The organism is Hahella ganghwensis DSM 17046 (assembly GCF_000376785.1).
GTDB classification, from domain to species: Bacteria; Pseudomonadota; Gammaproteobacteria; order Pseudomonadales; family Oleiphilaceae; genus Hahella; species Hahella ganghwensis.
This window is the reverse complement of the sequence record NZ_AQXX01000112.1, coordinates 1-57,005: the sequence shown is the minus strand read 5'-3', so window position 1 is coordinate 57,005 and position 57,005 is coordinate 1. Positions and strand designations below refer to the sequence as shown.

The 57,005-nt window shown below is 49.6% G+C and carries 59 protein-coding genes and 1 riboswitch (1 of these 60 running past the window's edge); of the genes, 28 read left to right on the top strand and 31 right to left on the bottom strand.

Annotated elements, in window-relative coordinates; all coding sequences use genetic code 11:
• Positions 1-92, top strand: partial view of a YgiQ family radical SAM protein gene (locus tag F566_RS32790; RefSeq protein WP_083921079.1) — the end only. Its footprint begins 2,158 nt before the window's first position; 92 of the gene's 2,250 nt are visible here — the last part of the coding sequence; its start codon lies off the left edge, out of view; the stop codon is at positions 90-92.
• Positions 93-118: 26 nt separating this feature from the next.
• Here the strand turns inward: F566_RS32790 and F566_RS32785 are convergent, their stop codons facing one another.
• The 4 genes from F566_RS32785 to F566_RS0113055 all read right to left on the bottom strand — a co-directional run bounded on the left by F566_RS32785 (position 119) and on the right by F566_RS0113055 (position 4,640).
• Positions 119-1,387, bottom strand: coding sequence for a DUF1835 domain-containing protein (locus F566_RS32785; RefSeq protein WP_020407441.1), 1,269 nt, complete (start codon positions 1,385-1,387; stop codon positions 119-121).
• A 184-nt stretch (positions 1,388-1,571) separates the two neighbouring features.
• Positions 1,572-2,027 (bottom strand): DUF488 domain-containing protein, encoded by a 456-nt coding sequence (locus F566_RS32780; protein WP_020407440.1) that lies wholly within the window; start codon positions 2,025-2,027, stop codon positions 1,572-1,574.
• Positions 2,028-2,037: 10 nt separating this feature from the next.
• Positions 2,038-2,919, bottom strand: coding sequence for a hypothetical protein (locus F566_RS0113060; RefSeq protein WP_020407439.1), 882 nt, complete (start codon positions 2,917-2,919; stop codon positions 2,038-2,040).
• 155 nt (positions 2,920-3,074) lie between these two features.
• Positions 3,075-4,640, bottom strand: coding sequence for an inorganic phosphate transporter (locus tag F566_RS0113055; RefSeq protein WP_026179975.1), 1,566 nt, complete (start codon positions 4,638-4,640; stop codon positions 3,075-3,077).
• A gap of 431 nt (positions 4,641-5,071) precedes the next feature.
• Positions 5,072-5,180, top strand: a riboswitch (SAM-I-IV-variant riboswitch).
• Between the two features lie 1,049 nt (positions 5,181-6,229).
• On the opposite strand from F566_RS0113055, the gene F566_RS0113045 reads away from it, so the two are divergent.
• Complete coding sequence (locus tag F566_RS0113045) at positions 6,230-7,303, top strand: GGDEF domain-containing protein (RefSeq protein ID WP_020407436.1); 1,074 nt, start codon at positions 6,230-6,232, stop codon at positions 7,301-7,303.
• Positions 7,304-7,343: 40 nt separating this feature from the next.
• Here the strand turns inward: F566_RS0113045 and F566_RS0113040 are convergent, their stop codons facing one another.
• Entirely contained in the window at positions 7,344-7,799 is a 456-nt protein-coding gene (locus F566_RS0113040) for an EVE domain-containing protein (RefSeq protein WP_020407435.1), read from the bottom strand.
• Positions 7,800-8,059: 260 nt separating this feature from the next.
• On the opposite strand from F566_RS0113040, the gene F566_RS0113035 reads away from it, so the two are divergent.
• Genes F566_RS0113035 through F566_RS0113025 form a run of 3 tightly spaced genes read left to right on the top strand, consistent with a single transcriptional unit; the run spans position 8,060 to position 11,243 of the window.
• On the top strand, positions 8,060-8,515 hold the full coding sequence (locus F566_RS0113035) for a flavodoxin domain-containing protein (protein WP_020407434.1): 456 nt from the start codon (positions 8,060-8,062) through the stop codon (positions 8,513-8,515).
• A gap of 55 nt (positions 8,516-8,570) precedes the next feature.
• Positions 8,571-9,059, top strand: coding sequence for a 7TMR-DISMED2 domain-containing protein (locus F566_RS0113030; protein ID WP_020407433.1), 489 nt, complete (start codon positions 8,571-8,573; stop codon positions 9,057-9,059).
• 45 nt (positions 9,060-9,104) lie between these two features.
• Positions 9,105-11,243: a putative bifunctional diguanylate cyclase/phosphodiesterase gene (locus F566_RS0113025; protein ID WP_342662547.1), complete on the top strand. Its 2,139-nt coding sequence runs from the start codon at positions 9,105-9,107 to the stop codon at positions 11,241-11,243.
• Between the two features lie 27 nt (positions 11,244-11,270).
• Here F566_RS0113025 and F566_RS0113020 read toward each other — a convergent pair whose 3' ends face one another.
• Both F566_RS0113020 and F566_RS0113015 read right to left on the bottom strand, forming a co-directional pair.
• On the bottom strand, positions 11,271-12,305 hold the full coding sequence (locus F566_RS0113020; protein ID WP_026179974.1) for an MBL fold metallo-hydrolase: 1,035 nt from the start codon (positions 12,303-12,305) through the stop codon (positions 11,271-11,273).
• Between the two features lie 72 nt (positions 12,306-12,377).
• Entirely contained in the window at positions 12,378-13,247 is an 870-nt protein-coding gene (locus F566_RS0113015) for an acyl-CoA thioesterase (protein WP_020407430.1), read from the bottom strand.
• 211 nt (positions 13,248-13,458) lie between these two features.
• Here F566_RS0113015 and F566_RS38335 point away from each other — a divergent pair, with 211 nt between their 5' ends.
• A complete protein-coding gene (locus F566_RS38335) occupies positions 13,459-13,695 on the top strand; it encodes a cysteine-rich CWC family protein (protein WP_083921077.1) in 237 nt (78 codons plus the stop codon).
• 61 nt (positions 13,696-13,756) lie between these two features.
• On the opposite strand, the gene F566_RS0113010 is transcribed toward F566_RS38335, so the two are convergent.
• Positions 13,757-13,939: a hypothetical protein gene (locus tag F566_RS0113010; protein WP_020407429.1), complete on the bottom strand. Its 183-nt coding sequence runs from the start codon at positions 13,937-13,939 to the stop codon at positions 13,757-13,759.
• A gap of 293 nt (positions 13,940-14,232) precedes the next feature.
• Here F566_RS0113010 and F566_RS37725 point away from each other — a divergent pair, with 293 nt between their 5' ends.
• On the top strand, positions 14,233-15,729 hold the full coding sequence (locus F566_RS37725) for an OmpA family protein (RefSeq protein WP_157496772.1): 1,497 nt from the start codon (positions 14,233-14,235) through the stop codon (positions 15,727-15,729).
• A 56-nt stretch (positions 15,730-15,785) separates the two neighbouring features.
• Here the strand turns inward: F566_RS37725 and F566_RS0113000 are convergent, their stop codons facing one another.
• Both F566_RS0113000 and F566_RS0112995 read right to left on the bottom strand, forming a co-directional pair.
• Entirely contained in the window at positions 15,786-16,976 is a 1,191-nt protein-coding gene (locus tag F566_RS0113000; protein ID WP_020407427.1) for an NAD(P)/FAD-dependent oxidoreductase, read from the bottom strand.
• Positions 16,977-17,046: 70 nt separating this feature from the next.
• Positions 17,047-17,214, bottom strand: a complete 168-nt coding sequence (locus F566_RS0112995) for a rubredoxin (protein WP_020407426.1) — start codon at positions 17,212-17,214, stop codon at positions 17,047-17,049.
• Between the two features lie 265 nt (positions 17,215-17,479).
• Between F566_RS0112995 and F566_RS0112990 the strand changes: the two genes are divergently transcribed.
• The 6 genes from F566_RS0112990 (at position 17,480) to phoR (ending at position 24,001) form a co-directional block, all read left to right on the top strand.
• Entirely contained in the window at positions 17,480-18,037 is a 558-nt protein-coding gene (locus F566_RS0112990) for a hypoxanthine-guanine phosphoribosyltransferase (protein WP_020407425.1), read from the top strand.
• A gap of 36 nt (positions 18,038-18,073) precedes the next feature.
• On the top strand, positions 18,074-20,041 hold the full coding sequence (locus tag F566_RS0112985) for a monovalent cation:proton antiporter family protein (protein ID WP_020407424.1): 1,968 nt from the start codon (positions 18,074-18,076) through the stop codon (positions 20,039-20,041).
• Between the two features lie 60 nt (positions 20,042-20,101).
• Positions 20,102-20,653 carry a chorismate--pyruvate lyase family protein gene (locus F566_RS0112980; RefSeq protein WP_157496771.1) on the top strand — a complete coding sequence of 184 codons (552 nt, stop codon included), beginning with the start codon at positions 20,102-20,104 and terminating at the stop codon, positions 20,651-20,653.
• A gap of 106 nt (positions 20,654-20,759) precedes the next feature.
• Complete coding sequence (gene ubiA, locus F566_RS0112975; protein WP_020407422.1) at positions 20,760-21,716, top strand: 4-hydroxybenzoate octaprenyltransferase; 957 nt, start codon at positions 20,760-20,762, stop codon at positions 21,714-21,716.
• A gap of 202 nt (positions 21,717-21,918) precedes the next feature.
• Positions 21,919-22,611 carry a phosphate regulon transcriptional regulator PhoB gene (gene phoB / locus F566_RS0112970; protein ID WP_020407421.1) on the top strand — a complete coding sequence of 231 codons (693 nt, stop codon included), beginning with the start codon at positions 21,919-21,921 and terminating at the stop codon, positions 22,609-22,611.
• Positions 22,612-22,675: 64 nt separating this feature from the next.
• Complete coding sequence (gene phoR, locus F566_RS0112965; protein ID WP_020407420.1) at positions 22,676-24,001, top strand: phosphate regulon sensor histidine kinase PhoR; 1,326 nt, start codon at positions 22,676-22,678, stop codon at positions 23,999-24,001.
• A gap of 40 nt (positions 24,002-24,041) precedes the next feature.
• Here phoR and F566_RS0112960 read toward each other — a convergent pair whose 3' ends face one another.
• The 3 genes from F566_RS0112960 to F566_RS0112950 form a co-directional block, all read right to left on the bottom strand.
• The gene (locus F566_RS0112960) at positions 24,042-24,917 is read right to left on the bottom strand and encodes a response regulator (RefSeq protein WP_020407419.1); all 876 of its coding nucleotides are present in this window, start codon (positions 24,915-24,917) and stop codon (positions 24,042-24,044) included.
• Positions 24,918-25,074: 157 nt separating this feature from the next.
• Positions 25,075-25,830, bottom strand: coding sequence for a sulfate transporter CysZ (gene cysZ, locus F566_RS0112955; RefSeq protein WP_020407418.1), 756 nt, complete (start codon positions 25,828-25,830; stop codon positions 25,075-25,077).
• 65 nt (positions 25,831-25,895) lie between these two features.
• Entirely contained in the window at positions 25,896-26,681 is a 786-nt protein-coding gene (locus F566_RS0112950) for a DUF2971 domain-containing protein (RefSeq protein ID WP_020407417.1), read from the bottom strand.
• Positions 26,682-26,839: 158 nt separating this feature from the next.
• Here F566_RS0112950 and F566_RS35440 point away from each other — a divergent pair, with 158 nt between their 5' ends.
• From F566_RS35440 to F566_RS0112935, 3 genes are all read left to right on the top strand, one after another.
• Complete coding sequence (locus tag F566_RS35440; RefSeq protein WP_020407416.1) at positions 26,840-27,265, top strand: VanZ family protein; 426 nt, start codon at positions 26,840-26,842, stop codon at positions 27,263-27,265.
• 305 nt (positions 27,266-27,570) lie between these two features.
• Complete coding sequence (locus F566_RS0112940) at positions 27,571-29,058, top strand: SulP family inorganic anion transporter (RefSeq protein WP_020407415.1); 1,488 nt, start codon at positions 27,571-27,573, stop codon at positions 29,056-29,058.
• A gap of 18 nt (positions 29,059-29,076) precedes the next feature.
• Positions 29,077-29,928: a universal stress protein gene (locus F566_RS0112935; protein WP_020407414.1), complete on the top strand. Its 852-nt coding sequence runs from the start codon at positions 29,077-29,079 to the stop codon at positions 29,926-29,928.
• 69 nt (positions 29,929-29,997) lie between these two features.
• Here F566_RS0112935 and F566_RS0112930 read toward each other — a convergent pair whose 3' ends face one another.
• Positions 29,998-30,576, bottom strand: a complete 579-nt coding sequence (locus tag F566_RS0112930) for a hypothetical protein (RefSeq protein WP_020407413.1) — start codon at positions 30,574-30,576, stop codon at positions 29,998-30,000.
• Positions 30,577-30,745: 169 nt separating this feature from the next.
• Positions 30,746-31,081 carry a hypothetical protein gene (locus tag F566_RS0112925; RefSeq protein ID WP_020407412.1) on the bottom strand — a complete coding sequence of 112 codons (336 nt, stop codon included), beginning with the start codon at positions 31,079-31,081 and terminating at the stop codon, positions 30,746-30,748.
• 11 nt (positions 31,082-31,092) lie between these two features.
• On the opposite strand from F566_RS0112925, the gene F566_RS0112920 reads away from it, so the two are divergent.
• The 4 genes from F566_RS0112920 (at position 31,093) to F566_RS37335 (ending at position 32,113) form a co-directional block, all read left to right on the top strand.
• Positions 31,093-31,407, top strand: coding sequence for a hypothetical protein (locus tag F566_RS0112920; RefSeq protein WP_020407411.1), 315 nt, complete (start codon positions 31,093-31,095; stop codon positions 31,405-31,407).
• Positions 31,398-31,583: a hypothetical protein gene (locus F566_RS0112915; protein ID WP_020407410.1), complete on the top strand. Its 186-nt coding sequence runs from the start codon at positions 31,398-31,400 to the stop codon at positions 31,581-31,583. The genes F566_RS0112920 and F566_RS0112915 overlap by 10 nt, the downstream gene beginning before the upstream one ends.
• Positions 31,580-31,828, top strand: a complete 249-nt coding sequence (locus F566_RS38330) for a type II toxin-antitoxin system YafO family toxin (RefSeq protein WP_020407409.1) — start codon at positions 31,580-31,582, stop codon at positions 31,826-31,828. Before F566_RS0112915 ends, F566_RS38330 begins: the two co-directional genes overlap by 4 nt.
• A gap of 105 nt (positions 31,829-31,933) precedes the next feature.
• On the top strand, positions 31,934-32,113 hold the full coding sequence (locus tag F566_RS37335; protein ID WP_020407408.1) for a hypothetical protein: 180 nt from the start codon (positions 31,934-31,936) through the stop codon (positions 32,111-32,113).
• A gap of 490 nt (positions 32,114-32,603) precedes the next feature.
• On the opposite strand, the gene F566_RS0112905 is transcribed toward F566_RS37335, so the two are convergent.
• The gene (locus F566_RS0112905) at positions 32,604-33,266 is read right to left on the bottom strand and encodes a class I SAM-dependent methyltransferase (RefSeq protein WP_026179972.1); all 663 of its coding nucleotides are present in this window, start codon (positions 33,264-33,266) and stop codon (positions 32,604-32,606) included.
• Between the two features lie 307 nt (positions 33,267-33,573).
• Between F566_RS0112905 and F566_RS0112900 the strand changes: the two genes are divergently transcribed.
• From F566_RS0112900 to F566_RS0112880, 5 genes are all read left to right on the top strand, one after another.
• Positions 33,574-34,392 (top strand): mechanosensitive ion channel family protein, encoded by an 819-nt coding sequence (locus tag F566_RS0112900; protein ID WP_020407406.1) that lies wholly within the window; start codon positions 33,574-33,576, stop codon positions 34,390-34,392.
• A gap of 71 nt (positions 34,393-34,463) precedes the next feature.
• Entirely contained in the window at positions 34,464-35,753 is a 1,290-nt protein-coding gene (locus F566_RS0112895) for an OmpA family protein (RefSeq protein WP_033416221.1), read from the top strand.
• A 231-nt stretch (positions 35,754-35,984) separates the two neighbouring features.
• Positions 35,985-36,515, top strand: coding sequence for an aminoacyl-tRNA deacylase (locus F566_RS0112890; protein WP_020407404.1), 531 nt, complete (start codon positions 35,985-35,987; stop codon positions 36,513-36,515).
• 140 nt (positions 36,516-36,655) lie between these two features.
• Complete coding sequence (locus F566_RS0112885; RefSeq protein ID WP_020407403.1) at positions 36,656-37,915, top strand: FAD-dependent monooxygenase; 1,260 nt, start codon at positions 36,656-36,658, stop codon at positions 37,913-37,915.
• 45 nt (positions 37,916-37,960) lie between these two features.
• Complete coding sequence (locus tag F566_RS0112880) at positions 37,961-38,323, top strand: histidine triad nucleotide-binding protein (protein ID WP_020407402.1); 363 nt, start codon at positions 37,961-37,963, stop codon at positions 38,321-38,323.
• Here F566_RS0112880 and F566_RS0112875 read toward each other — a convergent pair.
• The 9 genes from F566_RS0112875 to F566_RS0112835 all read right to left on the bottom strand — a co-directional run bounded on the left by F566_RS0112875 (position 38,320) and on the right by F566_RS0112835 (position 46,105).
• The gene (locus F566_RS0112875) at positions 38,320-39,267 is read right to left on the bottom strand and encodes an alpha/beta hydrolase family protein (protein WP_020407401.1); all 948 of its coding nucleotides are present in this window, start codon (positions 39,265-39,267) and stop codon (positions 38,320-38,322) included. The two genes, F566_RS0112880 and F566_RS0112875, sit on opposite strands and share 4 nt — an antisense overlap.
• A 98-nt stretch (positions 39,268-39,365) precedes the next feature.
• A complete protein-coding gene (gene nhaD, locus F566_RS0112870) occupies positions 39,366-40,739 on the bottom strand; it encodes a sodium:proton antiporter NhaD (RefSeq protein WP_020407400.1) in 1,374 nt (457 codons plus the stop codon).
• A 287-nt stretch (positions 40,740-41,026) separates the two neighbouring features.
• Positions 41,027-42,193, bottom strand: a complete 1,167-nt coding sequence (locus F566_RS0112865; RefSeq protein WP_020407399.1) for a glutathionylspermidine synthase family protein — start codon at positions 42,191-42,193, stop codon at positions 41,027-41,029.
• A gap of 2 nt (positions 42,194-42,195) precedes the next feature.
• Positions 42,196-42,807 (bottom strand): DUF1190 domain-containing protein, encoded by a 612-nt coding sequence (locus F566_RS0112860; protein WP_020407398.1) that lies wholly within the window; start codon positions 42,805-42,807, stop codon positions 42,196-42,198.
• 10 nt (positions 42,808-42,817) lie between these two features.
• The gene (locus F566_RS0112855; RefSeq protein ID WP_020407397.1) at positions 42,818-43,225 is read right to left on the bottom strand and encodes a DUF350 domain-containing protein; all 408 of its coding nucleotides are present in this window, start codon (positions 43,223-43,225) and stop codon (positions 42,818-42,820) included.
• Between the two features lie 76 nt (positions 43,226-43,301).
• Positions 43,302-43,940: a YjfK family protein gene (locus F566_RS0112850; protein ID WP_020407396.1), complete on the bottom strand. Its 639-nt coding sequence runs from the start codon at positions 43,938-43,940 to the stop codon at positions 43,302-43,304.
• 37 nt (positions 43,941-43,977) lie between these two features.
• Complete coding sequence (locus F566_RS0112845; protein ID WP_020407395.1) at positions 43,978-45,006, bottom strand: potassium channel family protein; 1,029 nt, start codon at positions 45,004-45,006, stop codon at positions 43,978-43,980.
• Between the two features lie 3 nt (positions 45,007-45,009).
• Positions 45,010-45,699, bottom strand: a complete 690-nt coding sequence (locus F566_RS0112840) for a PspA/IM30 family protein (RefSeq protein ID WP_020407394.1) — start codon at positions 45,697-45,699, stop codon at positions 45,010-45,012.
• 1 nt (position 45,700) lies between these two features.
• A complete protein-coding gene (locus F566_RS0112835; RefSeq protein ID WP_020407393.1) occupies positions 45,701-46,105 on the bottom strand; it encodes a DUF2170 family protein in 405 nt (134 codons plus the stop codon).
• Positions 46,106-46,264: 159 nt separating this feature from the next.
• Between F566_RS0112835 and F566_RS0112830 the strand changes: the two genes are divergently transcribed.
• A complete protein-coding gene (locus F566_RS0112830) occupies positions 46,265-46,591 on the top strand; it encodes a DUF6471 domain-containing protein (RefSeq protein ID WP_020407392.1) in 327 nt (108 codons plus the stop codon).
• Between the two features lie 173 nt (positions 46,592-46,764).
• Here F566_RS0112830 and F566_RS0112825 read toward each other — a convergent pair whose 3' ends face one another.
• Positions 46,765-47,616, bottom strand: a complete 852-nt coding sequence (locus F566_RS0112825) for a DUF2059 domain-containing protein (RefSeq protein ID WP_020407391.1) — start codon at positions 47,614-47,616, stop codon at positions 46,765-46,767.
• 331 nt (positions 47,617-47,947) lie between these two features.
• On the opposite strand from F566_RS0112825, the gene pepA reads away from it, so the two are divergent.
• On the top strand, positions 47,948-48,730 hold the full coding sequence (gene pepA / locus F566_RS0112820) for a flocculation-associated PEP-CTERM protein PepA (protein WP_020407390.1): 783 nt from the start codon (positions 47,948-47,950) through the stop codon (positions 48,728-48,730).
• Positions 48,731-48,804: 74 nt separating this feature from the next.
• Here pepA and phoU read toward each other — a convergent pair whose 3' ends face one another.
• The 5 genes from phoU to F566_RS0112790 all read right to left on the bottom strand — a co-directional run bounded on the left by phoU (position 48,805) and on the right by F566_RS0112790 (position 56,528).
• Positions 48,805-49,530 (bottom strand): phosphate signaling complex protein PhoU, encoded by a 726-nt coding sequence (gene phoU / locus F566_RS0112815; RefSeq protein WP_020407389.1) that lies wholly within the window; start codon positions 49,528-49,530, stop codon positions 48,805-48,807.
• Between the two features lie 110 nt (positions 49,531-49,640).
• Entirely contained in the window at positions 49,641-50,507 is an 867-nt protein-coding gene (gene pstB, locus F566_RS0112810) for a phosphate ABC transporter ATP-binding protein PstB (RefSeq protein WP_020407388.1), read from the bottom strand.
• Positions 50,508-50,548: 41 nt separating this feature from the next.
• Positions 50,549-52,216 carry a phosphate ABC transporter permease PstA gene (gene pstA / locus F566_RS0112805; RefSeq protein WP_020407387.1) on the bottom strand — a complete coding sequence of 556 codons (1,668 nt, stop codon included), beginning with the start codon at positions 52,214-52,216 and terminating at the stop codon, positions 50,549-50,551.
• 55 nt (positions 52,217-52,271) lie between these two features.
• Positions 52,272-54,548, bottom strand: a complete 2,277-nt coding sequence (locus F566_RS0112800) for an ABC transporter permease subunit (protein WP_020407386.1) — start codon at positions 54,546-54,548, stop codon at positions 52,272-52,274.
• Between the two features lie 282 nt (positions 54,549-54,830).
• Positions 54,831-56,528, bottom strand: a complete 1,698-nt coding sequence (locus F566_RS0112790) for a TIGR03545 family protein (protein ID WP_020407385.1) — start codon at positions 56,526-56,528, stop codon at positions 54,831-54,833.
• A 269-nt stretch (positions 56,529-56,797) separates the two neighbouring features.
• On the opposite strand from F566_RS0112790, the gene F566_RS0112785 reads away from it, so the two are divergent.
• The coding region (locus tag F566_RS0112785) for a transposase domain-containing protein (RefSeq protein ID WP_020406688.1) at positions 56,798-57,005 on the top strand (208 nt) is incomplete at its 3' end.

Here is a 57,005-nt window from a genome sequence, read left to right as displayed (position 1 = left end):
GGCCTCGTAAAGGTACCATATTGACCCAGCATACCGGCCTGCCTCCGCGCCAGAGTGGCAACGGAAGCAAACCCAAACGAAAACGCCGGTAGCTTTTAATCGGAGCTGGAACAACACCTTATTTCTGTGTCAGCTCCAACTTTCCTCCTGCCATATACCATCGATACCAGGGAGTCGCAGCCAGTCGCACACCTCCAACCCATCTTTCAGGGGGGTGACACTGGCTCCAGTCGAGCTCGCCGGTTAACAGCTTGTTACCCGTGTCGTTGAGTTTAAGCACTCGTTTTGGCCAGGGTTGTGGTGCTTCATTCAATTCAACATCAAACGGCACCCTCCTTGCCGCCCTCATACTATTGAGTTCAGCAAAAAACATCAGGTCCCCTAGAAAAACTCTGGGCTCAGTTTCCCTGACCAGATGACCAAATATCTGACCTCCACTGACAGGACCGTTCCGCATTGCTTCCAATGTTAATTGCTGGGTCAGACTCAGCCCATTGAAAAGGCTCGGCAATTCCTGAAGATGTCGCAGAACAGCTCCAGCCATAAACGGTAGATCGCTGGAATCACTATTCATTTCCGCTTCTAGCAACCCCGGTGACTCGCACGTCAGCGCCCGCCATACCCCTTTTGCCTTGCCCTTCATCCCGGACGTTACCGTTATCTGCTGCTTCCATAACGACCTCAGCCCTTCCGGGTCTAGATTGCCTAACCCATGAAAGCGCTTTATCGCGGGGAAACGGTCGATATTGATCAAGGAGGTTTTATCCACCGCAGACTCAGGCATATGAGCCAGTATGTAGACCAGAATCAGCTGATCATAGCTGTCATGCTCAAACCAGAGCACAACCCTTTCATATCGGTCCCAGCATTCGGATAATGCCTGGTATTCTTCCTTTTGACGGACTTCGACTTCCTGTTTCGGCAACTTATAAGCCTGAGAAATAAATTGGACACGAGCCTCAAGCAGATTTGAAACCGGCACCGGTCCCTGACAAAAGGGATCTGAAAACTCCAGAAACTCACCGCAAAACCCAGCGATTTTCAGTCCCTGGCGAATATCACTGCCGCAACGAAGATGTAACGTGGAATCCGTGTCCAGAGGTGGCGCTGTTGTGGCAATTGCTCTGCGATGAAACTCCAGGTCATTGACATGCTTTACCAACGCAGGCCAGCTCGGCAGACCATAGTCACGAGATATCGCCCACTGGATATCTGCCAGTTTTATTGGCTGTCCGCTTTGCCGCCGATCCGAAGCTAGAGGATGATTCTGGTAAAACCAGTTCCGCGTTTCTTCGTCTCCCTGCAAAAATCGTTTGTGGAGACGTTTGGCGCGTTTGCGAATAAACTCCAGCGATAGACGCGGAGCTTCCAGAGAAGAATGCGACATAAGACAACCCTCATTATTCGACCTGTGCTCGCATCGTGCAGGACATAAAGGGATGCCTGAAGCTGTATAAAATGATCGTGAGTTAAACTCTTCCCGCGAGCCTGGGTGCGTCGATCCCGCACTCGCAAGAAGATACCGTCAATGAAGTTAAAACTCAATCCCGGACAAAACCCCATAGATCGCGTCAATCAGGTATACGATAGGCGCATGCCAGACACTGTTTTGTATAGGCTGCTCGGATCGCCTCAGACTCATCCATCAACATATCCGGGTAGGTTTCCGTGGTCTCCATCAACCGATGTTCTAAACAGGTCTGAGTCTCGACCTGCCCATCATGCAGAATGTGCTGCAACTCGATGCCATACTGATGCTTGAGCGACCAACCGACCAGAAGGCTTCGATGGCAGATCGCCGGATCTTTTTCCGCACAGCTCAATGCAATGGTATATCCCTTCGACATACCATCATTCAGACGAGAGATTCCGGATTTGAACAGGTCCGCCTGCATCAAACGGTCAAACTGGACCTGCTTGCGTTCATCATAATGAGCGGGATCCTTGGATCGCGGCCCCAGCTCCGGACCAAGGTAGACGTAACCGATACTATAAAGCCTGTTTCCCCCGGGTACTGCTGTGTCCATCTTGAGCCAGTCAGGTACCTATTTTGGCGAGGTCAGATGCTGGTCCAGGAGCCTCCAGCCGACGTGTTGAGGCAGACAAGGGAGTAGAGAACCCCGAAGCTCTCGCGTGCCCTCCGCCACCAAAGAGTGAAGCGATGCGGGACACATTCTCCCCTTCGGCAGATGAGCGAAGAGACCAGATACGCTTCTCCGGCTTATCCAGATAACCGGCGGCAAAGGGATGCCCCTGAGCCAATTCACCCAGAACTTCACTGACAATATTTGTCGGACAATTAACAATGGGCACATCAAACCCAGCGATTCGCCCAATGGCTGCCCGCTTTTTATATTGAATAATTTCCAAATTGCGATACCGGTTGATCACTTTCCCTTCCCGGGCCAGATCTTCCAGCAAAGGAAGTTCATCCAACCAGGGTAACCAGACATCAAATTCCTGTGGGTAAGACGCCAAGGCAGCAGTGACATCCCTGGATTCGGGTATTGTCCAGTTCCACAGATCCCGATCCTGGATACATTGCAACAACCTGGGGACAGGCTCCCGGTGAAAGTATTCCCAGGTGATCACTGCCCCAGAGCGGTTCATATCGAATACCATCTCCAGGTGAGGAAAGTCTTTATCAAGCCCCTTACAATCTTCGTAAGCGCTGATATGATGATCCAGAATGGTGACTTTTGAAGCAGCCTCGCATATGGTCTGCATGGTCGAGCGGGGGTAACAGAAGTCCAGCAGATAGACTTCACGATCCATTACATTGGGGGGCGGTTCATTGTGTTGGGCCGCATAATACTCCACATCCAGCCCTTCGCGACAATTGAAATAGCAATAGGCTGCCAGCGCACTGCCAAACCCATCCAGACATCCACCGCCATGGTATATCACCATTGGTTGCATCCTTATCTCCTGATTCAAACGTCTCCCTGCACGGTAATTGATTGGATTTCAACCACCGACCGACACCAACATGATGCCAGAAATCATTTAGTTCCAATTAGTTAAGGATACGGTACTGGCCCACTTTGGGACCAGTACCTATTATGGATAGGCCTTTACAGCATCATGCCGCGAATGGAGAAGAAAATGATGGCAGCCAGAACAGCAGAAGCGGGAACCGTGATGATCCATGCGGCCACTATCTTTTTCAGGCTCGCACGCTTCACCAGTTCCTCTTTATAAACATTTTTCAGTCGCTTACGCTCTTTCTTGGTGAGCGGGACTTCTTCCTTGTTTTTCTTGGCTTCCTTCAACATGAGCTTCATGTCTTCTACAGTGGCGCTTTGGAAGTTATCCAAAAACTTCTGCAGTTTCTCCCGCTCAATGCCTGCATGATTATCAACAATCTGGTGCAATTGGCTGGCATAACTGACTTTCAGATATTCACGCAAAAAGCCCACCCCAAACACAGCACCGACAGCAATATGCGTGGAACTGACTGGCAAGCCCAACTGCGAGGCGATAATGACCGTAATGGCAGCAGCCAGAGCGATACAGAATGCCCGGGTTTTATCCAGTTCGGTAATCTCGTTACCTACCGTCCGAATAAGTTTCGGGCCGTACAGCAACAATCCGATAGCGATACCTGTCGCACCAATGACCATCACCCACAATGGAATTGAGGCGGACTTGACCACGCCATGATTTATCACCGCATCATTGATTGCAGCCAGTGGACCAATTGCGTTGGCGACATCATTAGCCCCGTGCGCAAAGCTCAGCATCGCAGCGGCGAAAATAAGCGGAATCGTAAACAGCCTGTTCACGCTTTCCCGATGATTCTCCAGCTTGGAACCGGCTTTCTTGATAATAGGAATCAGCAAGCCAGAAATAATGGTGGCAGCAACACCACCAATCAAAAGGGCGGTACCAAAATCCAATTTGATGATCTTCTTGGTGCCTTTCAGAAGGAGATATGAAATAAACGCCCAGGCCATGATGCCAATCAAAAGCGGAACATAACGAACCGCAGCCCCTATACGGTCTTCCTTATAGAGAATGGCTCGCTTGATAAAATAGAGAAAAACGGCGGCGATGAGACCACCAAGCATCGGGGAAATCACCCAGCTTGCCGCAATGGCTCCCATTTGCCCCCAGTCCGCAACGGCAAATCCACCGGCAGCAATACCGGCTCCCAGAACGCCACCAACGATGGAATGGGTTGTCGAGACCGGCGCCCCGATATAGGTCGCCAGGTTTAACCAAAGCGCACCGGCTAATAAAGCCGCCGTCATTAACCAGATAAAAGTATCTGCATCGGCAATAAAATCCGGATTGATAATTCCTTTCTTAATGGTACCGACAACATCACCTCCGGCGATAATCGCTCCGGCACCTTCAAATACCGCTGCGATGATCAATGCGCCAAACAACGTCAACGCTTTGGAACCGACAGCCGGCCCCACATTATTTGCCACATCATTGGCACCAATATTCATGGCCATATAGCCGCCAATAATGGCAGCAGCAACCAGAATATACCCCCCCTCAATTCCCTGGGTCTGAAAACCGGTGTAGATAAAAATACCGAAAATGAAAAGAAGTGCGAAACCTAGTCGAGCCACATCCTGGGTAACTGATTGAGTTGCGTCCTGCAACTGGCCGAGGCTACGAAACTCCATAGGTGCTTTCCCCCACAAATTTTGAGGGCGCAACTGTAACAAAACCGCCATCCGATTTACATATCAAAAGACGATTTTGCCTGGCCTTCCCCCCCATCCAGACTAGGCCTCCTTTAGGATCAACAACCTATCCAGTCCGCCTTAAATTTATAATGCGCCCACTCTTCTCCTCGCAGGGGATAATATTGGTAAAACCGAGTTCGCTTTACTTTCTTCCTTATTCTCTATTTCGTGCGCGACTGCGCGCAACATTATATCGGTCAGGTTACGCTAGGGTCTCGCTTCACCTCTATACCGAGGTGAAGCGCAACTGGCTCTATATCAGATTGGATGAACAGGGAAAGTAACCGAAAAGGCAGCAATTCAAGTTTTTTCTAATTTTGCCGTTCAGCCTATTGAAATCCATGATCATTTTATATACATTCGAAGCGTTCGTGCATCAAGAGAAGGACTGACGGTCCTCGCCAACCTGCCGACCTGGGCAAGGTGGTGCCAAAACCAACGGATAAAACACTGTTTATGTCAAACCAGTTAATGACCAAACGAATTACGAAGGGGATGTTACCGCAAGGTAAATGACCCCCGGTCTCGTTTAGCTGCTTTTTATCAGCAGCAAGTCATTAAAAGGTACTTAATCCCCGCAAGGCGGGAACGACATAAACAACGGTTAATCTGGTTTTGGGATGTGGTCATCCCTGACAACTCACAGGTAAGCCCTTTCGTCAGTTCTCGCACGTGGTACCAAACTTCGTGGAGAACCCTATGCAAAATACAGCCAACCTAGAAGCAGATTCACCCGACAGTGAACGCTTTTTATCACAGTCCCTACCTGTCTGGTCTGAGCTTTATCAATGCGACCTGTACGTCTGGATGGCATCAGGGGGCAAAAGAAGCAGATCGGGACATCTAAATCAGTGCTATTGGTTATATGTTGAGTACCGGGATCGTTGCGGAAGATCCAAATACAGCTCGTTCCGGTTTCAGCAAACTGAAAAAGCACAGCACTTTATTAGCCATTCACTGTCTCAGGAATCCCTACACGAGATCTGCCCTATTCAAACCAGCTCCAATCCTATTGGATGGATGTGAGCTCGCTTCCCGTAGTGCGGGTTGAGCGGTGAAATGACAAAGATGTGACATCCGGCCTACTAACACAAACGAAGTGTTCAGCCGGATACCGCTTTCCGTCCTCAAACCATTTGCCTCCGGAAAACATTCCCAAACCAATACGTTAGTGAACCTCCACTTTGCCAAACTTTGCCTATACTGAACATATCCGGTGGTCGGCCTAGGAAAGTCAATATCGCTTAACGTATTGGATTTGACAGGCAGCGACCGGCGATACCAGCAGAGTGACGGACAACTTGACTAGGCCCGGGTTTAAGCCTGCCAACCATGCTTTAGCTTTTTGCCCGATAGACAACCGCCCTGCACGCATGCGTACACTTGCTGGATAAACACTACGCTTAGGCACGAGACTCTGCGCTTATCACAATGCTAGATAGGTAAAGGAAGTCCACAAACTCGACAAAACAATAAAGCACCGCCATTGAATGACAGAAAATAGCAATAATCAGAAGTATAAAACCGTGAATACACTGCTTGATGAAGACAAGCGGGTGATCAAGGTCATTAAGAGTATTGCCTACGCCGCAGCCGCGACCGCCATTGCAATAGGCATCAAATCCTGGTTTTCAGAGCACCCATTACATTCTGCCGCACTTTTTGGGTTTGCGATGGTCATGATCCTGAATGTCATGGTATTTGACCGAACTCAGAACAGCGGGAACTTCCGATCGATCTTTTTATGGCTGGTCGGCGCCCTGTGCCTTTACCTCATCGCATCAGGAGGTGAAAGCAACACCGGCATTCTCTGGTTCTATGTATTTCCGCCCTTCGTCTTCTATATCATCGGATTACGCAAGGGTTGGGTCATGATGGGCATCATGGCAATACTGATATTCATCGTCTTCAGGTTTCCGGACCTGCCTGTTATCAGGGCGACCTACCCGACCGATTTCCAGCTCCGCTTTGCAGCGAGTATCTCATTTGTCACTGTATTTTCATTCGTCATGGATTATTCCCGACGTCAGGCCAGAGAGGAACTGATCAGCATGGCACGGCTTTACGAGCAGGCTGCCAGGACAGATGAACTCACGCAGCTACCTAACCGGCGCGACATGCAACAACATTTGGAAAAAGAATATTTTCGTTACAAACGTCACGGCAGTTACTTTTCCATCATTCTGCTGGATATCGACCACTTCAAAAACATTAATGACACCTATGGCCATGATGCTGGCGATTACGTCCTGGTGGAATTTGCCCATCTTTTAAGGGAATCCTGCCGCAAAGTGGACACCGCAGCCCGCTGGGGTGGAGAGGAGTCTCTGGTATTGCTGCCCGATACATCAATGGTACAGGCACTGGCAACAGCGGAAAGGTTCAGAAAGCGTGTTGAAGCCGCCGCGCTGACATACAAAGGTCAGAAAATATCATTTACAACCAGTTGCGGCGTCTGCTCAATCAGCCAGACCAAGGAACTGGGCTCCATGCTTAAACAGGCTGATATCAACTTATATCAGGCCAAGCTAAAAGGTCGTAACCTGGTCATACCGATGGTTGTTCAAAAACCAGAAAATACGCCGATTAACACAGCCTGAAGCACGAATGAAGTTGATCGGCGGGTAGCCGTAGGCAGAATTAGCCAAAATGGCTCGTAATATGATCCCATTCATCGGAAGTCACCGGCATCACTGATAAGCGCCCCCGTTTTACCACCACCATTTCCGCTAACGCAGGGTCGCTTTTAAGCCTGGAAAGGGGAATGACGTCATCCAGAGACTTCTGCCATTTAACATCGACGCAAAACCATCGCGGCTTATCAGAGTCACTCTTGGGGTCGTAATAAGGTGACTCGGGATCAAAGGCTGTAGGGTCCGGATAAGCTTCCCGGCACACTTCGGCATAACCGGCGATCCCAGGGACAGGACAACTGCTGTGATAGATCATCACCAGATCACCGACTTTCATATCCTTCATGAAATTCCGCGCCTGGTAGTTTCGAACTCCCTCCCACATGCTGACAGACTCAGGGCATCGACGTAAATCCTCAACGCTGAAGGTGTCCGGCTCAGTTTTCATTAGCCAGTATTGCATACTCAATCTCCTTTACCTCTCTCCCACGTCATCTCTACCACTAATTCTCGCCCTTTCCGCCCCTTCGGCCGAAAAGTGTGACTGACTTAACACTTTCGATCTCTGTTACAAAGATAGACTGCTTGGTAACGAATCCACCTCTGGAGGTCTCTGACAGGGCCTGGGGAGGTCAGTATAATAGGCAACTCCATACGTCGGCCAGTTCAGATGCCGCCCGGGATTAATATCCGATATTCAGCCACTTACCTGTCAGGAATGTTGTGAAACATATCGTTATTTGTGTCGGTTCCGTTTACGGTGCTGCACTGGAAACCGCTAAAGCCATTCGCACCGCCCTGCAGGAAGAGGGTTATACTGCCGAATTGCATGACGCTCCCACATTGGACTCTGTTACCCAAACTGAAGGCGCGATCCTGGTGTGTACTTCGACAACCGGCACCGGCGACCTGCCGGACAATATTGCGCCTCTATATATCGGACTGACTAACGATTTTCCCAATATTGTCGGACGTCCTTTTGGGGTCATTACTCTTGGGGACAGCTCCTACTTCGACACCTACGGAGGTGCCGGAGATCTGATTTTTGAAGCCTTCACCGAACTGGCCGCCAAACCGCTAACTCCTCTGCTGAAAATTGACGCTCAGGAAACAGCAGATCCTGAAGAAGTCGCTGTTCCGTGGGCCAAAGAGTGGGCTCGTCAACTGGATAGCTTTTAGTCTCGGATAGGAGAGGATAACGATTATCAGCAAGTTAGCTGGACTTATTCGCTATTTGGGCAGGGTTACCCTGCTTGTATCCTTTTGTCTGTTGACCAGTATTTCTGCTGCCGCTGACGCCCCCACCACAAGTCAAACAGCAACTCCCGGTATTATTACGTGGGAACTACTCGATACCACTCTCCAGCAACCGGTATTTCAGTATTTCGAGGATGATCACAGTCATTATGCCGTAGAGGACATTCTGCAATCCCCAAACATCCTGTGGGAAAAGGCAGATACTCTTAGCGCCAACTTCGGCTATTCAGAGTCTGTCTTCTGGTTTCGCTTCAGGCTGCAAAACCATGCCGATGAACCATTAAAGCGATTGCTGGTTATCAGAGCCCCACACCTTGATGAGGTCCACTTCTCTGAATTTGGTCCGTCTGGACAATTGCTTCGGGAAAATATCTCTGGCGAGTCCTACCCATTTAACCACAGGGAACAGAATCACCCGATGTATCTGTATACCGTGGAGATTCCGGCCAATTCCGCCCAGCAGTAAGTATTCAGAGTCCAGAGCGGTGGAGCGGTATCATTTCCTTTACAGATCTGGGCCCCGGAATCATTTTACCTTCAGGATGACATAGAAGCTGTTGGCCACGGGCTCTACGCAGGCTTCCTGCTATTTGTCATCATTTTCAATTTCTTTATTTTCATCGCTTTACGCGAAAGCATGTACTTCCACTACATGCTTCTGACCTCAATGATTCTGTTGATTCAGGCATCCCTGTCCGGCAGGACCTTTCAACTCCTGTGGCCAAATCTGCCCACCCTGCAGAATCTTTCCATTCTGATTGCGGTCCCGTTATCAGCCTTTGCGCTCACTGAATTTTCCAGACGCTTCCTGGAAGCCAGATTATATGCGCCCAAAGCCAATCAACTGTTGAAATCCATCAGTTACATGAGCCTTGGCTACCTGGCTCTGTCTTTATTGCTGCCGCCTCACATCGCCAAACAGCTCTCGGTCCTCGGCGCACTGGCAGCCGTGCTGGCTGTGTCTTTTGTTTCCCCCTATCTCTGGTATAGAGGTATCCGGCAGGCCCGCCTGTTCACCTGCGCCTGGACGGGACTTCAGATCGGAGCACTCACCAAGCTGTTTTATAACCTCGGCCTGCTTCCTCACAGCCTGCTGACAATTAACGCACTGGAAATTGGATCAGCCTTGCAGGCAGCCCTGATTTCCCTGGCGATTGTAGAAAGGGTCTACCAGGAACGGGATCACCGTCTCAAGGTTCAGCAGCAGGTGATAGAGGAACAGAGGGAGCTTCAGAGACTGGAACAACGCAATCTGTACGACGCAACTCATCACCCGGTTACCGAGCTGCCCAACCGCGGCTACCTGGAACGCTTTATCAAGGAAAGAATCGGCATTGTCGGCAACAAATCACTCAGCCTCTGCCTGATCAGTCTCAACCGGTACCGTGAAATCGACCGGACAATGGGACAGGACAATGCAGACCAACTGCTTTACCAGATTGCTCATCAGTTAAATGACTTCGTCAGCCCTTTACCGGGAATAACAGCTCTGGAAACCATTGCAGGCAATCGAATACATGTGGCTTCTGTCGATGACATAACCCTGGCCCTGCTGTTTGACTCGGTGTCGACCAAGGAGCAGGAAGTACTGATGATGGCCATATCAGGCTACTTGTTACAACGCATTGATTTCGGAAACCTTTCCCTGGACCTGGATCCCAGATTTGGCCTTGCCCGTTACCCGGAACATGGCCAGAATCCGCAGAGCCTGATCCGCATGGCGAAGATCGCCCTGGATGCCACTCACCATATGCAGGGCTGCGTCGCTGAATACCGTGACAGTTTCAACCCCTACAGTGAACGACGACTCACTCTGATGGCCGAGCTGGCCAAAGCTATCGAGAACAACAACCTGGTACTGAACTTTCAGCCCCAGCTCAATCTGAAAAACGGCAAAATTACCTCCTTTGAAGGACTTGTCCGCTGGCACCACGAAAAATTTGGGCACGTCAGACCAGAGGAATTCATATATCTGGCAGAAGAATCCGGCATTATTCACCAGCTAACTCTCTGGGTCATGAGAAATGCCCTGAGCAAACTTCAGTCATTGGAGACCTCAGGCTTCGGCGACATTGGTATTGCGATCAATATCTCAGCCGTGGACCTGGAAATGCCGCATTTCATTGAAGATATCCGGGATATGCTGACGACCTATCAAGTCAGTCCCAACCGCCTCACCCTGGAACTTACAGAAACTGCGCTGATGCGTACCCCGGAGCTGGCTCTTGCCACTCTAAAACAACTTGCCGAGCTGGGCTTTGCGATTGCACTGGATGATTTTGGTGCTGGCTACTCATCACTCTCCTACATCCAGCAGCTTCCCCTGCATAAGATCAAGATCGACAGATCCCTGGTGCAGAATCTGGAAAGAAGTCAGGAGAATTATGTCATCGCCAAGACCGCCATCGACATGTGCCATGGGCTCGGCTACGAAGTCGTCATGGAAGGCGTGGAGGAACTGGCAACACTGGAAGTATTGAAGGTGCTGGGAGCGGATCAGATTCAGGGGTTCTGGCTGGCCCGGCCGATGCTCTGGGACTTTGCCCTGGAATGGTTAAAAACATTCGTCGCTGACGGTATCCGGCTCCCTCAATCCAACAGCGCCCCAGCTCCGGAAGTCACATCAAAAAAGACAGGGCAAACCACCTGAACCTGACAACAACCAGAGTCTTATTCATCACCAACAAATTATCCGAGTCTCCCCAATAGCCAGAATTTCCCGATCAGGCCCTCCTGGGTGATGCAAAAACTTGTCTCTGGGCTCCCAGAAAGGTTCGGTTGTCAGGCGGACCGTTCCCCAATGCATTCCCACCATTCGTCGGGCACCGAGATCCTGTCCCATGGCAACTGCCTCCTCAGGACTGGCGTGCACCGCCGCAAAAACAGAACGAGGAGCATAAGCACCTATAGGAACCAAGGCAATGTCATAAGGACCGGTAAGCTCACCTATTTCACGAAATGCCGGCCCGTATCCAGTATCGCCGGCAAAAAACAACCGGCCTTCAGGACCGTCAATTCCAAAGCTGGCCCATAATGTCGCGTCGGCGTCTAACAATGAGCGGCCTGAAAAGTGGTAAGCGGGCAATCCATAAAAGGACACCTCGCCAACGCTAACCTGGTGGTACCAGTCCAGCTCCAAAACTCGACAGTATCCCAGGGATTCGAATAAAGGTTTCAAGCCCAGAGTGGTGATGACCAGTACGGATGTTTTGTTTGATACCTGAGACAAGGTTTCAGAACAAAAATGATCATAATGATTGTGAGACATCACAATCACATCAACCTGCAGATCATTCAGCCCCAAAGGTGATATGACCAATCGCTTTGGCCCGCTGAACTGCAGCGGAGAGGCCCGTTTTCCCAAAAACGGATCTGTGACGATCCCCAGACCACCCAATCGAAAATAAAAGCAACTCTGCCCCAGCCAGGTCAGTGGAATTGACGCCTCATCAGAGGTTTCTCCAGATGGAGACAGATGATGTTCCAATCCCCTCAATGCCTCCTCCCGCGACCATAGATGTCCCTCCACATCAGAGAGCGGCGCATTTCCACGGCGCATCAACTCCCATAGAACCTGAATCATTTCCCGTGAGTGGCGACCATCCTGATGTGGTGAAGGAGGGGATTGAAACCTCTTACCACAGTGATGGGGTTTGCTCCTGAAACTGTGGTCTACCTCCATGGGCCTGACTCTGGGTAAAGGTTCGTCCATTCTACACCCCTATGATTATGTAGAGATGAGCCGCGACATGGCTCATCTCGTCAGCGATTCCCAAGCTCCTGATTAACGAACATCTTTTCGTGGCCGTATCAGACCTTCCTGAGCTGTTGACGCAACCAGACGCCCTTCAAGATCGAATATCATCCCACGATTCAGGCCTCGGGCATGGGTCGTGCTGGTACTGTCCATCGAGTAAAGCAACCAATCGTCAACGCGAAAATCCCGATGAAACCAAACAGCATGGTCAATGCTCGCCGCCTGTAAGTCTCTGCTGAAAAAAGATAAACCATGCGGATAAAGGCTGGTCCCCAATAATCCAAAGTCTGAGCTGTACGCCAGAATACAGTGGTGCCAATACACCTCATCAGGGAGCTTACGAGTGGTTTTGAACCAGTTGTATTTGTAGGGATCCTTGGCTTCCGGCGCCAGAGGATTCATAGGATTCACTGGGCGAATCTCAATCGGTCTGTCACGAGTAAAGCGATCCCTGATTTTCTCGGGTATGAGATCCTTGTATTTCCGATACACCTCCAGCTCAGAGGTAATACCGTCAGGCCCTTTGATATCCGGCATGGCCATCTGATGCTCATGCCCCTCTTCATCGGCTTGAAAGGAGGCTGTCAGCGTCAAAATCTCTTTGCCATGCTGACGGGCTGCCACTCTTCGCGCGCTGAAACTACGACCATCCCTTAATTTGGTGACTTCATAAATGATATCGTGATTCGCATCACCCGGACGCAAGAAATACGCATGCAGACTGTGGGCCTGACGATCAGGTTCAACTGTTTGATAAGCTGCCATCAGCGCCTGACCAATTACCTGACCCCCAAAAACATTCTTGAACCCAAGGTCCTCGCTGGAACCTTTGAACAGACATTCATCCAAAGGGCTAAGGGTTAACAGGTCCATCAATTTCTGGACGACATCAGTCATGTGGTTATCCTTTGTTGAATCAGGAGGGAAGACAGGTTCACAGTTCGTTCTGATCCTGCCAGGAGCCGGATATTTTCCACACAACGGCCCTAAAACACCAGACACAACAACAAGACACCTACCCTCTGATAGCAATCTGTCCCTTGCTTGATTGTCCTTTCAAGCCCATCATATAGACACACCAAAAAATCCAAACACAAGATATAGAAAAATGGAAAGAGAGCAGCAACGTAAACAACTCCCTAATGCTTACACTCATTCATGTCCATCATGTGGAAAGCCCGCTCAATGTGATCTGGAAAAAGGGAAATCCTCATGCTGGTGCTTTACCCTCCCCCATTCCGACACCCACCACGAGCCTTACATGGAAGGAAACCAATGCTACTGTCGTAGCTGTCTGACAGCGATGAGATCATCTAAAACAGGTGTCGACAAAGAAGGTAGTTGAGAGGAAGTTATTTGAGAAAGGTGCCGATACAGCTGGCACCAAATTTCGGCAAATAAGATGACTAATTTTCTGACGTCACGAAGTTGACTCTCAGCGCGGCCACGGCACTCATTTCCCACTCAAGGCGGGGTTGAGCACTGTTTTTTTCCAGGCCCGCTTCCTTTGTAAGGCTATCAGATGTCCTTAGTCCGTCTTCATTTTGCTTTGGAGTGTTCGGCTGATGTCGCCTGAACAGGGGAGCCATTGCAGACTCCTCCTTTTTGAGCAAACAGCGTTTTACAAAAAGCAGTTACTGCCATCCTGGCATGTCATGATGTGAGGCATGATAATTGATGAGGCCGAGTAGGATTGAGGTGGCTTGAAAGTCCCATTACCTGCTAACGTCCTAGCCCCCAAACCATAGTGTTACATAAATTAACAAAAGACAAGAGTGAAACAGGGAGTCGCCATAAAAGATTAATCCAATCGCATGGCTTGCAGCCCTGCGCTTCCATGCGTAAGTTATTGCAAATTTTCGAACAATGGACTTTCTATCTGATGAAATCAGTTATTTCCACCGTCACCTACTTGATCATCGGCGTCTTTCTGGCTGCCTGTAACTCAACCCCTTCGCGACCTGTATCCCCAGATTCCGGCAATGCCCCGGCTCAGGTAAAAGAGCTATACGAAGCTCTGAACCAGGCAGAGCAGGAACAAGCCCATCTGTTTGCCCCGGGCCAGTATGAAGACATCACCAGACTTTATCAGAAATCTCTGAGTGCCTCGTCTTCCAACTCTCAGGAAGCCCAGAAGCTGGCCGCTGCCGGCCTTAATCAGATTCCGTCACTTAAAGCTTCTGGCCAGGCCGTTGCCTCTCGTGTCAAAGCTATCTATGACGCCCGCTCGGCTTCGTTGGCGGCCGGTGTTGATTCCCTTTACCCAAATCAACTCGCTACCGTCGATCAGCAGCTAGTGAATATCACCCGCTCACTGGAAGATAATCTTGAAGCTCAGGCAGGAGACACTGAAGTCCGGTTATTGGCAGATAACTATCTTGCGCTGGAGCTTGATGCCATCAAACAGTCAGTACTCGGGCAAGCCCGTCAGGCCCTGGAAGTTGGTACAGTCCGGGAACTACCGCTGGTCACTCCCGCCACCATGGCGAAAGCATCCGCACATCTTGAACAGGCAAGCCGATATCTGGACGAGGACAGGACCAAAATCGCACGAGCAGAAGCCGAGGCCACCGCCGCTGTCAAAGCCGTTGAGCATGCAGAGGTTCTGGCCGCCCAGATTCAGAAATATGCGGGCAATCCCAATGCACTTGAGCAGGTATTACTCTGGCATGAACAGCAGCTTGCAGACGCTGTCGAGCCGATTCTGACGCAACTGCCTTTTAACGAGGGAGCCGCAGCCGTTAACTCCACGATTAAACGCAACCTGAACCAGATTCTTTCAGAGAAACTTGCGTTAAGACAGGAGCTGACAGAGGCACAAGCCAGAGAGAGCAATCTGAAAATCCAGTCTGCGGCGAGTCTTGAGACCATGAAACAAGAGATGGAGCAAAAAGTTCTGGCTGCGCAGATGGAAACTGACGCGGAAAAACGTCGTCACGCGGAAAACCTTCGCCGCTTTGAGTTTGTTCGCGAACTCTTTGCCCTTACCGAAGCAGAAGTCTACCAGCAGGGTCAGAATGTTCTTATCAGAGCACATGGCTTTAAGTTCAAATCAGGCTCCAGTGAGATCGAACAGGAAAACCTTCCTCTGATCAACAAAATCATCGACGCCATTGAGGTCTTTCCGGACGCGACTATTCAAGTATCCGGGCATACTGACAATCGGGGGGATTCGCTGTTGAATCAGCGTCTGTCGGAAGAGCGGGCAGCCAACGTCGGCGAATTTATTGCCAATGTCGGTAAACTGGCTTCGGAAAAAGTGGTCACCCAAGGTTACGGCCCGAGCCGACCAGTTGCCACGAACGACAGTGCCGACGGCCGGGCAGCCAATCGCCGGGTGGAAGTTCTGATCGTCAACGAACAACCTGACCAGGGATGACTCCCAGACCAAGCAACTTAGGCCTGAGAAAATCTCAGGCCTACAGTAGAATTGAATCAGTGATGAACAGGCGCAAGCTCTTTGGCGAGTGCCTGTTTCTCAGGGACTTTACTCCCTGTCACAGCAAATCCAAGCAAATCGCCCTTTGAATTTCGGAACAGGGCTTTGACATCCAGGTCGCCCTCCTGCTCCACCAGCCATTCGCCTTCAATTCCTACCGGAGGTGGGCACACCGCAACAGGGCACGCAGGCGTTTTGACAATGACCGGCATAACACCGTAGGCAACTTCGGTTCTTTCACCTGAAAGAGTCTTGGCCAATGCCCTCGCGCACGCCATTAATGGCAGTACGTAGAGAAGCACATAGCCATCAACTTCAGCACAATCGCCCAGCGCGTAGATGTCGGGAGCACTGGTCTCCAACGCACGATTGGTGATGATGCCCTTATCGCAGGACAATCCGGCCTGCTCCGCCAACGCAATACGAGGGCGCAGGCCAACGGCTGACAGCACCATATCAGCTTCCACCCGATCCCCGTTGTCGAGAACCAGTTCGATAGCGTCACCATCTCCGCTGGCATTCACTTCTGTCGCATAACGCCCCAGACGAAAACTGATACCCTCCAGCTCCAGACCTTTTCTGACAGCATCCGCAGCCGCATCGGGCAATAGTGTGGGAAGCACACCTTCTGAAGGCGCAATTACTTCCACCTGATAACCACCCTGAATCAGGTCATTGGCAAACTCACATCCGATCAACCCGGCCCCCAGAATGGCCACTTTGGACTTCCCTTCCAGCTCTTTCCGGATATTCCGGTAGTCCATGAGATCATTCACAGATCTCACCCGGCTTGCCGCGTTACCTTTCAGGTCCAGATGGATAACATCAGCGCCCCAGGCCAATACCAGTTTTTCGTATGCGAGAGATTCTTCTCCGATCCAGAGGCATTTCCCTTCCGGATCAATGCCTGTGACCGTCGTGAAAGTCCGCACTTCGATGTTCAACTGCTCCACCATTTTGCCTGGATCGGCCATGGAAAGGTCGTCCGCAGACTTCCCCTTGGCGAACCCGTTGGAGAGCATCGGCTTTGAGTAGGAATGGCCATCATCCGCCGTAATGACCAGAACCCGGGAATCCTTGTCCAACTTGCGAAACTCGCGAGCCAGAGAATATCCTCCCAGGCCGGTACCGACGATCACTATCGGTTTCTGATCAATGTTTGTAGAGGAATTCTGATCTAGAGCCATGGCCTTTTCTGTTCCAGGTAATTTGAATCTTTCGGAGTGAGTATTCCAGAGATTAAGGGCTGCTTATAAATCAGCCAATCTCAATCATTTCGAAGTCTTCTTTGCCGACGCCACAATCCGGACAAACCCAATCCTCCGGCACATCTTCCCAACGGGTTCCGGGTTCAATGCCGTCTTCCGGCCACCCTTCAGCTTCGTCGTAAATTAACCCGCAAACCACACATTGCCACTTTCGCATGCTGATAACCCTGTTTTAATCTTTACTATCTGCTCAAATAAAAAAGGCATTTATACGGGCTGAGGTTACGGAGTTCAAGTCAAACTGGCTATACTATGCCTCTTTGAAACCGGCTCAGGCTGCCGAACAGGCGGATAGCCGGTGGAAATATCCGCGAAATAAGCACGATAGATGGAAGTTCCGGCGTTTCACATGAATGCGATAACAATGTAACGTCAGTCCCCTAAATTTAAGACTTTAACAAACAAGAGTACGAAACCGAGCAATGGCACAAACCACTGAAAACATGCAACAGGTCCTCGATGAAGCAGATTGTCTGCATTCCGAGCAGGAGGTTGAACAGGCTATATCGACTATGGCAGCAGACATCACTGAAAAACTTTCGGACAAAAACCCGATTGTTTACTGCGTCATGACCGGAGGTCTCATTTTCTCTGGTAAGCTGTTGCCATTGCTGAACTTCCCACTGGAACTGAGTTACATACACGCGACCCGGTACCGCATGCAAACAACAGGCGGCATCCTCGACTGGAAAGTTGAACCTACGGAGAGCCTGGAAGGACGCACCGTCCTGATTCTGGACGACATTCTGGACGAGGGGACAACTCTGAAAGCGATTACGGAGTACTGCCAACAACGTGGCGCGAAGGAAGTATTCAGCGGCGTGCTGGTCGATAAGATGCATGACCGAAAATCCTACCCTGGTCAGAAGTGCGATTTCACCGGTATCGAAGTGATTGACCGCTACCTGTTCGGCTATGGCATGGACTACAAAGGGTACTGGCGAAACGCTCCCGGAATCTATGCGGTGAAAGGCCTCTAATCCATTTTTACAAAGTTACCGGGGACAACCTGAGCCATGCATGACGCCGGCCTTGGACAATTTCTGTTACTGATTACAGCTGCGGTAATCGTTTCTTCGGTATTCCGACGTGTCAAGATCCCACCTGTGCTGGCCTACCTGACAGTAGGGCTTGCCGTCGGACCGACGGCGCTTGGCTGGGTCAGCGATCTCGATCAGATTCAGATTCTGGCTGAGTTCGGTGTTGTCTTCCTGCTGTTTTCTCTGGGACTGGAATTCTCTCTGGCCAGAATGCTGGCACTGCGCAAGGTGGTGTTCGGTCTTGGAGGCTGGCAGGTTGCGATCAGCAGTCTGGTGATTTATGGCATTGCACTTTTGTTCAATGCCACCCAGGAAGAAGCCATCATTGTCGCCGGCGCCCTCGCGCTATCTTCCACAGCGGTTGTCAGCAAGGAGTTGGTCAGTCGAAATGAACTGGGCCAGTCACATGGGGTGCTAACCATGGGGGTGCTCCTGTTTCAGGATCTGGCCGCGGTTATTTTCCTGATTCTGGTTCCCTTCCTCGCCGGCGGTAGCGACAGTTCATTCGTTATTGCTCTTGGCCTCACACTGGGTAAAGGTCTGTTACTGTTCGGACTGATGCTGGCACTGGGAAAATATTTACTCCCGGTACTGTTTAATGAAGTGGCGAAAGCCCGCTCAGACGAACTCTTTGTGCTCACGGTACTCATGGTGTCTCTACTGGCTGCGGCACTAACCCATAGCTTTGGCCTTTCGATGGCGCTGGGGGCTTTCATCGCCGGTATGATGCTGTCCGAGACGCATTACAAACACCAGATTGAAGCGGACATCCGTCCATTCAGAGATCTCCTGCTCGGTTTGTTCTTCATCAGTGTCGGAATGATTGTCGACTTTTCTGAAGTCGTCGGTAACTGGCACTGGATTCTACTCATGACCATTATTCTGCTGGTGCTCAAATCAATCCTGATCGGATTACTCGCCTATCGTTTCCAGAAAGATCTTTCTACAGCAATCAAAACCGGGCTCTATCTGGCCCAAGGCGGCGAATTCGGATTTGCCCTGTTCGCACTGGGTGAGCGTTACGGACTGGTTTCCAAACAGTTTGGCGCAGTGGTCATATCCACAGTAATTCTCAGCATTACGCTGACCCCTGCATTAGTCGCACTGGCTCGCAAACTCAGTGAGCGTACAAGGCAAACCGGTGATACTGAACGGGAAGCCAGGATAGAATCCATATCCGACGCCTGTGCAGAGCTGGAGGGGCATGCCATTGTCTGCGGTTTCGGGCGGGTGGGTCAGATGGTGACCCGCTTTCTCAAACAGGGACAGTCTCCACTGGTGGCGATTGATAATGACCCCATACGAGTGCAGGAAGCCAGTAATGCCGGAGAACCGATACACTATGGCGACTCGCGCCGCGCTGATATTCTCAAGGCGCTTGGCCTGAACAGGTCAAGGTTGCTGATAATCACCTATAACGATGTCGACACCAGCCTGAAAGTTATTCGGCAGGTTCGAGAGGCAAATTCCAGTGTTCCGATACTGGTCCGCACAACCGATGACACCCAGGTTGAAAGACTGAAGGAAGCCGGGGCGACTGAAGTTGTTCCCGAAATTCTAGAGGCCGGTTTAATGCTGGTAAGCCAGGTGTTAGCCTTGATGGGCACGCCTCCCCGCTCCATTCACCAGCAGATAGAAGAAGCACGGCGCAACCGTTACAAACTCCTCCATGGCTATTACCCGGGGGTAAACTCGCAGCTTCTCAATGCCGAGGGTATTCCGCTGGAAAAACTCCATGCGGTTACCTTGCCCGAGGGGGCCTATGCCTGTCACAAGTCTCTCTCTAATCTCCGACTCGGTGAATGTGTCATCGATAGTGTCCTCCGGGACAAAACCGAAATACCGCCAAGCCGGGAACTGAAGTTGCACCCTGGGGATACTCTGATCCTTCACGGCTCAGCCCAGCAGGTAGAGCAAGCAGAGAATAAACTTCTGGGTGGATGAATTTTATTCCCGGTTTCCGTAACATAGCGGCCTTTCCGCCTAACTTTGCAGGCACGACGTTTGTTGAAGAATATGTTTGTTGAAGAAAAGTTGCGCCAGCTGCATTGGCATCATTTTCAAAGGGTTCCCCAGCACGTTCTGGCGCTCCCCTGGCGTGACTGGGTGCTTGACAGAGGCTCCCTGACCAAGCGCCTGATGGACACAAGTGAAGGTGATTTCAGAGTAGAGGTTTTCAACCAGCATAGCGGCATACCTCTTCCTACAGAGCTGGAAGCACTGGGGCTGACGCAAAGGCAGTCCTGCGTGATCAGGGAAGTGGCTCTGATCTGTCACGGAAAACCCTGGGTATATGCTCGAAGTATTGTTCCCCATTCTACTTTGACAGGCTCGGCAAAACGTCTGGCCCACCTCGGCAGCAAACCGTTAGGGGCCTTCCTGTTTAACGCGCCGGATATGGAGCGAGGGCCATTGGAACTGACCCAGTATGAAAACCTGTTTGAAAGTGAACCAATGACCGGCTGGGGGCGCCGATCAGTTTTCTATTTGAGTGACAAACCACTGCTGGTTTGTGAGTTTTTCACACCAAGAGTTATCGAGCACCAGCCGGCATAATTCGCCCAATCACGGTTTTCCACTTCCAAAGAAACGGGAAACCTTAGAAAATTAAGCCGAAGACGCTTAAACTACGAGAATTACTCTACTTTTTCATTCAGAACCTATGGCTTCTAAACCCAATCCCCAAATGGCGAAAAATCCGGATAGCTCTCAATCAAGGGGCTCTCAACCGAGAAACTCCCATCCGGATAACCAACCAAGTAAACCAAAGTGGCAGATTTACCTGCACCTGATGCGGGTAGACCGCCCGATTGGTACCTATCTCGTGCTATGGCCCACGCTTTGGGCGTTGTGGGCTGCCGCAGAAGGCATCCCAACAATCAAGAATTTGATCATATTCACTTTGGGCGCCTTTCTTATGCGGTCCGCCGGATGTGTCATTAACGACTTCGCTGACCGACGTCTGGATGGACACGTCAAAAGAACAAAGCACCGACCTCTGGCCACCGGGTTGGTATCCTCAAAAGAAGCGTTGATCCTGTTCGCAAGCTTGTTGGGCCTGTCCTTTATTCTGGTACTTCTGACTAATACCTTTACCATTTTGCTGGCATTCGGCGGCGCAGCACTGGCAGCAATATATCCCTTTATGAAAAGGCATACCCATTTGCCTCAAGTCTTTCTTGGAGCGGCTTTTGCCTGGTCCATCCCGATGGCATTTGCAGCAGAAATAAACACTTTGCCGGAAGAGGTCTGGCTTCTCTATACTGCCACCGTCGTTTGGACAGTAGCCTACGACACCATGTACGCCATGGTGGACAGGGATGACGATCTGAAGATCGGAATCAAGTCCACCGCCATCCTGTTCGGCGATGCAGATAAAATGATCATTGCCATTCTGCAGGTCATGACTCTGGGCATTCTGACCATTGCCGGACAGCACCTTGAGCTCGGTGTCTTTTATGCACTGGGATTGGTGACAGCGGCGGTACTTTTCATTTACCAGCAACACCTGATTCGCTACCGCAACCGTGATCATTGCTTCAAAGCTTTTCTGAATAATCACTGGGCCGGCATGGCAGTATTTATCGGCATGGCACTGGACTACCAGTTTCTTAACTGACCAGCGTCCAAAATAGTTTGCTAACTTTCCACAATCGAAAAAGCCCAAGGATAGAACGCTTTACAGCGCGATGAAGCCAACTCAGCCAAACCCGGCAGCATAAATAAGACACATTTATCGGCCTCTGTCATATACTTGTAACAAATCACCGTTGTAATGATCCGGCAACAGATTTCTGACGGTATTTAATAGGTGTTCTTGCATGGCCAGCAAACAAGTACTCATAGTGGATGATGAGCCTGCGATCCGGGAAATGATCGCCGTCGCACTCGAAATGGCAGATTATGACTATCTCGAAGCGGGAGATGCTCGAGAAGCCCATTCACTGATCGTGGATCAAAAACCTGATCTGATTCTTCTGGACTGGATGCTTCCAGGTGTCAGCGGCATAGAATTCGCGCGACGCCTGAAACGAGACCAGAGCACCTCTGAAATCCCTCTGATCATGCTGACCGCCAAAACCGAAGAGGATAACAAAATCCAGGGGCTGGAAGTTGGCGCTGATGACTATATCACCAAGCCGTTTTCTCCCCGAGAACTTGTGGCTCGACTTAAAGCCGTTCTGCGCCGCACCGCTATTCAGGGCATGGAAACGCCTATAGAAGTCGACGGCCTGAGACTGGATCCTGTCTGCCACCGGGTCACCGCCAACGGTGATGCTCTGAACATGGGGCCGACTGAATATAAGTTGCTTCAATTCTTTATGACACACCAGGAACGCGTATATACTCGTGGCCAATTGCTGGACCAGGTATGGGGTGGTAACGTGTACGTGGAAGAGCGTACAGTGGATGTTCATATCCGGCGCCTGAGAAAGGCTTTGGAACCAGCGCATGACCATCTGGTCCAGACTGTTCGGGGAACGGGTTACCGCTTCTCCACCAGGGCGCCATAGTCTGACCATTTCTACAGAAGACTATCCGCAACAACGAGCGTAAAGACGACCGAATAATATCTATATGAATAGAAAAGCAAGTCACTACCTCCGACTGGTGTTAGTGTGTCTTGCCTTTACCTTTGTACTGGGGCTGGTCATTGGTGAAGTTGCCTGGACACTGGTATTCGTGTTGGGAGTATACGTCTGCTGGACGCTCTACCAGGCGCTCCGCCTATACGCCTGGCTATATCAAAGCGAGATCTCCGCCGCTCCGGAAAGTGCCGGGCTCTGGGGTGATATTTTTGACGGTATTCATCGCCTGCAAAAGGATCACTACCGTTCGAGAGATCGCCTTCAAGCCATGATCAATCGCATCCAGGAATCCACGAATGCCCTTCGCGATGCCGTCGTCATGACCGACAGCATGGGGGCAATGGACTGGTGGAATCAGGCAGCCGACCGCATGTTGGGATTCAAACATCCGACAGACCGCGGACAACTGATCTACAACCTGATCCGCACCCCGGTTTTCAAACGTTACTTCAGCTCAAAAAAATATCAGGAACCACTCCTGATCAATGCCCCCAACAACCCCAATATCAAACTTCAGGTACAAATTACGCTTTTTGGTGAAGATGACCGGCTTATCATGGTGCAGGATGTCACCCGATTGTATCGGCTGGAACAGATGCGACGGGATTTTGTATCGAATGTGTCTCATGAACTACGCACACCGCTGACAGTCATTACCGGCTATCTGGAGACACTCATAGACAATGCTGAATCCCTGCCCGAGCGCTGGCGCCGCCCGCTTAGACAGATGGAACAGCAGTCCCAGCGAATGGAGGCACTGGTCAACGACCTGCTGCTGTTATCCAAAATCGAGAATGATGGTCAGAACTTTGTGCAGAAGGATGTGGATATCCAACACATCCTAAATACCATTTGCCACGATGCCCGCACTCTTAATACAGAGAAACAGCATCAGATCAACCTCGCAATTGAGTCCAACGCCCAGCTCAAGGGCAACACGACTCAGTTACAGAGCGCTTTTTCCAATATTTTGCTGAACGCCGTGAAATACACGCCAGCCAAGGGCGAAATAACGGTAAGGTGGTACGACGATGAAAAAGGTGCACATTTTTCAGTACAGGATACCGGGGTTGGGATCGATCCCGAACATATACCCCGCCTCACTGAGCGTTTCTATCGGGCAGATCCGTCCCGGGCATCAGAAACGGGTGGCACAGGGTTGGGTTTGGCCATCGTGAAGCATGTTCTGATCAATCATGAAGGTGAGCTGGAAATCCAAAGCAGGATCGGCAAAGGCAGTCTCTTTATCTGCCACTTCCCGATAAAACGGGTCATTCAGTCAGGCCTTTCGGAAACTCCTGCCACCATAGAGTAATCTGTAGCGCAAGAGTTTTTAAAGAATACAGCGCCAGCCTTTAGAAGCTGGCGATGAATTTCGACAAGGTCGCCATTTTGTCAGGGTCTTCATCGACAAAACGAATCACCAAGCTGATAAAGTCAGTATCCACTCTTTTCTCGACAGCCTGCAACATGTGGACGTACCCATTAATCCGCTCAATAGTCCCGCCCTCACTTAACTCGATATCCACGACCGCCGGATCGAGAATCATCGGGAATCTCTCCCCCCGCCTGGCGACAACTTTCACCTCATTAAGGGTAATCGATTTAATGACACAGGGAAGATTGAAATCAGCAAAACGTATCTGAGCCAGCGCCTTTTTACCGGGAGTGACGGCCTTTTCCTGAGCCGGCTTTGCCGTGCCACCAGTCAGAAGAGCAGCACTATTACCCAATGAAGTCTCAGTGACCTTGGGCGCTGGTTTTTCCTTGGCTTTATCCGATGCTCCCGTCAGAACACTGGCAGAATCACCACCTAGCGTGGAAGAGGCAGCTTTAGGGGCACGCGCCTGCTTCAGCTTCTTGCCAATTTGCTTGACGACTTTCTGGGCTAGCATTTCAGGGCTGAAGGGCTTGGAGAGATAGTCAGACACCCCTTCCTGAACAGCCTCCACCACGTGGCCACGATCCCCCCTGCTGGTCACCATGACAAAGGGAGTTTTCTGGGTTGCCTCGTTTTTGCGTGCCCATTGCAGCAACTCCAGCCCGGACATTTCGGGCATTTCCCAGTCACAAAGAATCAGGTCGTAGTGATTCTTGCTCATCATGAACTGAGCCTTGCGACCATTGATGGCCTCTTCCACTTTGGCATCGGGAAAATAGGTTCGCATGGAGCGTTTCACCATATCCCGAACAAAACTGGCGTCGTCCACCACTAATACTTTTACTGACATGCCTCAACTACACCCAGCCGATTAATCAACAGACTTTGGAAATCACGCAGACACCAAAATAATCACGTTAGTTTAAGGCTAGACTGATTCATACAGAATTGCACGAAATCAACCGCTTACGCCCTTTGCCGGAGAAGCTGCTAAAAGAGGGGCCTGATCAGGTGATCGGACCTTCTTTCAATTTTCCCTCAGCCTGCAACCAGAATTTAACACCACCAGCAACACTAGCCTGCATGGACACCAGATTCAATATGGGCACCAGTGTACACCCCCATGAAATCACGCCAAATCCAAGCGTTCTCGCACGGTTCTTACGCATGAAATCTTTCAGCTCTGCGATTGATTTACCATGGGTATCCGCCGGGTAATCCAAAAATTCCAATGCCATAGTCCAACTTGAAAATATTGCCCACAGAAACGGGACAACAGCGTTCACGGGCGGAATAAACCCCAGAATGAACAGACCTAATGCCCTTGGCAGGTAATAGAGCAGCTTGGCAATTTCACGCCCTACACTACGGGGAATAGACTTGATCACCTCTCCCCAAGGGGTTTCCTCGCTTACCTGCTGACCGGTTAACCGGCGCTCAACCTGTTCCGCCAGTAAGCCATAAAACGGTGCTCCAATCAGAGTGGCCACAAACACAAAGGCATAGGCCACCAACAATATGACCAGGAACGCAAATACAATCCATAGCAGCCAACGCAGCACTGCCAGCCACTCCCAGTCGGGCAACCAACTGACCAGTCCATCAACCCAACCTGAAAAGTAATGGCCCAAAAGGGCAATAAAGCCGAAAAAGACCAGGGTGTTGATGATCAGGGGAATGATGACAAACAACCGCAGCTTGGGCTCACGGATAAGTTTGAAACCATCGATTACGTCCTCTATGCCTGTCATAAAAGGCTTCATACATCTTCCTTTGGAAATTGATTCTGAAAATACAAAGAAGGTTCAGGAAAGGACAGAGATCGGCGCTACGCCTCCCAGGGAATACGATGAAAGAGATAACGCACCGGGTCCTTTACCAAACGCCATAGTTTGACATGACGATAGCGCATATCCAAGTTCACCGCCGAGGAGATATGTTCGATATCCTCTTTATTGGTAAAACAACCGAATACGATTCCTGTCAGGGAAGCATGCGGAAAATGAAATAGCCCGATCGAATGACCAAGAGCATCCTGACTGTTTTTTTGTGACGCTGCCATCGGCCTGACCAGGCGCCATTCTCCCTCCTGACTGAACACCGGGGATTTCTGAAACAAAGGGCGGAACCTTTGTGGTGACTGGGGCTTCCCCACTTCCTCAGGAATCTCCAACGGGCGTTCTGCTGAATAGGTGACCGGCGAGAAAGATTGTGGATGCTTATCATAGGTCGTGGCTTTGAACTGAGCGGCGTCCACATCGAATTCTAAGGCGATCCCACCATGACGCCCCCCTTCACTCCACCATAATTCAGGACTTTGAATATGCTCGTATAAGCTGCTGACGGCCAGTTTCTTTTGCATCTCCATACTGACGTACTGTGGCATAACCTGGCGCCTGTCCTGCATGGCTTCCTCTATCTGTCTGCGCTTCTGCCCAGCTTCCTCAGCAAAATACTCAAAGCTGACAATGCTGCGAATATCCTCCGCCAGACTCTGGTACTGACGCTTGAGTTCATTTTGAAACTCAGCTTCAGAAATCGGAACCTGTTCCGGAAGATGAGTGTCAATTGTGGGATCGAGAAATGGATCCCTGAGATCATTCATTGCGACCATAGGGAATCTGCACTCCCGCAGCACCCTCAAACTCATTTCATTCGTAAATAGATATAACTTCACCTGAGAACCGTGCTACCTTCTTATACGCCATGACCAACTTCTCATAGGGTCTGTTCACACTAGTAACCCACTGACTGATAATTGCAGCATAGACGATGCAACGCCTTTCTGACGCCATCAAGCAAACGTTGAGCTTACTCAGCCGCTCCCGCCTGTCTTCCGTTATGGTCTACGCGTTGCTGGCTGTGGGTTATCTGTCTGCCATTGTTCCGGCAAAGTATACGCCAGTGGCGACGCTGAATGACAAACTTGTTCATCTCTGTGCTTTCGCCGGGCTTTTCGTACTTCTGCGGGTTACCCATCGCCAACTCCACCTCACGACACTGGTGGTTGGTTTGTTGAGCTATGGCCTTGCCGTGGAAATTCATCAGTGGTTCCTGCCATTTCGGAGTTTCAGCCTGGCAGACTTGTTGGCCGATGCTATCGGCATCATGATAGGCATGTTTGTCAGCCACAATCTTCTCAAAATAGAAAAAAGCACTGCCAATCCCTCACCGACTCCGACCCAGCCCAATCAATAACTGGAGCAGTCCCTGTAAATAACCGGATTTACTCACCGCAGATTAGAAAAATCGGCTCGAAAAACATATAATACGCCCCCGCTTGATTTGCGTAGCCTGGAAAAATCAACAACAACGCTGCACCTGAGATGCACATCCAGCCCAATTGTCTACTATTAAGACACACCTCTACACGGACGTCCTGCGATTAATCATTCCCGGGAAAAGCCCAATCAGGGCGCTCGGTATCTAATCAGATACCACGTGACGCGCCGCCTCCCGGCCAAAAGTAGCTGACATACACATAGCCAGGGTATTAATCCTTTATGCTTGAAACAATTAAGAAAGAATGGTTCTCCAATATGCGTGGGGACTTACTGGCCGGCACTGTCGTCGCTCTGGCCCTGATTCCCGAAGCCATTGCGTTCTCTATCATCGCCGGTGTGGACCCGAAAGTCGGGTTATATGCATCGTTCTGCATTGCGGTCATTGTCGCATTCACGGGTGGACGTCCCGGCATGATTTCTGCCGCCACAGGCGCGATGGCCCTGCTAATGGTAACCCTGGTAAAAGAACACGGCCTGGAATACCTGCTGGCAGCGACGCTCCTCACCGGAGTACTGCAGATCGCGGCAGGCTTCCTCAGGCTTGGCAGTCTGATGAGATTCGTTTCCCGATCGGTAGTAACAGGATTCGTCAATGCTCTGGCAATCCTGATTTTCATGGCACAGCTACCGGAGCTGACTAACGTCACCTGGCATGTGTATGCCATGACAGCAACCGGCCTGGGCATCATCTACCTGTTCCCGTTGATCCCCAAAATCGGCAAAGTTATTCCTTCTCCGCTGATTTGCATTATCTCCATGACGGCTGTGGCCATGTATCTCGGACTGGACATCAGGACGGTCGGCGATATGGGCGAACTGCCCGACACACTGCCCATTTTTCTTTGGCCGGACGTGCCTCTGACGCTTGAAACACTTGCCATCATTTTCCCCTATGCTGTGGGGCTGGCAGTTGTCGGTCTACTGGAATCCATGATGACCGCTACCATCGTGGACGATCTGACGGACACCCAAAGCGATAAAAACCGCGAATGTAAGGGACAGGGAATTGCCAATATCGGTGCCGGTCTTATGGGTGGTATGGCTGGCTGTGCCATGATTGGTCAGTCGGTTATCAACGTAAAATCAGGGGGGCGTGGTCGGCTCTCCACCTTTGTCGCCGGTTTGTTTCTGTTGATTATGGTGGTGTTTCTGGATCACTGGATCAAACAGATTCCCATGGCCGCTTTGGTTGCGGTCATGATCATGGTCTCGATTGGTACTTTCTCCTGGGATTCCATCCGTGATCTGAAGAAAAACCCGTTATCCACCAACATTGTCATGGTTGCCACCGTTGCTGTTGTCGTGGGTACCCATAATCTGGCATTGGGTGTCTTGGTCGGCGTACTCCTGGCCGCCATGTTTTTTGCCAATAAAATCGGCCGCTATATGCTGGTCAAAAATGAATCCACCATGGAAGGCCAGAGAACCTATCGGGTTATTGGCCAGGTATTTTTTGCCTCCGCAGATCAATTTGTTGACGCATTTGATTTCAAGGAAGTGCTGGAACATGTCACTATCGACCTCACCGAAGCCCACTTCTGGGATGTGACTGCCGTCACTGCACTGGATAAGGTGGTGATCAAATTCCGCCGTGAAGGTACAGTTGTGAAGGTGATCGGCATGAATGAGGCCAGCAAGACAATCGTCGATCGTTTCGGAGTCCATGATAAACCCGAAGAAGTCGAAAAAATGATGGCCGGGCATTAGCACAGAGGGAGAATAACAATGACGAATATTGTCGCCTGTATCGATGGCTCCGCCATTGCTACCGCCGTCTGCGACGCTGCCGCATGGGCAAGCCAGCAACTGGAAGCACCGTTGAAGCTACTGCATGTACTGGACAGAGGTGAATTTCCCCCATCAGGAGAGCTGTCTGGAAGTATCGGCCTGGGAAGCAGAGAACACCTGCTGGAAGAGCTGACCGCTCTGGATGAACAACGCGGCCGACTGGCGCTGGAACACGGCAAACACATGCTGGAGCAGGCTGAACACCGTGCCCGGGAAGACGGTGCTGTCAATATCAGTAAACAGCAACGCCACGGCAGTCTGGTTGAAACTCTGCTGGAGCAGGAAGAGGATACCCGTCTTTATGTCATGGGCCGTCTGGGTGAAGGTCACGATGTTACTGCCCACACCCTGGGCTCGCATCTGGAGAGTGTGGTCAGAGCCGTGCACCGGCCAATTCTGGTCACCGTACAAAATTTCGTGCGCCCGGCACGATTCCTCTTTGCCTATGATGCCAGTGAAACCGCTGAAAAAGCCCTCGCGAAGATTTCCATCAGTCCACTGCTGAAGGATCTACCCTGCCATCTGGTCATGGTCGGTCAGGATACGTCGGAACACCGTCAACAACTGGCAAATGCCAACCAGAAACTGTCCGTTGCCGGATTTGATGTCACCCAGGCCTTGATTGAAGGGGATGTCCAGCAATCTCTCCACAACTATCAAAAAGAGCATGAAATCGATTTGATGGTGATGGGCGCCTATGGACACTCCAGAATCCGCCAGTTCTTCGTCGGCAGCAACACCTCCAAAATGGTGAGTGCCAGTGATATATCGCTGTTGCTGTTGAGGTAGTTCGAGTTCCACAAAGAGGTAGTGTTCAGAAGCCGGTGACATTCCACCGGCTTCTTTGGCAAATAGATGTTATGCATTTCTTGTGTAAGGACTAAAGATTTCTAGGGCTTCAAATTCAATCATCATTCGAATGCAATGGCTTGCAAAGCTGTATATCTCTATGAGCTCCATAATAGTTTCTTGAATTTCATCAGACGATAAAGGAGTTTTCAGCTCTACGCATTTCTGCATGTACCCTTTCATCTTTTCACATTCCTTTGGTAACCTATCTTTATAGGCTAACAACTCACAATTGATGTGTTCTAGCTGAAACGGTAAGCCTTGAATATGAAGAGTTAAATGCCTACCGACAAAGCTCGATAGGCTCAATTCATCGCCTTTAACTGCTAGCGACATACCTGCATATTCAAGTAATGCAGAATTTAATGAGCCTATTGATTTGTCACATGTAGCAAGTTTTTCCTTATGGAATTCAAAGATCCTATCCCTAGCTTTGAATTCATTGCCTTTGTTAATTTCATCAATCTTTAGCTCCATCTGTCGTATTCCTGCTTTGTAGCCTACGACAGCAGTTATGATGGCAGGCCCCAATATTTTGACTGCATCTGAAAGGACTTCCATAGTCATTTTATATATTTCTGGGTCCATTTTTTTCTCCATAACCTTGATGCATAACGAGGCTGTAAAAAATGCCGATATTTCCACACCTTTTAATATTGATCAAAATACGACCTAAAAGTGCGCTTCTACGTGCATTTTGCATAGGTTTACTGACCTTCCTCACTTCGACCACATAAATATTTATATTGCTCGATATTCATAACGGATGCCTAACGTCCGCATAGGGATCAACGGGAGCGACTGCTGCGATTTGTTTATGCTGAGGTAATTTTGGGCTGAACCAATCTAAGGTAGGGTGAATGTTTCTTTCTATAAAATAGTCCATTTTCCCGATTTCCAAATCATTCTGGTTCCTTGAGTATCCCTGTCCTTTCGGATATTCGCCAAGACTATGGACAGGGTCTCCCATGAGTTCATTCGAATCTCTGTTCAAAGCCAACACTACTGGCTCCATGATGCACATATCATGGTCGGGTAACGCATGCTCGCGTACTTCGTCAAAAATTGGATACACTGATTTTTTGTACCACACAGGGGTAATTCATGTCAGATAAAGTGTATGCAGAACACTCTATGACCGTTGAGGAGTTCTCAAAAGATCCAGCCGGGGCATTTCAAAAACTCGACTGCAATACGATTGCAGTTACGTCAGATGGCGTCATTATTTTCTATGCTTCTGCCAAGCACGATTATGAAGAAATACTCGACGCCTATGACTATATGCAACGGGGTACTACCGAGATCAACGATACTCCCTCAAAAATGATGGGGGAAGATATAGATCTCGAAGAGATTGCACAGAAGATGGCAAAAAAGCTGAAGGACGTCGATGAGGGAGATGCTGAGGAATGGAAATAAAACGTACTTTGATCCCACCCAAAACAGCAGAGCAGAAGCCTATAGAAATTTGTGAGTATGTTGGGAATAAAGCTGATCCTAAGAATAGGAAGTTATACATCAGTGAGGAAGAGCTTAGCAGGATTGCTGATGCGATGGAAAAATCTGAAAAGGATACAAAGGATGGCGGCTGGTGAAGGTATATGTACATAGCACTCTAAATAAATTGTTGGGAGAGCGACGGGCCGCGATACTGAAGGCTGAGTTTGTCGATCTCAAGTCAGGTAAAAGCCTCCCTAGAACGTTTGGGAGAGATTTTCCTTATACTCACTCGCATGACAGCAGATATGTGGAATTGAAACATGTGCATTATAATCCACAAGGGTTTCCGCTTCGATTGGCGCAGATTGACAGGACATCAGGCCAAGTTATCGTCTATTGACCTGGATTTTTTGACAAAAATACCTTCCTCATCATATCCATAGTAAAACATTGGAACCCTCGCCTCCCGGACGAGGTTAAAGGAACGGATAAAGATCGCGATGTCATGATCTCTTTGGAAAAAATAGCAGAGCGGTTTAGAGAGATTTTGATAGATGGTTATAATCGGAATTGTTTGAAATACAAAAAGGGAATGTCCCATGTGCACGTCAAGCTGTCACCTGATGCACAAAAACGCCTTGAAGAAGTCAAAGCTGAAGAGGCGCAACAAGCTGCAGCCTCGTAAATAGTTACCCGTTACTAGCTGCACTTAGGAGAAATCATCTCCTGAGAAATATCCCCATCCTCTTGTGAGATATCTCTTACATCACTGTAGGAAATGATGAGACATTGTTGTACGAGCGGCATCTGAAATCGTTGAGAAATATCCAATCGATTGATTTTTAAAGATTTTTTAGATATTCAATATCTCATACCCCAGACACATTAGTCGACTCGGTCACAAAAACGTCACATGAAGACGAGTATAGTGGCTCCTGTCAGGGACGGCAGGGATGGATTCTCCAGGATGGCTTCTTCACAAGATGTGAAGGGAAGCAAGGATAAGGGACTATGCTTAAGGGACTCTTATTTTACAGGGATTCATGTAAGCGCGAGGAACGCGCTTAACCAAGGATTGGTAGACCAGGATGTCATCGACCTATTTATTAGAAGGCAACGTATGTTGCCTTTTTTTTCGCCTGCTTTTTCTTTATCCGCTAAAAGGCACTTGGTGTTCAAACATTTCCGGCGAGATAGATCCTGACCTGATTAAATTCCTCAAACTCATTCAAGTCCGGCCAGGTGGTGGCTTCTTTTGTTGTCACCAGATTATATCCATCAGCCTGCAGATTTCTGATTCGGGAATCTGCCAGAACAACCCTCTCAGCTTTATCACGAAACTCAGATAGCAATGTTAGGTTATCGCGATCGTAGAGGATGTCTGCTGCCGTGATTATCTCGAGGCCTTTAACCGGCATAGCTTCCCTCACCTCTACCCTCACCTGATTCAGATCTGCATTCACTTCAATCGCATGTCGTGACGCAGGATCAATATCCACGGCTATCACTTTTCCAGCACCAGCCATCGCCGCTGCGATTGCCACCACTCCAGAACCAGATCCCACATCTATCAGAGTTTTTCCCTTCACCAGTTCCGGATGATCCAACAAGTAACGCGCTAATACCTGCCCACTGGCCCAGCAAAAACACCAATAAGCCGGCTCTGCCACAACGGCCTGTGCCTGATCGTGGGTCAACGGAACCTCCATCGACTGCGGATCAAACAGATATAACTGAATCTCAGGTGCAAGCGACAATCTGGTTGCAATCAATCGGCCATTGGGAAGTGTTTCCTGCAGGCGTTTTTCGAGGGCGGTAGCTAATTCGTCTATGGGCATATGATGACGTGCTTTCGTGAGTTTCTGTGAAATAGGAGTCAGCTGGCCAATACTTCGCCCGGCAATAAGCTGATAACCTGTATTCGAACCGGCATTATAAAGTGCTCGCCAAACAGAAACCAACTCGTAAACTGATCGTTTCTCAGGGTAGTAACGTATCCCAAACGCTGGAAATGACGGTTAAACTTACCACAAACAAAACAGTTGGCTTGTCTTAAGGTTCTGATAGACTTGACTGAAAAATCCCAAAAGAACCAATACAACCTCAATTCGAAAAATACCGACAACTGCCATATAAGGAGCCCCTATGGACAATGTCGACCAGTACGTCCAATTAGCCATTGAACTGGCGATAGAGTACGCCCCCCAGTTGATCCTTGCCATACTGACACTCGTTATCGGTATGTGGATTATCAACCGGGTACTCATGTTTGCCGATAAAAGTCTGCAGAAGAAATTTGACCCCACCCTGACCAAATTTGTTCACAGTCTTGCATCAGTATTGATGAAAGCATTACTGCTGATCAGTGTGGCGTCCATGGTGGGCATCGCAACGACCTCATTCATTGCAGTTCTCGGTGCAGCCGGCCTGGCAGTTGGCCTGGCACTACAGGGGAATCTGTCCAACTTTGCCAGTGGCGTACTGATTCTGGTCTTCAAGCCCTTCAAGGTTGGCGATGTCATTGAAGGTGCCGGTTTTGTGGGTACGGTTCGTGAAATTCAGATTTTTACGACTGTCCTGATGACCTTCGACAACCGTAAAGTCATTATTCCCAACTCCAACCTATCCAATAATCCACTGATCAATATCAGTGCCGAATCCACCCGCCGGGTAGATATGAAGTTTGGTATCGGCTACGGTGATGATATCGACAAAGCCAAGGGCGTGATCAATTCGCTGATTGAAGCGGACAGCCGTATATTGAAAGACCCTGCTCCTGTCGTGGTGGTATCAGAGCTGGCCGACAGCTCCGTCAATATCACCGTTAGAACCTGGGCAGCGGCTGAGGATTATTGGGGTATCTACTTCGATATGCAGGAAAACGTCAAGAAACGTTTCGACGAGGAAGGCGTCTCAATACCGTTCCCACAGAGAGATGTTCACATCTACCAGGAAACCCAATAAGAAAACCAGGAATTTCGGGAAGCATGATGCAGGCAGGATTGCTCCCGGCGAAACACAGGAAAGAGGTCGCTATGAAACTCAAAACTTTATCCGTTCTGCTGACTGCAGGCGCTATTCTCGCATCGTCGCCCACCTGGTCCAGGGATCGCGATTCCGGTGCTTATCTCACCGGCTTGCTGGGATACACTTTTTTTGACCAGGAACGCCAACTTGAAGACGATCCCAACTACGGGATTGGCCTCGGCTATGACTTCAACCGCCGTTTTTCGGCAGAAGTGGTTGCAGGTATTGCCGATCTGGAAGGTGACAATGACAACTCATTTGAAGTTGACCAGAAATTCTACCGGCTGGACGGTCTGATTCACTTCAACACAGACGATGTCTGGCGTCCGTTTATCGTTGGTGGCGTATCAAACAATGACTTTGATTATCCCAATGGCAACAAACAACATGAGACCCAATACAATCTCGGTGCAGGTATCAAACACGAGATCAGTGAAGCTCTGGACCTGAGATTTGACGTGCGCGGCGTCTACGGCGAAGAAGATGAGTCCAAAGACACCACAATGAACCTTGGCTTAGTGGCCATGCTGGGCGGCAGCTCCATGGAACCGGAAGACTCGGACGGCGACGGCGTCTACGATGACGACGATGCCTGCCCCGGCACTGCCTATGGCGTTGAGGTGGATGCTGAAGGTTGCGAGATCGAAAGAGACTCGGACAACGATGGTGTCATGGATAATGATGACCAATGCCCCAACACCAAACCTGGAACTCGTGTAGATGCAGAAGGGTGCCCTGTCACCGGTGATAAAGACGGTGACGGTGTCGCAGATAACGCTGACAAATGCCCGAACACTCCGGCCAAAGCCGAAGTGGACAGTCGTGGCTGCCCTCTGGATTCAGATAAAGACGGTATTGCCAATGGTCTGGACGCCTGCCCGTCCACCCCTCAAGGCGCTAAAGTGGATAACCGCGGTTGCCGCATAGTACTGCAACAGGCTGTTTCCATGGACCTGGGCATCAACTTTGCCACCAATTCAGCCGAAATTACGGATGAACACGCGTCTGAAATCAGCAAGCTTGCCACCTTTATGAGACAGTACCCAGATACCAATGCTGTCATTGAAGGACATACGGACGACCGTGGTAATGCTGACTACAACAAACAGCTGTCCCAACGCAGGGCTGAGGCTGTGAAAACAGACCTGGTCGATAACTACAGCATTTCGGCAAGTCGGATTCAAGCCATTGGCTACGGTGAAGAACAACCTGTAGCAGACAATGATACTGCTGCCGGCCGTGCTGAAAACCGCCGGGTCGTCGCTAACGTCAGTGCCACCAAACGGGTCGAGCAATAAGACGCAAGTTCGCTTTCAGACTGACAAAGGGCCGATATGGCCCTTTTTTTTGTCTCTGTTGCCACGTTGTTCACAAAAAATAACTGGATTTCACAAGTCAGCCCCAAAATTCTGGTCTATCTTAAAGTTTAGGGACACTTTCATCCGATGCGGTATACCCGTATCGGTGTCATCTGCTTCGACGAGGAGCAACGATGAGAGATTGTTTATTTACCAGGCTGGAGGTGCCTTATGCCGGTAGAATCGCTAAAAAACTTTCTCGACGCTCATCAGGTACGCTATGTCCTGACGCAGCATTCACCAGCCTATACCGCGCAGGAAATTGCACAATCAGCGCATATCTGCGGCAAAATGCTGGCAAAAACCGTCATCATCATGATGGATGGTAAAATGTCCATGACCGTCATGCCGGCCACTTCCCGAATTCGCTGGGACCGGTTAAGCCGGGCCATGGGTACAGACTTTATCGAACTGGCTGATGAAGAAGAGTTCCAGGATGCCTTTCCAGACTGCGAACTCGGTGCCATGCCCCCCTTTGGCAACCTTTTCGGCATGTCCGTTTACATGGATGAGGAGCTGCGCAATCTGGATAATATTGCCTTCAGTGCCGGTTCTCACTCAGAAACACTAACGATGTCCATGTCCGATTATGTTGACCTGGTCAAGCCGATTGCGATAACCGAAGGCTTTGTTAAACCCTCAGCCACTCCACCATTGCAACGTCATCGTCTGGGTAGATTACAGGTGCACCGCCACGCCTGATTCCAGAGCGTAAGTGGTTCAAGCCGCCGGAGTCTTCTGGCGGCCCTGTCCATTCTTTACCCACCCCGGGCTAATCAGACTCTGGGCAAAACGATTGATACCCCCTATCATTAGGCCTGATTTAGTCTTGGATCAGCCTTATGCCGGAAATGAACTCGCCACTTTCAGAAATGCCTTCCCCACTGGAATTTGATGTCGTCATCGTTGGCGGCGGGATGGTGGGCGGAGCCATCGCAGCAGCTCTGGCAAAAACGGAAATGTCTGTGGGCATCATAGAAAGAAAGCTTCCCACTCCATTTGATCCTGATGCAGAGCCGGATCTGCGGGTTTCTGCCCTGAACCACGGCAGCGAACGCCTGCTGCAGGACATTAATGCCTGGGAAGCCATACAGTCCATGCGAAGCCAGCCTTATTGCCGGCTGGCTGTCTGGGAAAGACTCCCAAAGGCCATAAATGCGCTGATTCCCGGGCAGCCTAACAAAACCGAGTTCAGTTCAAGCGAGGTTGGCACGACCCACCTTGGACACATTGTGGAAAACCGGGTGATCCAGTTGGGACTTCAGCAGCAATGGCAATCCGCAGATCAGGTGACGCTATTTGAAAATGTTCACATAGAGGATTTTACCCCTCTGGATGACCAGGTAACGATTCAATTGAGTGACGGCACCACTTTGCAAACTCGACTTCTGATTGGCGCAGATGGGGCAAACTCTGTCGTACGCCAGAAAGCTCACCTGGGGATAACCAGCGATGCCTATCACCAGCACGCCATGGTGATATCTGTCGTTACAGAAGGCCCGGATCAGGACATCACCTGGCAGGAATTTACCCCTCAGGGCCCAAGAGCCTATCTGCCATTGCCCACTATCAACGGAACGACTTATGGTTCACTGGTCTGGTACGATCACCCGGACAAACTGGCCCCGCTCCTGGCAATGGAAGAAAATCAATTGATCCAGGCCATCCAACATGAGTTTCCTCAGGCCCTCCCTACTGTAAAACAGATTCTCGGCCGGGGAAGCTTTCCACTGGTTAAGCGACATGCTCAGCAATACTTTCGCGGACGTGTCGTCCTGGCTGGAGACGCCGCTCACACGATCAATCCACTGGCGGGTCAAGGAGTTAATCTGGGATTTCAGGATGCCAAAGCGCTGACAGATATCATCATCCAGGCAATGAATAATACGGGAGATCCAGGCAACCAGGAAAGCCTGGCGGAGTACGAACGCCTGAGGCGTCCGGCAAACTTCCGTATGATGACCCTTATGGACGGTTTTTATTACACCTTCAGTAACAATCTCGGCCCGGTCAAACTTATCAGAAATCTGGGGCTGACTGCCGCCGGTCATTTAAAGCCTGCCAAAAAGCAGGTACTCAAGTATGCCATGGGTCTGTCTTAAACGTCAGAGACCATACAACAAGCCAACATAAAAGGACGACACCGCATGTCAGAAACTCTGTTCACAAAAATCATCAATCGAGAGATTCCGGCAGACATTATCTATGAAGATGATCTGAGCCTGGCCTTCAATGACATCAACCCACAAGCACCGGTGCATTTTCTGGTGATTCCCAAAAAAACTATCGCCACAGTGAATGATATCGCTGAAGCTGACCGGGAATTGGTTGGCCACCTTTACCTGGTAGCAGCCAAACTGGCAAAGTCCATGGGTTTCTCTGAGGATGGATTCCGCACCGTGATGAACTGCAATGAACATGGAGGACAAACGGTGTTTCATATTCATCTCCATGTACTGGCCGGAAAACCTATGGGATGGCCTCCCTATAGCGAAAAACTCAAGGTTTAGTCAGACAACAATGCGGCGCTAAAGACATCAGATGAATGCTTACCGGCTGCAGTCTGATGTCCCATCCAATCGACAATGCGCTCAGTAAGACCCTGAGAATGGCGCACCCAATTGAAGTGATCCAGCTTTTCCGGAGTCAGCTCTCCCTCCTCAAAATTCCAGCGCTCCAGCTTTGCCAGCGGCATTTTTCCACATAGATGGTCAACGGCTTTTGGTGGTGCCAATTCGTCGGAAGCAAGAGACACCCCAAGCACCGGATGCCGGATTCTCTGCAACAACTTGTCGTAATCAAGTGGACTGTTTTCCAGACGATAATTCCCACTCCGTGCATTTCTTGCCCAGTCCCGGATCACCCGGCGCGCCTCAGTTCCTGCAAAACCAATACGTTTACCGGGCAAATATCCATTCAGTTCTGCAATGACCCTCAGGGCCTGCGTGGAAAGCCACAGGCGATATGGATGCGGATAATTCCGGTAATACACCGTACAGGAGGATATCAGGATAAGCCCAGCCACCAGATCAGGATGGGTTGCGGCGTACAAAGCATTCAATTGACCGCCAAGGCTGTGCCCCAGCAACCAGATAGGCGCTCCGGGACAACGAAGTCTGAGAGCCTCAATACAAGCCGGCCAGTCTCTGTTGATCATGTCCAGAAACCCGAAATTGGATGTTCTGGAGGCTCGTATTGAACTACTGCCGACCCCTCGTAATTCACCACTGGCAAAATGAAGCCCCAGTTTCTGGAAATTTCTGGCCAGAGGTTCATAGTAGCTGGCCCTTACCCCCATCGCGGGCATTCCCAGTATCACCGGCGTGATTTTATCACCCTCTGCAGTAGATTCTTCATGGTTCTCTGTCTCTCCACGGTAGAACATCATGGTGGAAGAGACAGCATCGTCTGCTGTGACTTCTATCGCCTCCGGTGCGGCCTGATCGGTTGTCATCACTTATCCTTCTATTATTTACCGGTCATCCTAACACCCCCACATCTCCGGCATAATCTGCCGTGAACCGTAATGAGAACTCTGTCGATAAACGTGAATCATCCATTGATCATCAGGTGTACCCCAATTGACGCGGCATACCCCAGCGCTATCGCCCAGGACCATTTGAGGTGGGTAAGAAACGTATACTGACCTTTTGACTGTCCCATCAGGGCAACGCCGGCAGCGGACCCGATAGAAAGCAGACTTCCCCCTACCCCGGCCGTCAGGGTAATCAGCAGCCACTGGGAGATATCCATCTCCGGCCTCATGGTAAGAATGGCAAACATCACCGGAATGTTATCCACGACCGCTGAAATCGTGCCAGCCGCAATATTGGCCACTGTCGGCCCCCAGGCATCATACATCTGATGTGACAACACCTGCAGGTAACCAAGGTATGCCAAACCACCGACGCAAAAAATCACCCCGAAAAAGAACAGAAGAGTATCCCACTCGGCCCTGGCGACAGGTCTGAAAATATCGAATTGAATATCATCCGCCTCTGTACCACTTACCCGCAGATAGAAAGCAAAGAACATCAATAACGACATTCCGGTCATCATGCCGAGAAATGGCGGTAGGTGGAAAAAGCGCTCAAAGCTGACCGCCAGAGCGATGGTGGCAATAAACATGCAACAAACCCTCAAACCTCCCCGTTTGATAGGGACATATCCCCCTTCACCTTTCGGTGATCCTTCGGGAATAAAGAAGTTCATAATCAGAGCCGGGATAAGGAAATTGACCAACGAAGGCAGCAACAACACGAAGAACTCTTCAAATTCGACCAGTCCGGACTGCCATACCATCAGGGTAGTAATATCGCCAAAGGGACTGAAGGCTCCGCCAGCATTGGCAGCAATGACGACATTGATCATGGCGATAGAAACAAAGCCCCGGTTATTGCCTCCCACAGCCATAATCACCGCCCCCATCAACAGAGCTGTTGTCAGGTTGTCTGCAATAGGTGATATAACAAACGCCAGGGCACCGCTCACCCAGAAAAGCTTACGGAAACTCAGGTTTTTCAATACCAGGTAAGATCTCAGTGCCTCAAAGACATGCCTCTCTTCCATGACGTTAATAAACGTCATGGCCACCAGCAGGAATAAAAAGAGCGCCCCGTATTCCAGTAGGTTGTGCGACACAGCCTTCTGAATATCCTCCGCTTCCATGCCCATTTGTTGCGCTACGATAGCCACCAGCACCCAGATTATTCCTGCGGCAAATATCACGGGTTTGGATTTTCTCAGTTGCAACACTTCTTCAGCCATCACAGCAATATAGGCAAGAACAAATATGCCAACGGCAACCCATCCCAATGTATGGTCCGTCGCATCCATCACCTCAAAGCCATTATTGGAGGCGGCAGCAGGAAATGCTGTCACAATACCGGCGAATAAAATCCCTAACGGTAACATTAGCCACTTCATTTGATCATTCCTGAGTCTTTAGTGAGAAACCCCATGCTCTACTGAATAAGCTCGCACTTCAACAGAACCCGATAATATGAGTTGCCTGAAATACTGCCCAACGGCAAAACGAAAATTGTAGATAGACTTAGTGGCGGTAATCAATGCCCTTTGCAAATCAGCATTGAAAACGACGCAGTGTCAGTGACTATCAAGAGTGGTGATCGCCCGAGAGAGGCATCAGGGAGACTCTGGGGAGAAAGCCTCCCCTTGATGCTGAAGGTCGGTCAAGAAGGTTAAACAGCCGCTTAGGCAATGATGTGAGGCAAGTAACGACTCATATCCTGGGTAATCGGCCCGCTGTCTTCACGCACAGAAATACCCGCAGCTTTATCATTCACCAACCAACTGCCGATAAGCGTATAGTTATCGCCAAAACGTGGAAGCAAACGAGCCGCCTGGTAGATAAACCCTTCTTCTCCATAGGGCCCATCTGACTTCATCACTTCTGATTGCTGGTGAATCAGCGTGATATTAGCCCCTTCACGAGAAAATACAGGCTTCTTGACCAGATCAGGATAGTCACCAGCCAGCTTGAGTTCGTCCTCAAAGAAAGACGGTAATAGATTGGGATGATTCGGGAACAGTCTCCACAGCATAGGTAGCAACGCTTTATTTGAAAGCAGAGCTTTCCAGGGCGGCTCAATAAACCTGGTCGAACTCTGTGGCAAAATATCCGCAAACTCTTCCGCCAGCATGAACTCCCATGGATATAACTTGAAGATCCAGTCGATTACGACATCATCCAGATCCGTGAATCGACCGGCAGCATCCCTTCCAATATCTTCTACGTAGACAAACCGAGTCTCCAGACCAGCGCTATTTGCACAGTCTTCCAGATACTGAACCGTTCCCCTGTCTTCAGCAGTATCCTTACTGCAGGCAAAATGCAGAATGCTACCGGGCATCTGCGATGCCATTTCAGCAAAACGACTGATCAGCTTATCCTGCAATGAATTGAACTGATCTGAGTACCTTGGCAGAGCGCCACGGTTGACATTGTCCTCCAGCCACAGCCATTGCCAGAACCCTGTTTCATACAAGGATGTAGGAGTGTCGGCATTGTTCTCGTAGAGCTTTGCCGGTCCGACACCATCATAGGCAAAATCAAGCCGTGAATAGAGGCTGGGATGCCGCAATATCCAGGAATCACGAACATAATCCCAGTGTGTCTCAGGAATACAGAAACGCCTCATCAATTCATCATCAGCACATACCCGGTCGACAACCTCCAGGCACATTTGATGAATTTCTTCGGACGGATCTTCAAGATCCCGCTCTATCTGCTGCAGAGAGAACTGGTAATAGGCAGACTCGTCCCAGTATTTATCCCCATACATTGTATGGAAGACAAATCCATACTCATCAGCCCGATTTTTCCAGTCAGGTCGCTCCTGAATTGGAAGCCTGAGCACGCCTAACCTCCCCAGCCACCGGAACGCGAACCGCCACCCCAGGAAGACTTGGCAGAAGCCGTTGAACCAAACCCTCCCCGTTGAACGGTTTTCGTCATCGTGGGCAGTTTCGTGGTCACTGATTTCGTCGGCAGTTTGTAGGTAGATTTGCCCGCTTTGCCTACCGCAGTGCCATCACCGAGGTAATACCAGTCATCCCGCGGAGAAAAGGGCCGATGGTAGCGGTATACCGGGGCATGGTAATCAATATCAATTAACTCATCGTCGTCCTCAGCACTGACGACAAAACCACTCATGACAGGCGCATACTGTCCAGTGTAGGTCTCATAACATTCATCAAACTCAGACTCACATTCCTGCTCACTACGATACTTGGGAGCCGTACGTTCCGCTTCCACCAACGCTCGTTCATAGGCAGCTTGACACTGGCTCATGGACAGCGGAGTATCGCGCGAACAGTCATTAATCCCCGAAACGACTTTAACCTGCTCTTCGGAACCACAGCCGGCAAGGTTCACAGTCGCTAAAGTAACGCCTATCGCCAGGGGCGCCTTAGCGAAACTCTGGGGGCGCTTTCTCAAACGGTCGATATCAATATTTTTGGATCGTTTCATTGCTGGCTCCTTAGTACGTCATGCTCGCAGCATTCAGCATTCCTACGGCCACACTGACAACGCCCAGCATGATACCGGCGCTGATTTCCTCATTTTGAATCCGCTCTACAATCTTCGGCATAAAACCAAAGCGAACAATCGCGAAAGCAATCGTCTGAGCCACAAGGGCTACAACAGCCCAGGTAATAAAATCAACAAACGAAACAGAGTTACTGATGGCGCCGGAGAGCGCGATGGCAAAACCGAGAATGCCGCCACCGAACCCGATTGACGCTGCAATATTCCTGTCTTCCTTTATCAGCTTCCACTCGTCCTGGGGAGTAACAAGCGCATAACAGAACTTGAAAATAATGAGCGCAATTAATCCGGAGAAAAAGTAAATGGCAAAATTAGCAATAGCTGACAGCAATTGGTCCATGTAGAAGTCCTCAAATTGGAATTTTTAATCAGAAGGTTTTAATTGGTTGCGGCGTTTGTCTGATCGAGACTTTCACTTATCCATGAATCGTGATTTGGCTCGGAGTCAGGGTCATACCAGTACTGATGACCATGCAGCGCTCCAGCTTGCCCGGCGCGGTTTCTGTTTCCTCAGCGGACAGGAACAGAGACTCGGTGGAGCCATCTGAAAGCGGTCGTTCGTACAACATGACAAATTGATCAGTCACAGATTTGTCGGCGCTGCCGTCAAAGGTAGTCTCCCTCATGTGAACAGGAGGATGAATATGGCTGGCCGATTCCCAGGTTCTGGCGAAACGATACCCTTCCAGTTCATATTCCGGCGCGCCAATGACATTGTTCAGGTAATGATCCCAGGAAGTCTGGTCACTCATGTCCAGCGTGCTCCAATAGTGGAACAGCTTAACATCGATCACATTTTGAGGCTCATGCGCCCCCTGCACGACTACCTGCAACCAAGCGTCATCGTCAGTATAAAACCGAAACAGCGAAGAGCCATCCAGCTCAACCAGCCCCACGGCCTGAATAATCTGGGTTGGGGCACATCCCTCAATCAGCATTTCACTTTCCACCAGTTCCAGGAGAAGTGAATCGACCTCAAAGCTGCCTTTCAGCCCCAATCCCATGATTGATGGAGTGGTCGGAGCATCGGGTTTTCCAAACCAATTTTTAAACATACTTATCCTTTATTCAGGTATTTCGACAACAAATGGCTTAACTGAAACATTGAGCGGCGCTTAAGCGTTTCTCCGCGATGTAATATATGCAGTCACCCTGATCGATCATGCCTGACAATGGCGGATTGATATCAATATTGGCATTCCCGTTTCGTCTAACCCCGATAAGGGTGGCTGAAAGGTTATGTTTGAAATGATCAAAAAGCTGTTTCAGCTCCAGGCTGTTTCCCTGATAAAGAATGCTGTATTGAGTCATCCCGTAGGTACTGTCGAGCAATTGCATATGCAGCTGACTGGAGCCAGGATCGGCGGCCGATTTCGCCAGCATTTCGATCGAAACCGACGGAATACATTCAATACTTCCGCAATGAGACTTGAGCAATTCGCCAATTTTTTCATCTTGGAAATAGGCGGTTGTATGCGCCTGAGGATTGACTTTATGGCAGTACAGCGCCGTGGTCAGGGTAACGTCATCAAGAGTGGTATCGATGATGATCCTCTTCGCAGACGGCAATGAGGCACGGCTCATTCCTTCTTCATCCGAAAAGGAGGTTGTCTTAACGAAATCGATCTTATCAGGCATCGGATTTTCAATGTCTTCTGTTGTACAGAGGACAATTCTCGAAAGCGCATTATCAGCCTGGTCCAGAATCAGATTGATCAGTCTGACGGTACGGTTACCATGCCAACCGATAATGACAGTATGATCTTGAATATCGAGCATTTTTAAACCTCTTCTTCCTCGCGATGCCAAATCAGACACGTACATACCAACCCGAGCCACGACAAGGGCAAACAGGCTCAACCCCATCGGAATGACCCAGAAAGTGACAATCATCCGTCCCAGAGGAGTCGCAGGCGAATAATCCCCATAGCCAACCGTTGAGGCTGTAACAACTAACCAGTAGATAAAAGTGGTGATGGAGAGAAGATCGTCTTCACCGGCCAGCAACATGAAGGCATAGCTGGAGAATGCATAAATGGCAGTTGCGAGAAGAACATTTAACCAATTTGTTTTAACAAAAAGCGCCGTCATAAGACGGCGCAGTTTTAGAAACACCAACATCCATTAACTCTTTTTAGCAAGCAGTGCCGCGAGTTTATCTTTACCACTGGTGGAACCACCCGGAACAATGCCGGCCGCTCTCAGATCCGCATCAAGATCTCCACCGGACTCCGCTTCTGCCAGTTCAGCTGCGGCCTCGAGTTCAGCACTACGCTGGGCCTGTTTGGCCTTCACTCTATCCAGACTGCTCAGCGCCGTTTTGACCTTGCTGTTAGCTCCCATATGACGCGATGAGATCGCCACCTGAGCTTTTTGCACGGATTCAGTCGCCTTGATCTGGTCAATTTGCTGCTCCATACGTCTGACATTGGTTTTCGCCTTGGCGATATCCGCTTTCAGAACTTTCTCAGACTTCAGGAAGCCGTTCAGCATTTCCTGTTCTGTCACCATCGTGTTTTCAAGTTCCTCAACACGCTCTGCCGCTTTCTCAGCCAGCTCCATATTGCCCTGTTCATGGGCTTTCAGCGCATGCGATGTATATTGCTCAATGTCGGATTGCAGAGAGGTCACTTTTTTCTCAGCCAGCTTACGCTTACCCATAATGGTGGTCAGTTGCTGGTCACACTTTTGAAGCTCGTTCTTCGCTTCCCGAATTTCCTGATCAAGAATGCGAATCGCCTGAGTATCAGCGGCGGCTTCGGCGGCTTCGTTGACGCCCCCTTTCAGGGCTGTCCATAATTTTTTAAAACTCATACTATGCGGCCTCCTGATTTAAATACTCGCTGTATAGCTCCAGAAATTCCCCAATGTTATCGAACAAAGCTTCCACTTCTTCGATAAGTACCGAGTCCTTGCTTTCGGCACTCAAAGATCCGAACGCCACATAGTAGTCTTCCCCATCGATCTGCCGAATACCGACAGTTGTCAGCGGCAGCAACTGGTGAGAGCGCAGAATCAAATGATCCAGCGCCGGTACATCCGTCACACTGCTCAGTGGGAACAGAGGTGACTCCACAATCAATTGCTTTTCAGTCGCCACGACAAAAGCATCAAATCCATCTTCATTGGTCACATAAAGTGCGCCATGAGCTTCTTTTTCAACAACCCACCCAGGCTGTTGGGCCAGAAGCTGGTATACATTGTCTGTGTTCCAGGGCATAAAGTCTTACCTTAGTGCAGTGAATGCGTGAAATATAATTAACACTCTACTAACATAATAGAGTGTGTCAAGCGTAAATTATAATTAACGAAATATTGCCAAGAGCAACCACCTGCATGTCATAATGAAAATCACAGCCACTTTACCAGGCAACGCAGAATGAACCATAAACAGAGTTTACAGAACCGTACCAGCCTTGGGCGTTATCGCGACGCTTTGAGCACCGTTGTACGCGATGAACTGCGTAAGAAAAACATTACCTACATTCAGCTGTCGGAATTACTGGAAAAGCACCGACGTATTGAACTGACTGCCGACAATCTTCGCGCCAAACTGAATAAAGGGATTCTTTCCACAGATCTCTTCCTGGCAATCATCGATGTGACAAGACTTAGTCACACCCTGATCAGGCGGGTATTGGATTCTGCAGGCGGTGAAAGCACAGAATGGAAGATTCCTGATGACGAAGCAACAAAGTATCAATAACAGGCGATAGACGGAGATTTGACCTGAGTCAAAGGTCGAACTTCCCACTCGTTCTATAGTACGCCTGCATAACAGCAAAACACATCGGGCGATATCAGCCTGAGTGCTTGCAGCTACGCCAAGCCCTCATTCACCGGCAATCTCACCTCCTCCCAGCCGGTGAATGAGTTTTTTTAGCCCTCCACAAAGTCGGGATTTAACCGACGCCCCAGCTTGGCTGAATGCTCTTCCAACACTTCAAATACAGCGTTACTGACAACTTCGAGATATCTGTTTCCGTTTTCAGAGCGGGCAAATGCAATGTACTTCCGCAACTCCTGTAACGACAGATCCCGGTAGGTATACAGATAATTCATGTACACCTGCTGACCAACCTGTCCACGCAGCATCTTTCGACGCTCGGACAGCAGCGCTTTAAGCTCTGAGAAGTCCGGCAGATCAGAACCTTTCACCAATGCAGATAAACTGGCTGCCATCGCCAGCTCAACGGCCAAGGTATTATCCAGCATGGATTCCGTTGCCCGGGTAGCCCGATCAAAGGCCGCAAACAATTGCTCTCTATCCGTACCGGCATATTGCTGAGTCAGATCGCCCAACGTCTGCTGTAATCGGCTGTATTCACTGTCGCTTATCACATTCGCTTCGGCCTGACTCACCTTACGGCCCACAGGAGAGCGATACCACGTCAATATATCCTGCATCTGCTGGCGCGACATATCAGCTTCTATTCTTACCAGCACTTCCTCATTCACATCAGCAACGTTATAGGTTCCATCGACCGCAATTTCAAACATCCGGGCCACACCATCCGGCATTCCCACTCGCTCAACGTTGTGCCTTAACCCGTTTTTCAGCATGACAGGATAGTGGACCAACCATTCAGCAAGCCCACTTTGATTGAGCAATCTCAAGGATAACCGTGACGCATCGTCTGTTGAGGCCCAGGCAGACCGGCCGGGTATCAGTAACAAGCCCGATACCACTGACAAACATAATATAAACGCAGACATCCACTGACGACGCATAATACCCCTCCTACCAAAACAGAGTATCTGCTTTCAGTATAGCCACACCAGATATGACCACCGGCAGAACAAGCCCGAAGCTTACAAATTCAAACAATTCAACGATGGCTGCTCACCAAGCACCAGCCAAGGTGCTAATTTTTCTGACACCCGATCAGATATTGATCTGTATTTCGCCGCTTAACGTCAGCAATATTTACAACTTCAAAAAGTGATAATAAATAACTATTTATATCCTATTGAATATAAGAACACTCTATTTAAACGGCATGACTTCTGCTAATGTCCGCGTGCACAAAAAAACATACATTGGTAATTAAGGAGCGATTCAATGTCTACAAAAAGTGCGCTAGGAGCTATTGGCTTAGCATCTCTTATCTCTATCACCTCTCTACAGACAAATGCCGAATTCCTCGACTTTACAGTTGATGAAACCCCTTACGGTGGCACTCTGTTAACTGTCGATAAATTGAACGGTGGCTACTCTGAGAAACTCACCTTTGACGGCGCTGGCGGGTTTGTCACCACTGGTTTCGCAACCATCGGCCAACTTTTTTCCAATGAAGGCACGACTGATCGCGGCTCAGACTCTGTCATTGGGGATTCCTATCAGATTTATGCCATTTTCAAGTCTGCCGGTACTGTAAGCGCAGTCAATTCTGATATTACTCAATTTAATGCCAACAACGGCTCAATTGAGCTATATCTTGATCGTAACAACGATACATCTGGCACTTTAGGGGCAACAGCATTAGACGATGTGACCCTATCAAACGACAGTGACGACTTCATGCTGGCCTCTACCTTTGATTTGGCTCAAGGTACAGGACTGCTGACTGGTGCCGGTGGATTCTTTGACCTGCTGTTCGAGAATGTTGTACTGAGTGACGTCAACAACGGCGGCAAAGGGTCTGATTACTTCGTTTCACCAGATCCTTTCCATATTCGCGTCAATGTTGACGGAGATTTTGACACTTTCGATCCAACCGGAACACAAACCATCACTGGTGACGTTAGTGCCGTGTTTGTACCAGAGCCTGGTTCGCTGGCAATTCTTGGTGTCGCAGCGATGGGACTGGGACTGAGTTCACGCAGTAAGCGTAAAAAGGCTTAATCCCCCAGCTTAATGCCAGAAATAGAAAAGGCGCCTGCGAAGGCGCCTTTATTGGTATGAATCTTTCTTAAATTCTATCTTTTGTCTTCAATAATCTGCTCTGCTTTTTCGAGCGATGCATGGCGAACGTCTTTGCCCTTCACCATGTAGATGACGTGTTCACAAATATTTCGTGAATGATCCCCAATCCTCTCAAGTGAACGCAAAACCCAGATAATGTTGAGGATGCCCGTAATATTCCTCGGGTCTTCCATCATAAAAGTCACCAGGGAACGCATCGCAGACTTATATTCCGTGTCGACGGCTTTGTCCTCCTTCATGACCCTTAAGGCAAGATCAAGGTCGAAACGGGTAAATGCGTCCAACGCATCGTGCACCATTTGCCCCACATGATTACTGATATGGCGAACTTCCACATAACCTCTGGGCGCCTGACCTTCCTCTGTCAGCCGGATACCGATTTTGGCAATTTTCTCTGCCTCATCACCAATACGCTCCAGATCACTGACCATCTTGGCCACCCCCATTACCAATCGTAAATCACTGGCTGTTGGCTGGCGCTTGGCTATAACCCTGGTGCATTCTTCATCAATCGTCACTTCCAGCTTATCAATATCATCTTCCGTCTGCCGCACAAGCTGCGCCAATTCAGAGTCCGCATTCACAAGTGACAAAGTTGCATCGGAAACCTGTTTCTCTACCAGACCTCCCATCACCAGAACATGATTTCTCAGATCCCGCAGCTCCGTGTTGAACTGCTGGGAGATATGTTGCAAATGGACATCACTATTTTGAGCCATATTTATGATCCTTTCGATGTAAGCGCCTGCGGCAAATTCTTCAAAGCTTTGACTATCATCATGTGCTTTTGAATGATGAGACTCTGATTTAGAACCAGACACTTTCTCAATTACCCGTAACGGCCAGTAATATAATCTTCCGTCTGTTTGCAAACAGGATTGGTAAACAGCTGGTTAGTGCTACCGAACTCAATCAGGTCCCCCATGTACATGAAGGCAGTATAGTCGGACACCCGGGCTGCCTGCTGCATATTGTGGGTTACAATCACAATAGTGTACTCATCCTTAAGTTCATGGATGAGTTCTTCAATCTTCAGTGTTGATAAAGGATCAAGTGCTGAAGCGGGCTCGTCCAGCAGCAACACTTCAGGTTTGACCGCTACAGTCCTGGCGATAACCAAACGCTGTTGCTGACCGCCAGACAACCCGAGAGCGCTATCATTCAACCGGTCTTTGACCTCATCCCACAGGGCCGCTGATTTCAATGCCCATTCCACGGTTTCATCAATAACACGCTTCTTGTTGATACCTTGAATACGCAGGCCGTACGCGACATTCTCATAAATGCTTTTGGGGAACGGATTCGGCTTCTGGAACACCATGCCGACACGACGACGCAGCTCAGCCACATCAACGCCTTTTTCATAAATGTTCTGGTCTTCCAGCATGATTCTGCCGTCAATTCGACACCCGTCTACCAGATCATTCATGCGATTAAAGCAACGCAGCAGTGTGGATTTACCACACCCGGAAGGCCCGATAAAAGCCGTCACGCGTTTTTGTGGAATCTGCATGTCAATGCCATGTAGAGCTTCCTTTTCACCGTAGTAAAGTTTGAGGTTGTTCACCTGCAGAGCAACGGTTTCCTCATCAATGGAAATGTCTTCAGCTGAACGCTCAATGGCACTGATATCAATACCATGGGTCCGGGCTTTGTTTTCCTGCTCTGCTTTGGCTTGGGTCATAGAATCATTCATTACAGCTCTCCCGCCAGGGTTCTGTGATCTTTAAAACTGAATTACATTTCCAGTGCTTTATATTTTTCCCGCAAGCGGTTCCGAATTGCGACTGCACTTAAGTTTAGCAGTGCAATAACAGCAACCAACAGCAGGGCGGTGGCATAAACCAGCGGGCGCGCCGCTTCAACGTTCGGGCTCTGGAATCCAACATCATAAATATGGAAGCCCAGGTGCATAAATTTCTGATCCAGGTGCAGATAAGGGTAATTACCATCCAGCGGCAGTGAAGGCGCCAGTTTAACCACCCCCACCAGCATCAGAGGCGCGACTTCACCCGCTGCACGGGCAATGGCCAGAATTACCCCGGTCATCATGGCAGGGCTCGCCATCGGAATGACCACTCGCCACAGGGTTTCTGCTTTGGTTGCGCCCAGGGCAAGACTGCCTTCCCTCATGGAACGTGGAATCCTGGCCAAGCCTTCTTCCGTGGCCACAATAACCACCGGCAGCGTTAGGATCGCCAGGGTAATAGATGCCCACATCAAACCAGGCGTACCAAAGGTCGGTGAAGGCAAAGCTTCCGGGTAAAAAGCATCATCGATGTTGCTTCCCAGAAAGTAGATGAAAAAGCCCAGACCAAATACTCCATACACAATGGAAGGAACACCGGCCAGATTATTTACTGCAATACGGATGATCCTGGTCAGAGCCCCCTGATGTGCATATTCACGAAGATAAACTGCAGCCACAACGCCAAGTGGAGTCACCATCACCGACATGATAATGACCATCAGCACCGTACCGAATATAGCAGGAAAGATTCCGCCTTCGGTATTCGCCTCACGGGGATCATCGCTGATAAATTCCCAGACTTTTGAGAAGTAGAATCCAATTTTTTCAAAGAGTCCCATCCCGTTGGGTTGAAAAGCCCGAACGATCTTGGACAAGGGAATTTCAATGACATTTCCGTTCATGGCACGAGCCGTGATGGCATCGCGATTGACTTGAGAATAGAGATCCGCCAGCTTTTCCTGCAAAGCTTGGTAGATCACATCCTGTTCAGCCCGTTCAGCACTGATGTCTGCCATCACTTGCGGGCTCTTGTCGCCTTCGAGCTCCAGTCGCCGTTCTTTCAGCCGCAGTCGTTCCAGCGTGTAATTAACACTACCGATCTGATGCTTTTCAATGTCATAGATTTCTTCATGCAAAGCTAATGCACGATCGATGCGGCTCTGAAATTCCTCCCAGGCCTCCGGACCACTGGCAACAACATTTCCAGACTCTTTAACATCTTCAAGATAACCGTAGAAATTCCCCCATTCACGACGCTCAATGGCCATGATTTCTTCCGGGTAACGGCGGTCACGGAGCTTAGCCGCCAACACCCAGCGGAAGTCGAATCCCAGAACATCACGGTTGCCGGTTTTAATCAGCAGACGCTCTAGAAACTCACCCTCACCTTCTGGAACCTTTACACCACTGTGGCGCAATTGTTCGGTGGGCACGTCTTCCGATTCCACTATTTCACCAATCAGAAGGCTGACTTTTCCGTCATCACCAATATATTCCGCTTCCATTATGCTGTGTGGCCAGAAGTGGGATAACCCACGAACCGCAATCAACAATAACAGCCCGAGAACCATCACGAGACTGATCGCCACAGCACCGGCATTTAACCAGACCCAGGGGTCACCTTTGGCAGTCCACTCTTTTACTGAAACTCGCATCGATGTATCTCTATCGTTTATCAGGAGTATTCGTTAACCAAGCATCTAACCGGAGTTAGATGACACTGTATTTATTACGCAGTCTCTGTCGGACAAATTCTGCCAGCGTGTTGACCACAAAGGTGAACAGGAACAACACAAACGCTGCCAGGAACAATATCCTGAAGTGAGAGCTTCCCACTTCCGATTCCGGCATTTCCACCGCAATGTTGGCCGCCAGTGTCCGCATTCCCTCAAAAATATTCATATCCATGATCGGCGTGTTACCAGTGGCCATCAGCACGATCATCGTTTCACCTACAGCACGTCCCAAACCAATCATGACAGCCGAAAATATCCCGGGGCTGGCCGTCGGCAGCACGACTCTGACCATGGTTTGCCAGGGAGTTGCGCCCAACGCCAATGATCCATAGGTCAAATGTTTCGGCACACTGAACACCGCATCTTCGGTAATTGAAAAGATCGTCGGGATCACCGCAAAGCCCATCGCGGCTCCAACCACAAGCGCATTTCGCTGGTCAAAATCGATACCGACCTCATTAGTGAGCCAAGAGCGCATATCACCATCAAACAACACGGTTTCCAGACCTGGACTGGCAATAAATGACAGCCAACCAATCAGCAGCACCACCGGAATCAGGAGGGCCGCTTCCCACCCATCAGGAACAACCAGACGAATGGACGGTGGCAGGTTGGACCATAGAAAACCGAAAGCGATGATGCCAACCGGCATCAATAGCAGAATGGCAAAAACACCAGGCAGGTTTGCTTCCATAAAAGGAGCAAAGAACAAACCGGCCAGGAAGCCCAGAATAACGGTTGGCAGAGCTTCCATCAGTTCGATGGCAGGCTTCACCTTGCGTCGCATTGTGGGTGACATGAAATGCGCGGTATAAAGTGCCCCGCAAATCGCCAGCGGCATGGCAATCAGCATGGCATAAAAAGCCGCTTTCAAGGTACCGAAAGCCAAAGGCACCAAGCTATACTTAGGTTCAAAATCATTGTTGGCCGCTGAAGACTGCCAGATAAAGTCCGGCTCTTCGTATCCCTCATACCAAACTTCATTCCATAGTGCGGACCAGGAAACATCAGGGTGTTCGTTTTCCACCTTCCAGAAGTGAATGCGCTCATCTGTTGTTTCAAACAACATGAAGTTGGCACGTGGCGCCATAGTGGCATGAGCAATCTCGACATCTACAAGGTCTTCAAACAGCGCTTCTCGGGAAGCTGTTGAATTATAGAGACCAAGCTCACCATCAACGGTAACTGCAAAAAAGCCCTTACGACGCTCCTCTATTCCGAGTTGAGAAACTTTACCTCCCTCAACCTGGAACTGGCGCACGGCTTCAAGATGGAACTCATTGTCTATGTCCCGCACCGGAAACCACTGCACAATCGCGCCCTGATCATTGGCGACCAGCAGAGATATACCGCCAAGCAGGAAACGCATATCGACAATATCGGTACCGGGTGCAACAGCATCCACCCTGGCGTTCAGGTCCGGGAACATCCTGTTCTTCAAATCATACATATCCAGCTTACCGTTGCCCGTTGCCACGTATAACCAGCGGGTATCAGGTGTGAGCTGCATGGATATGATTTCGCCGTTGATTGCCGGCATCACTACGTCGGATTCTTCCAGAGTTACTTCACCAGTAATGAAGTTCTCATTCTTTTCGAAATAAGAAGCTCTTAATTGGTTGTTCTGGGTCGATGCAATAATAAACAGGAAGTCATCATTATCCCGGATAGCAATCGACTTGATCGCTTGCCCATTGTCCTTATCAAGAACCAATGGCTCTTCTCCGTAGGGATATTCCAGAACAGGCGTAATCAGCCGCTGATTATCCGGCCAGGTGATTTTGTAGTTGTGTTTGATGACAATTACAGAACCGTCGCTGAAACCCAATCCCAGAGTGCGGGTTCCGGCAGCGGCTTCATTGACACTGGTGACAGAGATACCATCAGGAACAGGTAATCGATACTGTGAGTCAATGGTGCCATCTACAGTATTAAAAAATACGATCTGACCATCGGCCGTCAGCCTCAGGGCCTTTTCAGCCTGTTCCTCCACTGCCAGAAACAGGGTGCTGCCTTCTGCAGGAACCTGGTATTCGGCAACCGCTTCCACTTTTGCCGACTTGAAGAGTGGCATGACTTCATAGAGCAGGTAGAAAAATATCAGCGTCACCGCAACAATGACACTGACTCCCCCGGCAGCAATGGACCATTTGGCAATCTTGTCCTTCAATGCCCTTGCACTTCTGTAACGCTTGAGCTGTGGAGTATCAAAATCCAACTCAGGAGCCTTTGCCGTGACGACCTCGTTCATCATGCTTTCCTAACAGTGGTGGTACTATTTTCAACCCAGTAGTGGATATTATTGAGCCCAGCGGTGGGGCTAAATTTACCCACTGCTGAAACCTGAAAATCCAGAGTAACTTGTCCCATGACATAACTTCCGAGAGGCGCCAGCATCCGGAAGTGAAGAAAGAAAGTGTGAAGTTTTATTGTGTCTGGACTATTCAGGCACACCTTAACCAGCAAATATGACAGTATTGTTACAGCACTGTCATATTTGCTTTACGAAGAAATGACGGCCAGGAGTTACCGCCTACAAGAGAGAGGAAAAATCGCCGATCCGATCTCCCAGCAACCCGTTGAGATCAACCAGACCACTCAGCTCAGAATTGAGCCCGCCGACTTTTTCGTCCGCCAGGGTATTCAATTTGCCCTGTAATTTCCCAGTCAACTTATCCTGCTCCTTTTTTATCAGACCACGCATACTCTGACTGAGAATTTTATCCAGGCTGGTGGACATTTTTACTTCCGGGTCTTTCAAAGCACCGGTGGCCAGCACAACGATATCCAGCGTATCAAGACCTTGCAGGGCATCGATCATCGCCTGTTTCAGTGGGGCAGAATCACCACTGAGCAAGTTCGCCATTTCCACTTCCAGAAACCGGGTATCCACCTTCATATCCAGATTACCGTCCTGAATGACCGCCTGCCCTGCCACAACCGCCAAGGCCTTAGCCATTGTGACAGGAAAATCTTCCCGATCGGAAAACACGATATCCTGGATAGGCAGATCCTTCAGGTCGAAGTTAAAGGTGTCTTTGGCCTTGGCCGGCACCACATGATCAAGAATACCTTTGAATTCCATTCCACCAATCGCCTTGGCCTGACTGCTTAGAGCCAGTTGAGCCGGCTTGCCCCATACGGATGCCTGATCAGTCAGGTCAGTGAACTCTCCGCCAAAAGGCACTCTTTCCCCTGGAAACGGTAACTCCCCATCCAGCGTCAACTTCTTAACGAGAAATTTCGGAAGTCCGTCACTATAGTCAGTGGTATCCGGAGCAGCCTGTGTCTCTTCGGCAGCTTTTTCCCCACCTCCACTCATATATGGCTGAAGCTTTTCATACCAGGCATAACCGTTACCGATCCACTGGGCGACTTCATCACCAAAGAGTCCTTTGGCAAGCCCCTGAACTGCATTGGCATCCAGGCCAACCATTCCCAGCATCTTATCGATGTCCTGCTTGGGCGCTGCCTTCACCTTGGCAATATCTGATTTCAGCCCGGCAATATCTTTCTTCAGATCCTCACGGGCAGATTTGATCTTATCCAGATCTTTCTTAACGTCTTTCTGAATATTCGCCACATCCTTCAGAGCCTGAATACGCTTCAATGGGTCCTTGGATTCTTTAAGCACTTTGATCCTTTGTTTGTATCCTTCAAGGGTTTCCTTGTTCGGCAGAGAATCAATGCGCTCATTCCATTGTTGCTTGCTTTGGCTGATGGAGTTCTGCAACTCATTAGCCAGCTTCACGGTCTGAAGATCCGCCTGGGCCAGAAGCTGATCAGGATCAGGTACCTGAAAGGCTGGTAACTTGAAGTCCTGCTTAAGCTTATCCAGGATCGAAGGTTCACTACTTGGGGGCGGCGTTAATCCGGGAACCGCACCACTTTGTTCACGAGCGGTGTTAAATTTCATACCGGTCAGGGCCGCGGTTTCCACAATCACCTTGGATTTCAGCAAAGGCTTGAAGGCAACATTTGCATCAATCAGTCCGGCTTCAAAAGCATTGGTCAACGGCTCCTGCGGATTAGTCACTTTCAGACCTTCAAGGGATACTCCAAGGGGAAAAAACCTGACATCAGCCGAGTCCAGTTCAACCCTGGCCTTCACAGCCTTGGTTCCCTCTTCTTCAATTACGTACTTAACAATGACATCAATAAAGAACAATGCCACGATGACGACCAGTAATAACAGGCCCACCAAATAACCAATCAGCTTCAAAGCTCGCATGACAGATCCTTGTAGTTTTCTTTTTGAATCAAAGACGGTGTCTGCTTTCTTGTCAGATCACCAATATTCTCTGATAAAGGATTATAGCAATAGGAATAACGCTACGAGCTAAAGATACCAACAGGAAGATCAAATGTGTATGAGAACAATTTAAGTTTCACTCAGTCATAAAAAAAGCCACCCGAAGGCGCAATGCTGTTCACTTAAGTGTTTGAGTTAGCGCAGGGCTTAATAGAAAATCCAATGATGGAAACATCATCGGATTTTTTATGGATTTTCAGCAAGACCTGCTCGACCTCAGCGACCTCTTTAACTTCTCAGACCTCAGCTCATTTACTCAAAACATCCCCGTCGAATGGGTTGAATCTGCACTGCGTTTGAGTGCCTCCGCGACGATTAGAAGGCGCCGACTACCATCAGACCAAGTACTTTGGCTTGTCTTGGGGATGGCAATGTTTCGGGATGAACCCGTGCATG

What these genes read in the sequence shown, in the direction of transcription:
- F566_RS0112915 (WP_020407410.1), top strand. Translation starts at nt 31,398, where the DNA reads ATGGAAATAAAACGTACTTTGATCCCACCCAAAACAGCAGAGCAGAAG.
- F566_RS0112835 (WP_020407393.1), bottom strand. Translation starts at nt 46,105, where the DNA reads ATGCCCTGGAACACAGACAATGTATACCAGCTTCTGGCCCAACAGCCT.
- F566_RS0112790 (WP_020407385.1), bottom strand. Translation starts at nt 56,528, where the DNA reads ATGCGAGCTTTGAAGCTGATTGGTTATTTGGTGGGCCTGTTATTACTG.
- F566_RS0113010 (WP_020407429.1), bottom strand. Translation starts at nt 13,939, where the DNA reads ATGGCTCCCCTGTTCAGGCGACATCAGCCGAACACTCCAAAGCAAAAT.
- phoR (WP_020407420.1), top strand. Translation starts at nt 22,676, where the DNA reads ATGAATAGAAAAGCAAGTCACTACCTCCGACTGGTGTTAGTGTGTCTT.
- F566_RS0112860 (WP_020407398.1), bottom strand. Translation starts at nt 42,807, where the DNA reads ATGAAACGATCCAAAAATATTGATATCGACCGTTTGAGAAAGCGCCCC.
- F566_RS38335 (WP_083921077.1), top strand. Translation starts at nt 13,459, where the DNA reads ATGGAAAGAGAGCAGCAACGTAAACAACTCCCTAATGCTTACACTCAT.
- F566_RS0113000 (WP_020407427.1), bottom strand. Translation starts at nt 16,976, where the DNA reads ATGGCTCTAGATCAGAATTCCTCTACAAACATTGATCAGAAACCGATA.
- pepA (WP_020407390.1), top strand. Translation starts at nt 47,948, where the DNA reads ATGTCTACAAAAAGTGCGCTAGGAGCTATTGGCTTAGCATCTCTTATC.
- F566_RS0112940 (WP_020407415.1), top strand. Translation starts at nt 27,571, where the DNA reads ATGCTTGAAACAATTAAGAAAGAATGGTTCTCCAATATGCGTGGGGAC.
- F566_RS0112875 (WP_020407401.1), bottom strand. Translation starts at nt 39,267, where the DNA reads ATGACAACCGATCAGGCCGCACCGGAGGCGATAGAAGTCACAGCAGAC.
- F566_RS0112880 (WP_020407402.1), top strand. Translation starts at nt 37,961, where the DNA reads ATGTCAGAAACTCTGTTCACAAAAATCATCAATCGAGAGATTCCGGCA.
- F566_RS0112950 (WP_020407417.1), bottom strand. Translation starts at nt 26,681, where the DNA reads ATGGTCGCAATGAATGATCTCAGGGATCCATTTCTCGATCCCACAATT.
- F566_RS0112995 (WP_020407426.1), bottom strand. Translation starts at nt 17,214, where the DNA reads ATGCGAAAGTGGCAATGTGTGGTTTGCGGGTTAATTTACGACGAAGCT.
- F566_RS32780 (WP_020407440.1), bottom strand. Translation starts at nt 2,027, where the DNA reads ATGGACACAGCAGTACCCGGGGGAAACAGGCTTTATAGTATCGGTTAC.
- F566_RS0112990 (WP_020407425.1), top strand. Translation starts at nt 17,480, where the DNA reads ATGGCACAAACCACTGAAAACATGCAACAGGTCCTCGATGAAGCAGAT.
- F566_RS0113040 (WP_020407435.1), bottom strand. Translation starts at nt 7,799, where the DNA reads ATGCAATACTGGCTAATGAAAACTGAGCCGGACACCTTCAGCGTTGAG.
- phoB (WP_020407421.1), top strand. Translation starts at nt 21,919, where the DNA reads ATGGCCAGCAAACAAGTACTCATAGTGGATGATGAGCCTGCGATCCGG.
- F566_RS0112890 (WP_020407404.1), top strand. Translation starts at nt 35,985, where the DNA reads ATGCCGGTAGAATCGCTAAAAAACTTTCTCGACGCTCATCAGGTACGC.
- F566_RS0112935 (WP_020407414.1), top strand. Translation starts at nt 29,077, where the DNA reads ATGACGAATATTGTCGCCTGTATCGATGGCTCCGCCATTGCTACCGCC.
- nhaD (WP_020407400.1), bottom strand. Translation starts at nt 40,739, where the DNA reads ATGAAGTGGCTAATGTTACCGTTAGGGATTTTATTCGCCGGTATTGTG.
- F566_RS0112930 (WP_020407413.1), bottom strand. Translation starts at nt 30,576, where the DNA reads ATGGACCCAGAAATATATAAAATGACTATGGAAGTCCTTTCAGATGCA.
- phoU (WP_020407389.1), bottom strand. Translation starts at nt 49,530, where the DNA reads ATGGCTCAAAATAGTGATGTCCATTTGCAACATATCTCCCAGCAGTTC.
- F566_RS35440 (WP_020407416.1), top strand. Translation starts at nt 26,840, where the DNA reads ATGCAACGCCTTTCTGACGCCATCAAGCAAACGTTGAGCTTACTCAGC.
- F566_RS0112825 (WP_020407391.1), bottom strand. Translation starts at nt 47,616, where the DNA reads ATGCGTCGTCAGTGGATGTCTGCGTTTATATTATGTTTGTCAGTGGTA.
- F566_RS0112895 (WP_033416221.1), top strand. Translation starts at nt 34,464, where the DNA reads ATGAAACTCAAAACTTTATCCGTTCTGCTGACTGCAGGCGCTATTCTC.
- F566_RS0112855 (WP_020407397.1), bottom strand. Translation starts at nt 43,225, where the DNA reads ATGGACCAATTGCTGTCAGCTATTGCTAATTTTGCCATTTACTTTTTC.
- F566_RS37725 (WP_157496772.1), top strand. Translation starts at nt 14,233, where the DNA reads ATGAAATCAGTTATTTCCACCGTCACCTACTTGATCATCGGCGTCTTT.
- F566_RS0112900 (WP_020407406.1), top strand. Translation starts at nt 33,574, where the DNA reads ATGGACAATGTCGACCAGTACGTCCAATTAGCCATTGAACTGGCGATA.
- F566_RS0112885 (WP_020407403.1), top strand. Translation starts at nt 36,656, where the DNA reads ATGCCGGAAATGAACTCGCCACTTTCAGAAATGCCTTCCCCACTGGAA.
- F566_RS0112920 (WP_020407411.1), top strand. Translation starts at nt 31,093, where the DNA reads ATGTCAGATAAAGTGTATGCAGAACACTCTATGACCGTTGAGGAGTTC.
- F566_RS37335 (WP_020407408.1), top strand. Translation starts at nt 31,934, where the DNA reads ATGATCTCTTTGGAAAAAATAGCAGAGCGGTTTAGAGAGATTTTGATA.
- pstA (WP_020407387.1), bottom strand. Translation starts at nt 52,216, where the DNA reads ATGCGAGTTTCAGTAAAAGAGTGGACTGCCAAAGGTGACCCCTGGGTC.
- pstB (WP_020407388.1), bottom strand. Translation starts at nt 50,507, where the DNA reads ATGAATGATTCTATGACCCAAGCCAAAGCAGAGCAGGAAAACAAAGCC.
- F566_RS0112905 (WP_026179972.1), bottom strand. Translation starts at nt 33,266, where the DNA reads ATGCCCATAGACGAATTAGCTACCGCCCTCGAAAAACGCCTGCAGGAA.
- F566_RS0112800 (WP_020407386.1), bottom strand. Translation starts at nt 54,548, where the DNA reads ATGAACGAGGTCGTCACGGCAAAGGCTCCTGAGTTGGATTTTGATACT.
- F566_RS0112830 (WP_020407392.1), top strand. Translation starts at nt 46,265, where the DNA reads ATGAACCATAAACAGAGTTTACAGAACCGTACCAGCCTTGGGCGTTAT.
- F566_RS0112840 (WP_020407394.1), bottom strand. Translation starts at nt 45,699, where the DNA reads ATGAGTTTTAAAAAATTATGGACAGCCCTGAAAGGGGGCGTCAACGAA.
- F566_RS32785 (WP_020407441.1), bottom strand. Translation starts at nt 1,387, where the DNA reads ATGTCGCATTCTTCTCTGGAAGCTCCGCGTCTATCGCTGGAGTTTATT.
- F566_RS0113060 (WP_020407439.1), bottom strand. Translation starts at nt 2,919, where the DNA reads ATGCAACCAATGGTGATATACCATGGCGGTGGATGTCTGGATGGGTTT.
- F566_RS0112850 (WP_020407396.1), bottom strand. Translation starts at nt 43,940, where the DNA reads ATGTTTAAAAATTGGTTTGGAAAACCCGATGCTCCGACCACTCCATCA.
- F566_RS0112985 (WP_020407424.1), top strand. Translation starts at nt 18,074, where the DNA reads ATGCATGACGCCGGCCTTGGACAATTTCTGTTACTGATTACAGCTGCG.
- cysZ (WP_020407418.1), bottom strand. Translation starts at nt 25,830, where the DNA reads ATGAAGCCTTTTATGACAGGCATAGAGGACGTAATCGATGGTTTCAAA.
- F566_RS0113055 (WP_026179975.1), bottom strand. Translation starts at nt 4,640, where the DNA reads ATGGAGTTTCGTAGCCTCGGCCAGTTGCAGGACGCAACTCAATCAGTT.
- F566_RS0112960 (WP_020407419.1), bottom strand. Translation starts at nt 24,917, where the DNA reads ATGTCAGTAAAAGTATTAGTGGTGGACGACGCCAGTTTTGTTCGGGAT.
- F566_RS0112845 (WP_020407395.1), bottom strand. Translation starts at nt 45,006, where the DNA reads ATGTTGGTGTTTCTAAAACTGCGCCGTCTTATGACGGCGCTTTTTGTT.
- ubiA (WP_020407422.1), top strand. Translation starts at nt 20,760, where the DNA reads ATGGCTTCTAAACCCAATCCCCAAATGGCGAAAAATCCGGATAGCTCT.
- F566_RS0113015 (WP_020407430.1), bottom strand. Translation starts at nt 13,247, where the DNA reads ATGACTGATGTCGTCCAGAAATTGATGGACCTGTTAACCCTTAGCCCT.
- F566_RS0113020 (WP_026179974.1), bottom strand. Translation starts at nt 12,305, where the DNA reads ATGGACGAACCTTTACCCAGAGTCAGGCCCATGGAGGTAGACCACAGT.